56 protein-coding genes and 1 riboswitch (2 of these 57 cut by a window edge) are annotated in these 54,976 nt (G+C 65.2%); of the genes, 31 read left to right on the top strand and 25 right to left on the bottom strand.

Going from position 1 to position 54,976, the window contains the following annotated elements:
* The 3 genes in view from U1H99_RS13365 to petA are tightly spaced (at most 44 nt apart) and all read right to left on the bottom strand, a layout consistent with a single transcriptional unit that may run on beyond the window.
* Positions 1 to 236, bottom strand: partial view of a cytochrome c1 gene (locus U1H99_RS13365; RefSeq protein ID WP_323142230.1) — the start only. Its footprint begins 526 nt before the window's first position; 236 of the gene's 762 nt are visible here — the first part of the coding sequence; the start codon lies at positions 234 to 236; the stop codon falls past the left edge of the window.
* Positions 237 to 280: 44 nt separating this feature from the next.
* Positions 281 to 1,696, bottom strand: a complete 1,416-nt coding sequence (locus tag U1H99_RS13360) for a cytochrome b (RefSeq protein WP_323142229.1) — start codon at positions 1,694 to 1,696, stop codon at positions 281 to 283.
* A 1-nt stretch (position 1,697) separates the two neighbouring features.
* Positions 1,698 to 2,312: a ubiquinol-cytochrome c reductase iron-sulfur subunit gene (gene petA, locus U1H99_RS13355; protein WP_323142228.1), complete on the bottom strand. Its 615-nt coding sequence runs from the start codon at positions 2,310 to 2,312 to the stop codon at positions 1,698 to 1,700.
* Between the two features lie 226 nt (positions 2,313 to 2,538).
* On the opposite strand from petA, the gene mscL reads away from it, so the two are divergent.
* Genes mscL through U1H99_RS13335 form a run of 4 tightly spaced genes read left to right on the top strand, consistent with a single transcriptional unit; the run spans position 2,539 to position 5,242 of the window.
* Positions 2,539 to 2,970 (top strand): large conductance mechanosensitive channel protein MscL, encoded by a 432-nt coding sequence (mscL, locus tag U1H99_RS13350; protein WP_323142227.1) that lies wholly within the window; start codon positions 2,539 to 2,541, stop codon positions 2,968 to 2,970.
* Positions 2,971 to 2,985: 15 nt separating this feature from the next.
* Entirely contained in the window at positions 2,986 to 4,134 is a 1,149-nt protein-coding gene (locus U1H99_RS13345) for a Do family serine endopeptidase (RefSeq protein WP_323142226.1), read from the top strand.
* Between the two features lie 37 nt (positions 4,135 to 4,171).
* On the top strand, positions 4,172 to 4,858 hold the full coding sequence (locus tag U1H99_RS13340; protein WP_323142225.1) for a DUF2461 domain-containing protein: 687 nt from the start codon (positions 4,172 to 4,174) through the stop codon (positions 4,856 to 4,858).
* A gap of 15 nt (positions 4,859 to 4,873) precedes the next feature.
* Positions 4,874 to 5,242, top strand: a complete 369-nt coding sequence (locus U1H99_RS13335) for a cupin domain-containing protein (RefSeq protein ID WP_323142224.1) — start codon at positions 4,874 to 4,876, stop codon at positions 5,240 to 5,242.
* Positions 5,243 to 5,332: 90 nt separating this feature from the next.
* Here U1H99_RS13335 and U1H99_RS13330 read toward each other — a convergent pair whose 3' ends face one another.
* The 5 genes from U1H99_RS13330 to U1H99_RS13310 all read right to left on the bottom strand — a co-directional run bounded on the left by U1H99_RS13330 (position 5,333) and on the right by U1H99_RS13310 (position 8,315).
* Positions 5,333 to 6,376: an NAD(P)H-dependent glycerol-3-phosphate dehydrogenase gene (locus U1H99_RS13330; protein WP_323142223.1), complete on the bottom strand. Its 1,044-nt coding sequence runs from the start codon at positions 6,374 to 6,376 to the stop codon at positions 5,333 to 5,335.
* Complete coding sequence (locus U1H99_RS13325) at positions 6,376 to 6,837, bottom strand: SH3 domain-containing protein (RefSeq protein WP_323142222.1); 462 nt, start codon at positions 6,835 to 6,837, stop codon at positions 6,376 to 6,378. Before U1H99_RS13325 ends, U1H99_RS13330 begins: the two co-directional genes overlap by 1 nt.
* Before the next feature lie 108 nt (positions 6,838 to 6,945).
* Positions 6,946 to 7,419: a protein-export chaperone SecB gene (secB, locus tag U1H99_RS13320; RefSeq protein WP_141836070.1), complete on the bottom strand. Its 474-nt coding sequence runs from the start codon at positions 7,417 to 7,419 to the stop codon at positions 6,946 to 6,948.
* A gap of 205 nt (positions 7,420 to 7,624) precedes the next feature.
* Positions 7,625 to 7,894: a glutaredoxin 3 gene (gene grxC / locus U1H99_RS13315; protein ID WP_323142221.1), complete on the bottom strand. Its 270-nt coding sequence runs from the start codon at positions 7,892 to 7,894 to the stop codon at positions 7,625 to 7,627.
* Between the two features lie 16 nt (positions 7,895 to 7,910).
* Positions 7,911 to 8,315 (bottom strand): rhodanese-like domain-containing protein, encoded by a 405-nt coding sequence (locus U1H99_RS13310; protein ID WP_323142670.1) that lies wholly within the window; start codon positions 8,313 to 8,315, stop codon positions 7,911 to 7,913.
* 88 nt (positions 8,316 to 8,403) lie between these two features.
* Between U1H99_RS13310 and gpmA the strand changes: the two genes are divergently transcribed.
* The 16 genes from gpmA (at position 8,404) to U1H99_RS13230 (ending at position 24,329) form a co-directional block, all read left to right on the top strand.
* Positions 8,404 to 9,150, top strand: coding sequence for a 2,3-diphosphoglycerate-dependent phosphoglycerate mutase (gpmA, locus tag U1H99_RS13305; RefSeq protein ID WP_323142220.1), 747 nt, complete (start codon positions 8,404 to 8,406; stop codon positions 9,148 to 9,150).
* A gap of 54 nt (positions 9,151 to 9,204) precedes the next feature.
* Complete coding sequence (locus U1H99_RS13300; RefSeq protein WP_323142669.1) at positions 9,205 to 10,596, top strand: murein hydrolase activator EnvC family protein; 1,392 nt, start codon at positions 9,205 to 9,207, stop codon at positions 10,594 to 10,596.
* A 7-nt stretch (positions 10,597 to 10,603) separates the two neighbouring features.
* On the top strand, positions 10,604 to 12,109 hold the full coding sequence (locus tag U1H99_RS13295) for a S41 family peptidase (RefSeq protein ID WP_323142219.1): 1,506 nt from the start codon (positions 10,604 to 10,606) through the stop codon (positions 12,107 to 12,109).
* Positions 12,109 to 12,879 (top strand): HesA/MoeB/ThiF family protein, encoded by a 771-nt coding sequence (locus U1H99_RS13290; RefSeq protein WP_323142218.1) that lies wholly within the window; start codon positions 12,109 to 12,111, stop codon positions 12,877 to 12,879. The genes U1H99_RS13295 and U1H99_RS13290 overlap by 1 nt, the downstream gene beginning before the upstream one ends.
* A 117-nt stretch (positions 12,880 to 12,996) precedes the next feature.
* Entirely contained in the window at positions 12,997 to 13,455 is a 459-nt protein-coding gene (gene gspG / locus U1H99_RS13285; protein ID WP_141836052.1) for a type II secretion system major pseudopilin GspG, read from the top strand.
* A 23-nt stretch (positions 13,456 to 13,478) separates the two neighbouring features.
* Positions 13,479 to 14,006, top strand: a complete 528-nt coding sequence (locus tag U1H99_RS13280; RefSeq protein WP_323142217.1) for a GspH/FimT family pseudopilin — start codon at positions 13,479 to 13,481, stop codon at positions 14,004 to 14,006.
* Positions 14,007 to 14,010: 4 nt separating this feature from the next.
* Positions 14,011 to 14,394, top strand: a complete 384-nt coding sequence (gspI, locus tag U1H99_RS13275; protein ID WP_323142216.1) for a type II secretion system minor pseudopilin GspI — start codon at positions 14,011 to 14,013, stop codon at positions 14,392 to 14,394.
* The gene (locus tag U1H99_RS13270) at positions 14,391 to 15,020 is read left to right on the top strand and encodes a PulJ/GspJ family protein (RefSeq protein WP_323142215.1); all 630 of its coding nucleotides are present in this window, start codon (positions 14,391 to 14,393) and stop codon (positions 15,018 to 15,020) included. The genes gspI and U1H99_RS13270 overlap by 4 nt, the downstream gene beginning before the upstream one ends.
* Positions 15,020 to 16,006, top strand: a complete 987-nt coding sequence (gspK, locus tag U1H99_RS13265; RefSeq protein ID WP_323142214.1) for a type II secretion system minor pseudopilin GspK — start codon at positions 15,020 to 15,022, stop codon at positions 16,004 to 16,006. The genes U1H99_RS13270 and gspK overlap by 1 nt, the downstream gene beginning before the upstream one ends.
* Before the next feature lie 17 nt (positions 16,007 to 16,023).
* Positions 16,024 to 17,271, top strand: a complete 1,248-nt coding sequence (gspL, locus tag U1H99_RS13260) for a type II secretion system protein GspL (RefSeq protein WP_323142213.1) — start codon at positions 16,024 to 16,026, stop codon at positions 17,269 to 17,271.
* Positions 17,268 to 17,786, top strand: a complete 519-nt coding sequence (locus U1H99_RS13255) for a type II secretion system protein M (protein WP_323142212.1) — start codon at positions 17,268 to 17,270, stop codon at positions 17,784 to 17,786. Before gspL ends, U1H99_RS13255 begins: the two co-directional genes overlap by 4 nt.
* Positions 17,783 to 18,556, top strand: coding sequence for a type II secretion system protein N (gene gspN, locus U1H99_RS13250; protein WP_323142211.1), 774 nt, complete (start codon positions 17,783 to 17,785; stop codon positions 18,554 to 18,556). The genes U1H99_RS13255 and gspN overlap by 4 nt, the downstream gene beginning before the upstream one ends.
* Positions 18,556 to 20,889: a type II secretion system secretin GspD gene (gene gspD, locus U1H99_RS13245; protein ID WP_323142210.1), complete on the top strand. Its 2,334-nt coding sequence runs from the start codon at positions 18,556 to 18,558 to the stop codon at positions 20,887 to 20,889. The genes gspN and gspD overlap by 1 nt, the downstream gene beginning before the upstream one ends.
* Positions 20,890 to 20,934: 45 nt before the next feature.
* A complete protein-coding gene (gspE, locus tag U1H99_RS13240; RefSeq protein ID WP_323142209.1) occupies positions 20,935 to 22,359 on the top strand; it encodes a type II secretion system ATPase GspE in 1,425 nt (474 codons plus the stop codon).
* Positions 22,360 to 22,362: 3 nt separating this feature from the next.
* Positions 22,363 to 23,583, top strand: coding sequence for a type II secretion system inner membrane protein GspF (gene gspF / locus U1H99_RS13235; RefSeq protein WP_323142208.1), 1,221 nt, complete (start codon positions 22,363 to 22,365; stop codon positions 23,581 to 23,583).
* Between the two features lie 11 nt (positions 23,584 to 23,594).
* On the top strand, positions 23,595 to 24,329 hold the full coding sequence (locus tag U1H99_RS13230; protein ID WP_323142207.1) for a type II secretion system protein N: 735 nt from the start codon (positions 23,595 to 23,597) through the stop codon (positions 24,327 to 24,329).
* A 92-nt stretch (positions 24,330 to 24,421) separates the two neighbouring features.
* On the opposite strand, the gene U1H99_RS13225 is transcribed toward U1H99_RS13230, so the two are convergent.
* From U1H99_RS13225 to U1H99_RS13175, 11 genes are all read right to left on the bottom strand, one after another.
* Positions 24,422 to 25,153, bottom strand: coding sequence for a helix-turn-helix domain-containing protein (locus tag U1H99_RS13225; protein WP_323142206.1), 732 nt, complete (start codon positions 25,151 to 25,153; stop codon positions 24,422 to 24,424).
* Between the two features lie 134 nt (positions 25,154 to 25,287).
* Positions 25,288 to 25,491, bottom strand: a complete 204-nt coding sequence (locus U1H99_RS13220; RefSeq protein WP_323142205.1) for a hypothetical protein — start codon at positions 25,489 to 25,491, stop codon at positions 25,288 to 25,290.
* Positions 25,492 to 25,522: 31 nt separating this feature from the next.
* Positions 25,523 to 26,857 carry an ATP-dependent protease ATPase subunit HslU gene (hslU, locus tag U1H99_RS13215; RefSeq protein WP_323142204.1) on the bottom strand — a complete coding sequence of 445 codons (1,335 nt, stop codon included), beginning with the start codon at positions 26,855 to 26,857 and terminating at the stop codon, positions 25,523 to 25,525.
* A 41-nt stretch (positions 26,858 to 26,898) separates the two neighbouring features.
* Entirely contained in the window at positions 26,899 to 27,435 is a 537-nt protein-coding gene (gene hslV / locus U1H99_RS13210) for an ATP-dependent protease subunit HslV (RefSeq protein WP_141836011.1), read from the bottom strand.
* 108 nt (positions 27,436 to 27,543) lie between these two features.
* A complete protein-coding gene (locus U1H99_RS13205) occupies positions 27,544 to 28,992 on the bottom strand; it encodes an STAS domain-containing protein (RefSeq protein WP_323142203.1) in 1,449 nt (482 codons plus the stop codon).
* A gap of 253 nt (positions 28,993 to 29,245) precedes the next feature.
* Positions 29,246 to 29,698, bottom strand: a complete 453-nt coding sequence (dksA, locus tag U1H99_RS13200; RefSeq protein ID WP_323142202.1) for an RNA polymerase-binding protein DksA — start codon at positions 29,696 to 29,698, stop codon at positions 29,246 to 29,248.
* Between the two features lie 162 nt (positions 29,699 to 29,860).
* Positions 29,861 to 30,913: a CobW family GTP-binding protein gene (locus U1H99_RS13195; RefSeq protein WP_323142201.1), complete on the bottom strand. Its 1,053-nt coding sequence runs from the start codon at positions 30,911 to 30,913 to the stop codon at positions 29,861 to 29,863.
* Between the two features lie 128 nt (positions 30,914 to 31,041).
* Positions 31,042 to 31,992, bottom strand: coding sequence for a tyrosine recombinase XerC (locus U1H99_RS13190; protein WP_323142200.1), 951 nt, complete (start codon positions 31,990 to 31,992; stop codon positions 31,042 to 31,044).
* Positions 31,992 to 32,666 carry a DUF484 family protein gene (locus U1H99_RS13185; RefSeq protein WP_323142199.1) on the bottom strand — a complete coding sequence of 225 codons (675 nt, stop codon included), beginning with the start codon at positions 32,664 to 32,666 and terminating at the stop codon, positions 31,992 to 31,994. Before U1H99_RS13185 ends, U1H99_RS13190 begins: the two co-directional genes overlap by 1 nt.
* 87 nt (positions 32,667 to 32,753) lie before the next feature.
* Positions 32,754 to 34,037 (bottom strand): porin, encoded by a 1,284-nt coding sequence (locus U1H99_RS13180; protein ID WP_323142198.1) that lies wholly within the window; start codon positions 34,035 to 34,037, stop codon positions 32,754 to 32,756.
* A 225-nt stretch (positions 34,038 to 34,262) separates the two neighbouring features.
* A complete protein-coding gene (locus U1H99_RS13175) occupies positions 34,263 to 35,336 on the bottom strand; it encodes a porin (RefSeq protein WP_323142197.1) in 1,074 nt (357 codons plus the stop codon).
* Between the two features lie 441 nt (positions 35,337 to 35,777).
* Between U1H99_RS13175 and U1H99_RS13170 the strand changes: the two genes are divergently transcribed.
* Positions 35,778 to 37,349 carry a hypothetical protein gene (locus U1H99_RS13170; RefSeq protein WP_323142196.1) on the top strand — a complete coding sequence of 524 codons (1,572 nt, stop codon included), beginning with the start codon at positions 35,778 to 35,780 and terminating at the stop codon, positions 37,347 to 37,349.
* A gap of 15 nt (positions 37,350 to 37,364) precedes the next feature.
* Here the strand turns inward: U1H99_RS13170 and dapF are convergent, their stop codons facing one another.
* The 3 genes from dapF to U1H99_RS13155 are packed head-to-tail and all read right to left on the bottom strand — an operon-like array spanning position 37,365 to position 39,948.
* Positions 37,365 to 38,228 (bottom strand): diaminopimelate epimerase, encoded by an 864-nt coding sequence (dapF, locus tag U1H99_RS13165; RefSeq protein WP_323142195.1) that lies wholly within the window; start codon positions 38,226 to 38,228, stop codon positions 37,365 to 37,367.
* Between the two features lie 8 nt (positions 38,229 to 38,236).
* Entirely contained in the window at positions 38,237 to 39,100 is an 864-nt protein-coding gene (locus U1H99_RS13160) for an LpxL/LpxP family acyltransferase (protein ID WP_323142194.1), read from the bottom strand.
* Positions 39,097 to 39,948: a lysophospholipid acyltransferase family protein gene (locus U1H99_RS13155; protein ID WP_323142193.1), complete on the bottom strand. Its 852-nt coding sequence runs from the start codon at positions 39,946 to 39,948 to the stop codon at positions 39,097 to 39,099. The genes U1H99_RS13160 and U1H99_RS13155 overlap by 4 nt, the downstream gene beginning before the upstream one ends.
* Positions 39,949 to 40,232: 284 nt before the next feature.
* Here U1H99_RS13155 and metK point away from each other — a divergent pair, with 284 nt between their 5' ends.
* The 4 genes from metK to metF all read left to right on the top strand — a co-directional run bounded on the left by metK (position 40,233) and on the right by metF (position 44,417).
* Positions 40,233 to 41,402, top strand: coding sequence for a methionine adenosyltransferase (gene metK / locus U1H99_RS13150; protein WP_323142192.1), 1,170 nt, complete (start codon positions 40,233 to 40,235; stop codon positions 41,400 to 41,402).
* Positions 41,403 to 41,558: 156 nt separating this feature from the next.
* A riboswitch (S-adenosyl-L-homocysteine riboswitch) is annotated at positions 41,559 to 41,631 on the top strand.
* 28 nt (positions 41,632 to 41,659) lie between these two features.
* Positions 41,660 to 43,075, top strand: coding sequence for an adenosylhomocysteinase (gene ahcY / locus U1H99_RS13145; protein ID WP_375341612.1), 1,416 nt, complete (start codon positions 41,660 to 41,662; stop codon positions 43,073 to 43,075).
* Positions 43,076 to 43,243: 168 nt separating this feature from the next.
* Positions 43,244 to 43,597, top strand: coding sequence for a phage holin family protein (locus U1H99_RS13140; RefSeq protein WP_323142190.1), 354 nt, complete (start codon positions 43,244 to 43,246; stop codon positions 43,595 to 43,597).
* Positions 43,584 to 44,417 carry a methylenetetrahydrofolate reductase [NAD(P)H] gene (gene metF, locus U1H99_RS13135; RefSeq protein WP_323142668.1) on the top strand — a complete coding sequence of 278 codons (834 nt, stop codon included), beginning with the start codon at positions 43,584 to 43,586 and terminating at the stop codon, positions 44,415 to 44,417. The genes U1H99_RS13140 and metF overlap by 14 nt, the downstream gene beginning before the upstream one ends.
* Positions 44,418 to 44,512: 95 nt before the next feature.
* Here the strand turns inward: metF and U1H99_RS13130 are convergent, their stop codons facing one another.
* Positions 44,513 to 45,151 (bottom strand): 5-formyltetrahydrofolate cyclo-ligase, encoded by a 639-nt coding sequence (locus tag U1H99_RS13130; RefSeq protein WP_510980332.1) that lies wholly within the window; start codon positions 45,149 to 45,151, stop codon positions 44,513 to 44,515.
* A gap of 34 nt (positions 45,152 to 45,185) precedes the next feature.
* Here U1H99_RS13130 and U1H99_RS13125 point away from each other — a divergent pair, with 34 nt between their 5' ends.
* The 5 genes from U1H99_RS13125 to U1H99_RS13105 all read left to right on the top strand — a co-directional run bounded on the left by U1H99_RS13125 (position 45,186) and on the right by U1H99_RS13105 (position 51,090).
* Positions 45,186 to 47,345: a lytic transglycosylase domain-containing protein gene (locus U1H99_RS13125; protein WP_375341611.1), complete on the top strand. Its 2,160-nt coding sequence runs from the start codon at positions 45,186 to 45,188 to the stop codon at positions 47,343 to 47,345.
* Between the two features lie 29 nt (positions 47,346 to 47,374).
* Entirely contained in the window at positions 47,375 to 48,346 is a 972-nt protein-coding gene (locus tag U1H99_RS13120; protein ID WP_323142666.1) for a complex I NDUFA9 subunit family protein, read from the top strand.
* 38 nt (positions 48,347 to 48,384) lie between these two features.
* Entirely contained in the window at positions 48,385 to 49,101 is a 717-nt protein-coding gene (locus tag U1H99_RS13115; RefSeq protein WP_323142188.1) for a glutathione S-transferase family protein, read from the top strand.
* Positions 49,102 to 49,106: 5 nt separating this feature from the next.
* Positions 49,107 to 50,345 (top strand): multifunctional CCA addition/repair protein, encoded by a 1,239-nt coding sequence (locus U1H99_RS13110; RefSeq protein ID WP_323142665.1) that lies wholly within the window; start codon positions 49,107 to 49,109, stop codon positions 50,343 to 50,345.
* A 76-nt stretch (positions 50,346 to 50,421) separates the two neighbouring features.
* Positions 50,422 to 51,090 carry a GNAT family N-acetyltransferase gene (locus U1H99_RS13105; protein ID WP_323142187.1) on the top strand — a complete coding sequence of 223 codons (669 nt, stop codon included), beginning with the start codon at positions 50,422 to 50,424 and terminating at the stop codon, positions 51,088 to 51,090.
* Between the two features lie 7 nt (positions 51,091 to 51,097).
* Here U1H99_RS13105 and U1H99_RS13100 read toward each other — a convergent pair whose 3' ends face one another.
* Positions 51,098 to 52,306 carry an AGE family epimerase/isomerase gene (locus U1H99_RS13100; RefSeq protein ID WP_323142186.1) on the bottom strand — a complete coding sequence of 403 codons (1,209 nt, stop codon included), beginning with the start codon at positions 52,304 to 52,306 and terminating at the stop codon, positions 51,098 to 51,100.
* Positions 52,307 to 52,349: 43 nt separating this feature from the next.
* Positions 52,350 to 53,465 (bottom strand): LacI family DNA-binding transcriptional regulator, encoded by a 1,116-nt coding sequence (locus U1H99_RS13095; RefSeq protein ID WP_323142185.1) that lies wholly within the window; start codon positions 53,463 to 53,465, stop codon positions 52,350 to 52,352.
* 117 nt (positions 53,466 to 53,582) lie between these two features.
* Here U1H99_RS13095 and U1H99_RS13090 point away from each other — a divergent pair, with 117 nt between their 5' ends.
* Positions 53,583 to 54,976: the 5' portion of a glycoside hydrolase family 3 C-terminal domain-containing protein gene (locus U1H99_RS13090; protein ID WP_323142184.1), read on the top strand. Its footprint extends 853 nt past the window's final position; the window shows 1,394 of its 2,247 coding nt (coding positions 1–1,394); it begins with the start codon at positions 53,583 to 53,585; its stop codon lies off the right edge, out of view.

The following is a 54,976-nucleotide window of genomic DNA, read 5'->3' as shown; positions in this document are numbered from 1 at the left end:
AGCAGGTTGCCCTTGATCTGGTCTTCGCTCAAGCCCAGGTCCCGCAGGCGATTGTAGCGCATCGACGATGCCGAATGACAGTTCAGGCAATAGTTGACGAACAACTTGGCGCCATTTTGCAGTGAGGCGATGTCGGTGCGCTCGGGGGCGCGGTCGAGCGGGAACGTACCTTCGTTGGCGAACACGAAGCCGGGCACCAGGGCCAGTACCGCGAGCAGTTTCTTCGTAAGATTCATGGTTGTCCTTTGGCTTGTCCTCAGTCGCGGTGCAATGCGGCGCTTCAATGCGCGGTCCAGGTCACACGCTTGGGCAGCGGCTTGAAGCGGCCCATCGTGCTCCACCATGGCATCAGGAGGAAGAAGCTGAAGTACAACAGCGTCGCCAGCTGGGCGATCAGCGTGTAGGTCGCGGTCGGCAGCTGGGTGCCGAGGTAGCCGAGCACCAGGAAGCAGACGAAGAACACGCCATACACGGCCTTGTGCCAGCCCGGGCGGTAGCGGATCGAGCGCACCGGCGAGTGATCCAGCCACGGCAGCAGGGCCAGGATCACGACGGCCGAGCCGAACAGCACCACGCCCCAGAATTTCGCGTCCAGCACCTGCGGCAGCATGCCGATCTCGACCAAAACGGCCAGTACCGTGATCGCGATCTTGGTTTTATAGGACAGGCGCGAGCGCAGCCAGATGAACACGACGTAGGCGGCCAGGCCGGCCATCACCACCCACATGAAGTCGGAGGTGGTGGCGCGCAGCACCGAGTAGAACGGCGTGAAGTACCAGGTCGGCGCGATGTGCGGCGGCGTCTTCAGCGAGTCGGCCGGCAGGAAGTTGTTGTATTCCAGGAAGTAGCCGCCCATCTCGGGCGCGAAGAACACGATCGCGCTGTAGATCAGCAGGAACACCGAGACGCCGAAGAAATCCTTGGTCGTGTAGTAGGGGTGCGACGGAATCGTATCGACGCCATGGCCGTCCGGACCGAGGTTTTCCTTCACTTCGATGCCGTCCGGGTTGTTCGAGCCGACTTCGTGCAGCGCGATCAGGTGCGCCGCCACCAGGCCCAGCAGCACCAGCGGGATCGCGATCACGTGGAAGGCGAAGAAGCGGTTCAGGGTCGCGTCCGACACCACGTAGTCGCCACGGATCCACAGCGACAGGTCCTGGCCGATGACAGGGATGGCGCTGAACAGGTTGACGATGACTTGGGCGCCCCAGTAAGACATCTGGCCCCAGGGCAGCAGGTAGCCGAAGAAGGCTTCGGCCATCAGGCACAGGAAGGTGGCGAAGCCGAACAGCCAGATCAGTTCGCGCGGCTTGCGGTAGGAGCCGTACATCAGCGCCCGCGTCATGTGCAGGTAGACCACGATGAAGAAGGCCGAGGCGCCGGTCGAGTGCATGTAGCGTACCAGCCAGCCCCAGGGGACTTCCTTCATGATGTATTCGACCGAGCCGAACGCCAGGTTGGAATCCGGCTTGTAGTGCATCGTCAGGAAGATGCCGGTGACGATCTGGATCACCAGCACCAGCATCGCCAGCGAGCCGAAGATGTACCAGACGTTGAAATTCTTCGGTGCGTAGTAGCGACCCCATTGTTCCTGCCACAGCTTCGACAGCGGAAAGCGGTCGTCGACCCAGGCCAGGGCCTTCCGGCTCTTCGGCGCGTCGGCCGGGAGCTTGGTTTCCTTGAATGCAGCGCCCATCTTATGCCTCGCCTTTCTCGTCTTTGCCGATCACGATCCTGTTATCGGTCAGATACATGTACGGGGGGACATCGAGATTCACCGGCGCCGGCTTGTTCTTGAACACGCGGCCGGAGAGGTCGAAGGTGGAGCCGTGGCAGGGGCACAGGAAACCGCCGTGCCAGTCGTCAGGCAGGTTCGGCTGCGGGCCTTCCTGGAAGCGCGAGGAGGGTGAACAGCCCAGGTGGGAGCAGATGCCGACGACCACCAGCACGTCCTTGTGGTTTTCATACGCGCGGAACTCGTTCTTCGCGTAGCCGGGCATATCGATCTGGTAGCTCTTGTCGGACCCAGGATCGGCGACCAGGCTGTCGTTCTTTTTCAGGCTGGCCAGCATTTCGGGCGTGCGGCGCAGGATCCACACCGGCTTGCCGCGCCATTCGGCCACTTTCATTTCGCCGGGTTTGACGTCCGAGATATCGACCTCGACTGGAGCACCGGCCGCCTTGGCCCGTTCGGAAGGTTGAAGGGTACTGACCAGAACTCCGGCCGTTGAAACACCGACGACACCACCCGCCGCGCATGTAGCCACGAGCAAGCCTCGCCGGCCTGAATCGACCTGCTTCTCATTACTCATACCAACTCCATTCGTCAAATGCGAAATGTTGCACTGCAATGCATTGCAATACAGTAAAAGCCAATATTGCAACAATCGATTATATGTGAACAGTTTTGCAAATTAAAGAAAAAACGTTCCGGCGGCGAACTCTGCAATGCGCGTCGCGCGCCCACCGCTGCCGTCGGGTTGGCGCACCTTCCTGTATCATCGCCACGAGATAATCAAAGAACAAGGAGGGCGTCTAATGGCCATGCTGGAAGAATTCAGGAAATTCGCGATCAAGGGCAATGTGGTCGACCTGGCGGTCGGCGTGATCATCGGAGGCGCCTTTGGCCGCATTGTCGATTCACTGGTGCAGGACGTCATCATGCCGCCGATCGGCAAGCTGTTCGGCGGTCTCGATTTCGCCAGTTACTACATTCCGCTGAACCACCAGGCCTATGGCTTGCCGCTGGCCGAAGCGAAAAAGGCCGGCGCCGTGCTGGCCTACGGTAACTTTCTCACCATCCTGCTGAACTTCCTGATCCTGGCCTTCGTGATCTTCCAGATGGTGCGTCTGATGAATCGCCTGCGCAACTCCTTCCATCATCCGGACGAGGACAAGCCGGCCGCGCCGCCAGCGCCGCCGGAAGACATCCTGTTGCTGCGCGAAATCCGCGACTCCCTGAAAAAATAGATCCAGGCTCACGCCATGCGCCGCTACTGGCTCCTGTTCGCGCAAACCGTCACCATCGCGCTCGGCGTGTATGCGGTGATCGCGGCGCTGCGCCCGGCGTGGATCGAGCGGGCGCCGGCCCAGGTCGGAATCGGCACGCCCGGGCGCGCGATCCCGGTGCTGCAGGCGCCGGGCGGCGGCGCGCCGAACAGCTACCGCGACGCAGCCGGCAGGGCGATGCCGGCGGTGGTCAACATCCTGACCAGCAAGGCGCTGCGCGAGACGCATCCACTATTGAAAGATCCCTTTTTTAAACGTTTTTTCGGCGACAAGATGCCGCCGCAGGAACAGATGGCCAGCCTCGGTTCGGGCGTGATCGTCAGTGCCGAGGGCTACATCCTGACCAACAACCACGTGGTCGAGGGCGCCGACGAGATCGAGGTCGGCCTGGCCGACGGCAGGAAGGCCGAGGCCAGCGTGGTCGGCACCGATCCGGAAACTGACCTGGCCGTCATCCGCATCAAAGAGAAAAACCTGCCGGTGATCGTGCTCGGCGAACCGGACACGGCGAGGGTAGGGGATGTCGTGCTGGCGATCGGCAACCCGTTCGGGGTCGGCCAGACCGTCACCCTGGGCATCATCTCGGCGCTGGGCCGCAACAACCTGCACATCAACCACTTCGAGAATTTTATTCAGACCGACGCCGCCATCAACTTCGGCAACTCGGGCGGGGCACTGGTCGACAGCCGCGGCAACCTGCTCGGCATCAATTCGGCGATCTATTCGCAAACCGGCGGTTCGGTCGGCATCGGGTTCGCGATTCCGGTGTCGACCGCGAAGACCGTGCTGGACTCGATCGTCAAGCACGGCCAGGTGGTGCGCGGCTGGATCGGCATCGAATCCCAGGACATCACGCCGGAACTGGCCGGCAATTTCGGCCTCGGCCGCGACAGCGGCGCCATCATCGCCGGGGTCGTGCGCGGCGGGCCGGCCGACCGCGCCGGCATGCGGCCGGGCGACATCCTGCTGGCGGTGAAAGGGCGCAAGGTCGGCAACACCAACGACATGATGAACCTGATCGCCGCATTGCCGCCCGGAGAAAAGGCGCCGATGACCGTGATGCGCAAGAACCGCGAAACGACGCTGGCGGTGACGGTCGGACGGCGGCCGCGCCAGGCACCGTGATGCCCCGATTCTTTTATAACCTGTTACCGGAACTTCCATGCACCTGCGTGACCTGACGCAATTCCTAACCGAACTCAAAGACAACAATACGCGCCCCTGGTTCATCATGAACAAGCCCCGCTACGACATCCTGCGGGCTGAGTTCGTGGAAGTGCTGACCGAACTGATCCGGGAAATCGCCAAGTTCGACCGCCAGGTCGCGGCTTGCGACCCGAAGAAAGCGATATTCCGCTTCCAGCGCGATACCCGCTTTTCGAACGACAAGACACCGTATAAAAACCATTTTTCGGCCGGCATCGCGCCGGGGAATAAACGGCGTCCGAGCGAAGGCGGTGGCCCGACTTATTATTTCCACATCGAAGCCAACGGGACCCTGCTGTTCGGCGCCGGCGAATACCTGCCGCCGGCGGCGCGCCTGAAGGCGATCCGCGAACACGTGGTCAACGATGCGACAGGTTTTGCGAAAATGTTGAAGAATAAACATCTGCGCGAGACCTATGGCGACCTGAATCCGGAAGACAAGCTGCAACGTCCGCCGAAAGGTTTCGATCCGAACCATCCGCTGGTGGAATATCTGAAGCTCAAGAGCTATTTCGTCTGGATCGAGACCAAACTGGACATCAATGCGCCGGACAAACTGGTGCCCCAGCTCGCGCAGGGATTCAAGGATGCCACCGCGCTGGTGAACTGGCTGCGCGGGGTGCCGCAAACTTACGACGAGTAATGATTGGAGAGAAACATGGCCTTGCAACATGCAGTATCGGGTGAACGGATCGCACTACAGCGCGGCGAAGACGATATCGCCAACTTCACGTCGATCGCGTTGATCAAGACCGATCACATGGAATTGATCCGGCTGGTGCTGCCGAAGGACAAGCCCATGCCGGAACACTGGGTCGAGGGCGAAATGACCCTGCTGTGCCTGGAAGGCGAGATCGTGTTCCAGGCCCACGGCCGCAGCACGATCCTGAAGCCGAATGAAATGGTCTACCTGGCCGGCGGCGAACCGCACGCGATCAGCGCCAACCAGGACGCGGTGGGCCTGATGACCATCCTGCTGCACCCGGGTGACAATAGCGGCGGCCCGACCCGTACCGCCAATACCTGATGTAGGGTGGGCGGCTACATCGCGCGATCCGCATCGTGGTTGCGTGCATGCCGCCCACGCGTCCAACCACGTGTCGATCCGACGCGAACCTTACGCCAATTCATTGCGCGGATCCCGCGCCAGCAGCTGCCCGGCCATCTCGGCCGCCGGAATCCCGTCGAACAATACGCCCGCCACCGCATTCGTGATCGGCATGTCGACGCCCATCCGGCGCGCCAGTTCGCGCACCGCCTTGGCACACGGCACGCCTTCCGCCACATGGCCCAGCTCGCGCACGATGGTGTCCAGCTGCTTGCCTTCGGCCAGTGCCAGCCCGACGCGGCGGTTGCGCGACAAATCGCCGGTGCAGGTCAGGATCAGGTCGCCCATCCCGGTCAGGCCCATGAAGGTACCGGCATGCCCGCCCAATGCGGTGCCGAGCCGGGTGATTTCGGCCAGGCCGCGCGTGATCAGTGCCGCGCGCGCATTCAGGCCGAGACCGAGGCCGTCGGCCGCGCCGGTGGCGATGGCCAGGATATTTTTTACGGCGCCGCCGACTTCCACGCCGACCATGTCGTCGCAGGCATACACGCGCATATTGCCGCCATGCACCAGGCTGACCACGCGCTCGCGCAGTGCCGCCGAGGACGAGGCCACGGTCAGCGCGCACGGCAGTCCGCGCGCCACTTCCTGGGCGAAGGAGGGCCCGGACAGGGCAGCGCCGGCTACGCCGTCGCCCAGTACCTCATGCACGACCTGGTGCGGCAACAGGCCGGTGTCGTATTCAAACCCTTTGCATAGCCAGACGATGTTCGGGATCGGGCGCCCCTTCAGCGCCTGCAGCAGCGGGCGCAGGCCGGCCACCGGACAGGCGGCGATCAGCAGCGGGGTGGTGTCGGCGGATGCCGCCGCGCCGGTTACGTGGGCAATTGCGGCCTCGAAATCGGCGCTGACCTGCAATCCCTCGGGAAACGGAAAACCGGGCAGGTAATCGGTGTTCTCGCGCGCCGCGGCGCTGCGTTCCATTTGCGCCGGGTTGCGTCCCCACAGCAGCACGTCATGGCGTGCGGCCAGCGCGATCGCGACCGCCGTGCCCCAGGCGCCGGCGCCGAGGACGGTAATGTTCTGGACTGGTTTGGTGTCGTGCATGGTCATCAGATACCCCAGACGTCGGACGCCCTGACGTAGCCGCTGACGCCGTCGCGGTGGCGCACGCGCACCCAAGGACCGGCTTCCGGATCGACCAGTTCGAGCAAGACATTCTTGTCGGCCGTCATGACGACCGGCGCCGCATCGTCAGGCGTCGCCCGCACCTTGGCGGAAGCCACCTTGACGATCACGGTGCGCTTGGCCGACAAGCCTTTGATTTCGGTCCAGGCCATGTCGCCGGCGGCATCGCGCACCTTGACCCAGTCGCCGTAGCTGAGCACGACTTCGACCGGCATGCCGCTGGGAGCGACGAACAGCTTGCTGCCCTTGCTTGAGGGGGCATCGTAAAGAATCACGGAACGGGCGCCGACGCTCTTGAAGTCGAAGGCACTGGCGGCGAACGAAACCAGCAGCAGACAGCTACCGAGGATCAGGCAGGGAGTAAAACGCTTGCGGATGGACGGCATGCGGGCCTTTGGGAAGACGAAAGACGCCGAAAGGCAGGACAGGTGCCGGTGGCCTTCCACCAGGAAGACGGCCGGCACCAAGTAGACATCTACTACGATACGACGGTATTACTGGTTGCCGATCGGGGTGCCGGCGGTTGCTGCCTGCTCTGCCAGGGCCTGGCGGCGCTGCTGGTAGAACACCTCGAAATTGATCTCGGCCAGGTGGACCGGCGGGAAGCCGGCACGGGTGATCACGTCGGCGATGTTGCTGCGCAGGTAAGGATAAATGATGTTCGGGCAGCCGATGCCCAGCAGCGGATCCATCTGGTCAGCCGGGATGTTACGCGCTTCGAAGATACCACCCTGCTTGCCTTCGACCAGGAAAGCAACCTTGTCCTTGACCTTGGCGGTCACGGTGATGGTCACGGTCGATTCGTAGATGCCATCGGCAATCGCTTCGGCGCCGACGTCCAGCGAGACCTCGATGGTCGGGGCTTCCTGCTCGAGGAAGATCGCCGGGGAATTCGGTTGTTCCAGCGACAGATCCTTCAGGTAAATACGCTGGATTTGGAATACGGGTTGCAGGTTTTCGTCAGCCATGGAACGCTTTCGTTTAATTGTAAGAAGAACAGCTGTCGCTATCCCGGATGCTCGGATGCGTGGATCAAAGCGTCGGCAATTGTATCAAAACCAATTAGGTTGCAATAGCCATTGTCAGACAACTTCCGCGCAGACAGGCAGACTGCTGCGGCGCGCGCCGAGGCCCATGGAAAGCGGCCCGGCGGCGACCCGTTCCCTTATTACATCAGGCCGCTTCGCCCTTCAGCAGGGGATCCAGGCGGCCGGCCTGGTCGAGCGCGTACAGGTCGTCGAAGCCGCCGACGTGGGTGTCGCCCACATAGATTTGCGGCACGGTGCGGCGGCCGGTGCGCTGCATCATGATGACGCGCTGTTCCGGGTCGAGGTCGACGCGGATGCGTTCGATTTCGGTGACGCCCTTGGCTTCGAGCAGGCGCTCGGCGCGCACGCAATACGGGCAGCTGGCGGTGTGATAGAGAACGACGTGGGCTGACATGGTAATTCCTTTCGATTTATTTGGTCACGGGCAGGCCGGCAGCCGTCCAGGCTGCGATACCGCCTTCCAGGCTATAGATATCTGCAAACCCTGCGGTTTTCAACAGGCGCTCGGCCTTGGCGGCGCGGCTGCCGTTCTGGTCGACCACGATCACGGTCTTGATTTTGGCCTTGTCGAGTTCGCCGACGCGAGTGCCCAAGTCTGCCAGCGGAATGTTTTTCGCGTCGCGCAGGTGGCCGGCGGCGAACTCGTCGGCAGTGCGCACATCGATCACGGCGGTGGTCTTGCCGCGGTTGATCATCTGGGTAACCTGCATGGTCGAGGCCAGGCGGCCGCGCGGCGTCAGCGACGTCCAGAGCAGGGCAGCGCCGGAAATCACGGCGACCGCAACAGTGGGAAGATGGTCAAGGATGAAATTCACGAATGTTCCGTTGGTTGAACTGAATCCGCGCATTATAAAATAGAAGTTGCCGGACATTTTTCTACGAACTTTCTTTAAGTAAGAGCTTATGTACAAAATCGTATTCATGCGCCACGGCGAGTCCACCTGGAATCTCGAAAACCGTTTCACCGGCTGGACCGACGTCGATCTCACCGCCAAGGGTATCGAAGAGGCGAAAACCGCGGGCCGCCAGCTGCGCGAGGCCGGCTTCACCTTCGACCTGGCGTATACCTCGGTATTGACGCGTGCGATCCGCACCCTGTGGCTGGCCATGGACGAAATGGACATGATGTGGCTGCCGGTCAAGAACGACTGGCGCCTGAACGAGCGTCACTATGGCGCCCTGCAGGGCCTGGACAAAGCCGAGACCGCCGCCAAGTTCGGCGACGAGCAGGTGCTGGTCTGGCGCCGCAGCTACGATACCCCGCCGCCGGCCCTTGAAGAAAACGACGAGCGCACCTCGTTCGCCGATCCGCGCTACGCCGGCCTCGAGCGTGCAAGCATCCCCCTGACCGAATGCCTGAAGGACACCGTGGCGCGCGTGATGCCGGCCTGGGACGAGGAAATCGCCCCGGCCATCCGCGCCGGCAAGAAGATCCTGATCTCGGCCCACGGCAACAGCCTGCGTGCGCTGATCAAGATGCTGGACAACATCAGCGACGCCGACATCGTCGGCCTCAACATCCCGAACGGCACCCCGCTGGTGTACGAACTGGATGCCGACCTGAAGCCGATCCGCCATTACTACCTGGGCGACCAGGACGCGATCGCCGCCAAGATGGCTGCCGTGGCCAACCAAGGGAAGGCGAAGTAAGTCTTGCGCTTCCCCGTATCACGATCCGCCGCCGGCAAGCTGCTGTGCGGCTTGATGGCGTGCGCGCTGGCCTTCGGGTCGGTGCAGGCTGCGCCGCGTCAAACCGAGCGCAGCAAGCAGAAAGCGGCCGCTGAAGCCTCGCGCGCCGCCATCCAGCAAAAACTCGGCGCGCTGAAGAAGGACATCAGCCGCACCGAGAGCGAAAAGGAAGACGCTGCCGACGAGCTGTCCGCATCAGAAGAAAAAATCTCGGACGCCACCCGCGCGCTGCGCGAACTGGCCGAAGAACAGGCTGCGACCAATACCAAGCTGAAAGACCTGGCCAACGAGCAGGAGCGTCTGGCCAAGACCATCGCCTCCCAGAAGCAGCAACTCACCAAGATGCTGCGAGAACATTACGTCGCGGGTAACGAAGACCGCATCAAGCTGCTGCTGTCGGGCGACAATCCGAACCGGATCAACCGCGACCTGCAAATGATGGCCTACGTATCGCAGGCCCAGGCTAAGCTGTTGACTTCGCTGCGCGGCAACCTGGCCGCGGTCGAGGCCAACCACGCATCGACCCAGAACGCCAAGGACGAACTCGAAGAGATCGCCGGCGAGCAGCGCGACCAGAAGGCGCTGCTGGAAAAGGAAAAGGCGAAACGCGCCACCCTGCTGGCCAATTTGTCGAGCAAGCTGGTCAACCAGCGCAAGCAGGCCAGCAGCCTGGAGCGCGACGAACAGCGCATGAGCGGCCTGGTCGACGAGCTGACTCGCATCATCCGCGAACAGGAAATCGCTGCCGCCGCCGAGCGCAAGCGCCAGCAGGCCTTGGCCGAAGCACGCGCCAAGGCCGCCGCCGAAGCCAAGGCGCGCGCGCTGGCGCGTGCCAAGGCGCTGCAGGCCGAGCGCGAGCGCCTGGCCCGCGAAGCGGCCAGGACCGGCAAGCCGGCGAAACCGCTGCCGGTGCCGGAAGAGCCGAAGGTGGCGGCCGAGCCGGCGCCGGAAGAGAAAGCGCCGCCGCCGCAGCGCCGCGCCGATACCGCGCTGGCCTCGAACCTGCCGAGCGGCGCCTTCGAAAGCCTGCGCGGCCGCATGCCGGCGCCGGTCGCCGGCCGCGTCGCCGCCCGCTTCGGCACCAAGCGCGCCGACGGCCCGGCCTGGCGCGGCGTGTTCGTCAAGGCGCCGCAGGGCACCGACGTGCGCGCGGTCGCGCCCGGCCGGATCGCCTACGCGCGCGGCATGCGCGGCTGGGGCAATGTGATCATCATCAACCATGGCGGCGAATACCTGTCGATCTACGGTTTCAATGAGACGCTGCTCAAGCACGAAGGCGATACTGTGAAGGCGGGCGACGTCATTGCCAGTGCCGGGAATACCGGCGGCAACGAGGAATCGGGGCTATACTTCGAGCTCAGGCATCTGGGCAAGCCGATCGACCCGGCCGGCTGGGTCAACTTCTAGGAATCACATGGGTAACAAACTCAAGAACCTTGGCCTGATCGGCATCGGCATGGTCGCCGGCGTGGCTGCCACCGTGCAGTTCTCGGCGTTCGCGCAAAAGGCTGCGGAATCGCCGCTGCCGCTGGACGAACTGCGCCAGCTGGCCGACGTGTACGGCCTGATCAAGAGCGACTACGTCGAAAAGGTCGACGACAAGAAGCTGCTGTCGGATGCCATCGCCGGCATGGTCGCCTCGCTCGACCCGCACTCGGTCTACCTCGACCAGAAGGACTTCGCCGAGATGCAGGAAGAGGTCGAGGGCAAGTTCGTCGGCGTCGGCGTCGAAGTCGCGATGGAAGACGGCTACGTCAAGATCGTGACCCCGATCGAGGACACGCCCGCCTACCGCGCCGGCATCAAGGCCGGCGACCTGATCACCCGTATCGACAACGTGCCGGTCAAGGGCCTGTCGCTGGACGACGCCATCAAGCGCATGCGCGGCGAGGCGCACAGCAAGGTGATGCTGACCATCGCCCGCCGCGGCGCCGACGCGCCCTGGGTGGTGCCGGTCGAGCGCCAGGAAATCAAGGTCGCCAGCGTCAAGGGCAAGATCGTCGAGCCCGGCTACGCCTGGCTGCGCATCAGCCAGTTCCAGGAAGAGACCGTGGACGAGCTGGCCGCCAAGATCAAGGAGCTGTATGCCCAGAACCCGGCCATCAAGGGCCTGGTGCTGGACCTGCGCAACGATCCGGGCGGCCTGCTGCCGAGCGCGATCGGCGTGTCCGCCGCCTTCCTGCCGCAGAACGAAGTCATCGTCTCGACCAAGGGCCAGCTGGCCGAATCGAACGCGACCTTCTATGGCCGGCGCGAGTTCTATGCGATGAAGCCGGGCGCGGATCCGCTCTCGAAACTGCCGGCCGCACTGAAAACCGTGCCGATGGTGGTGCTGGTGAACACCGGCTCGGCCTCGGCCTCGGAAATCGTCGCCGGCGCGCTGCAGGATTACAAGCGCGCCATCGTGCTGGGCAGCCAGACCTTCGGCAAGGGCTCGGTGCAGACGCTACGCCAGCTGACCGAAGACACCGCCGTCAAGCTGACCACGGCACGTTATTACACGCCGAAAGGCCGCTCGATCCAGGCGCTCGGCATCGTGCCCGACCTGAAAGTCGACGAGACCGCGGAAGGCGACGGCCTGAACGCGATGCAGGTGCGTGAAGCCGATCTCGACCATCATCTGGTCAACGAGGGCGAGAAGGCCGTCACGGTATCGGCCGCAGCAGCCTCCGCCGCCAAGGCCAAAGCGCGGCGCGACGAGCTGGAAGAAGAGCAGCGCGCACTGGCCCTGCTGAAGAATGCCAAGCCGCTCGAGTTCGGCGGCAAGGACGATTTCCAGCTGGCGCAAGCCATCAACCACTTCAAGGGCTTGCCGGTACGCCTGGCGAAAGTGGATGCGGAGGGCGACAAGGCGGCGCCGGCGCAGTTGCCGGGCGAAGAGCAGAAGCCGCCCGAGCTCAAGGGCGCACCGAAAAAATAATGCACGACCAGCAACTGCTGCGCTATTCGCGCCATATCCTGCTCGACGAGATCGGCATCGAAGGCCAGCAGCGCATGCTCGACGCGCATGCGCTGGTCATCGGCGCCGGCGGCCTCGGCTCGCCGGCCGCCATGTACCTGGCCGCCAGCGGCATCGGCCGCATCACGTTGGTCGACGACGACACGGTCGATCTGACCAACCTGCAGCGCCAGGTGATGCACACGACGGCGCGCGTCGGCCAGCCGAAGGTCGAGTCCGGCCGTGAAGCCCTGTTGCAGATCAATCCCGACATCGCCGTGGTGGCCTTGCGCGAACGCGTGGGGCCGGCCCGTCTGGCGGAACTCGTGGCAAGCGCCACTGTCGTACTCGACTGCAGCGACAATTTCGCGACCCGCCATGCGGTCAACCGCGCCTGCGTCGCCGCCGGGGTGCCGCTGGTGGCCGGCGCCGTGATCCGCTTCGACGGCCAACTGTCGGTCTACGACATGCGCGATCCGGCTTCGCCCTGCTACGCCTGCCTGTTCCCGCCGGACAGCCGTTTCGAAGACGTTGCCTGCAGCACGATGGGCGTATTCGCACCCCTGGTCGGGGTCGTCGGCGCCGTGCAGGCCGCCGAAGCGCTGAAGCTGGTGGTCGGCATCGCGCCGTCGCTGGCCGGGCGCCTGCAGATGCTGGATGGCCGGGCCATGGAATGGAGCGAGGTGAGGGTGGCGCGCAATCCCGCCTGTCCGGTGTGCGCGGGCCGCGCCGCCCCGTGCAGCGACCGATAAAGGTGTCATTCATGACCGCCTGCCTTACAATTGGAAAAGCTTGTAAGGTGGTCTTTGCCAGTCAAACCGACTTATACTAGATCGTTTTTACCGACTCTTATCCATAGATTGAGCCATATGCAAAATGTTTCGCAACGCCTGAAGGGCCAGCGCCGCCAGCGCGGCTTCACCCTCGTCGAGATCATGGTGGTCGTGGTCATCATCGGCATCCTCGGCGCCCTGGTCGTGCCCAAGCTGCTGGGCCGTACCGGCGAGTCGCGCGTGACCGCCGCCCGCGTCGACATCTCGACCCTGATGTCGGCCCTGAAACTGTACAAGCTCGATAACCAGCGCTACCCGACCACCGAACAGGGCCTGCAGGCGCTGATCCAGAAGCCGACCACCGGCCCGGCCGCCAACGGCTGGAAGGAAGGCGGCTATGTCGAACGCCTGCCGAAAGACCCGTGGGGCAATGCTTACCAATACCTGTCGCCGGGCATCCATGGCGGCGAAGTCGAAATCATGTCGCTGGGCGCGGATGGCCAGCCGGGCGGTACCGGCGAAGATGCCGACGTCGGTTCCTGGGACAACAAGTAAACAAGCGAGGAGCGCTTATCCCGATGACCACGCGCGCGCGCGGGCTGTTGCGCCGGACCGGTACACCGGGCCCCGGTGCGCCGGCCCCAGGATCGCCTGCCGGCGGCTTCACCCTGGTGGAAATCATGGTCGTGATGGTCATCATCGGCATCACGCTGGGACTGGTATCGATCAACGCCATCCCGAGTCCGCGCCAGGACCTGCAGGACGAGGCGCGCCGCCTGTCGCTGCTGCTGCAGCTGGCGCGCGACGAGGCGATCGTGCGCAACCGCCCGGTCACCTTCGAAGCCACGCCCGAGCGCTATCACTTCCTGGTGCGTAACGAAACGCGCTGGGACCCGATCACCAGCGACGACCTGCTGCGCGAGCGCGATTTCCGCAATGCGCCGCTGACCCTGCTGCTGGAACCGGGCAGCGCTGGCACCGCCAATCCATTGCGCATCACCTTCGGCCGCGAACCGGTCGACAAACCCTTCCTGCTGACCCTGGCCAGCGGCGACATCCGCGTCGCGATCCGGGCCGACGGCGTCGGTCATTTCACGGTCGAATGAGCCCATGAACCTGCGTATTCCATCGCGGCAGCGCGGCTTCACCCTGCTCGAAGTGCTGGTGGCGCTGGTCATCGTCGGCACCGCATTGGGTGCCGGGCTGCGCGCAGTCGGCAGCCTGAGCACGAACAGCTCCGGGCTGCGCACGGCGATGATGGCGACCTGGTCGGCCGAGAACCGCCTGGTGCAGATCCGCCTGAGCCGGCAATTCCTGGGGATCGGCAAGCGCAGCTTCGACTGCCCGCAAGGCGATCTGCACCTGGTATGCCAGGAAGAAGTCTTTTCCAGCCCGAATCCGCGTGTGCGCCGGGTCGAGGTGTCGGTGTTCGACATCGCCAATCCGAACCGGCGCATCGTCAAGCTGGTGCAAGTGGTGCTGAGGCGGGCATGAGGCACCTGGCCCGCCGGAGCGGCTTCACCCTGGTCGAACTGCTGGTCGCGATCAGCATCCTGGCCATCGTCGCCGTGCTCGGCTGGCGCGGCCTGGACAGCATCGTGCGCGCCCGTTCCTCGCTCACCACGCAGATGGAAGTCACGCGCGGCATGCAGCTCGCCTTTGCCCAGCTGCAGAGCGACTGCGAGCACATCACCCGTCCCGAAATCCTCAACGGGCGGCCCTACCTGTTGATCGGCAACGACCGCATCACCATGGTGCGCGACGTGTTCACGGAAAACCAGCCATCGCGCCTGCAGGTGGTGGCTTACCGCATCGTCAACGGCACCCTGATGCGGCGCGAATCGAACGTCACCCGCGACCTGGCCGAGCTCGACGCCCTGTGGCAGGCCTCCACCAGTGACACCGACACCGGTGGCGCCGTGGCACTGCAGGGCGGCGTCGCCGGCATGCAGGTGCTGGTGTGGCAGAACGATGGCTGGCGCCAGGCTGTCGCGACGATCAATACCGTGGCGCAGAGTGCGACCGGGGTGTCGCAGGAAGCGACCGGCCTGCAGGTCGCCTTGCAGCAGCAGGGGCAGGAAGTACCGCTCAGCAAATTCTTCCTGGTAGGGGAGCCGTGATGCCGGCACGATCGATACGGCGCCGCTGGCGCCAGCGCGGGGTGGCGGTGATCACCGCACTGCTGCTGACCACGCTGGCGGTGGCCATCGTGGCCAGCCTGTTCTGGCAGCAGCAGGTGCAGGTGCGTTCGATGGAAAACCAGCGCTTGCATCTGCAGACCAAGTGGATCCTGCGCGGCGCGCTCGACTACACATCCCTGATCCTGGACACGTTCAGAGGTGGCTACACCAGCCTCGACCAGGCGTGGGCGCTGCCGGTGGCCGAAACCCGGCTCGACCAATATATTGAGCGCGAGCGGGTCGCGGGCGAAAATTTCGACGCAACTTTGTCCGGCAATGTCACGGACGCGTCGGCGCGTTACAATTTACGCAATCTGGCTAGTGCGAACGGGCCGGTACAGGAGCAGGTCGCGCTGTTCTCGAACCTGCTGCGCATCCTGCAGATGCAGCAGTCCCTGGCCGACCGGGTCGCGGAGTACGTGGCCGCCACGCTGCCGCCGGTGGCAGTACCGGCCGAGGGGGCGCCAACGCCAACGCAGCGGCGCAGTACGGTCAACGGCAAGCCGATCAGCCTGCTGCAAGTGGACGATCTGCTGGCGGTGCCCGGTGTAACGCAGGAAATGATCGAACGCTTGCGGCCTTTCGTGATTGTGCTGCCGTCTGGCAATACGTTGACGAAGGTGAATGTAAATACGGCGCCGCCGGAGCTGCTGGCGGCATTGGTCTCGAATATGTCGGTGTCGGAAGCGAACACGCTGGTGGCCCAGCGCAAGCAGGCGCCGTGGAAAGACATGGCTAATTTCCAGCTTGCATTGGGTAACCGTACCGTGATCGGGGGCGATACGGCGGCAGTGACGAGCGAATGGTTCCTGGTCGACAGCCGCATCCGGCTCGACCGCGCCGCGCTGGATGCGCAGTCGCTGATCTACCGGCCGTCGATGCCGGTCGCCGGCGGCACCCGCGTGATGTGGACCCGCGAGAACTAACAAGAAAGCGAGACGGTTTGACTACACTCTATATCCGGCACCCGGCCCGCGCCGAAGGCGAACATGCGCTGAGCCGCTTCGCCCTCGTCAACGACGGCGGTGTCATCGAGCAGCAGGGCGAAGGCCCGCTGCGCAACCTGGGCGACCTGGTCGGCACCGCGCGCCGGGTCGTGCTGCTGCTGGCCGGCGCCGACGTCTCCCTGCTGTCGGTGCAGGCGCCGCCGCTGACGGGCGCACGCCTGAAGGCGGCGCTGCCGGCCCTGGTCGAGGAACACATCCTGGGCGACCCCGAGGATTCGGTGCTGGTGGCCGCACCCGAGCAGCCCGACGGCACCCGTCCGATCGCCGTGGCCGACCGCGACTGGCTGGAAGCCATCGTGCGCGCCCTGTTGGCCCAGGGCGCGCGCGCGGTCGCCGCCATCCCCGCCCAGCTGTGCCTGCCGCTGCAGCCGGGCAGCGTGTCGGCCGCCGTCGATGGCGCCGAGCTGACCCTGAGGCAAGGCCTGTTCCAGGGCTTCGGCCTGGCCCTTGAAGCGGTCCCGGCCGTTGTGCTGCAGACCGCGCGCGCCTTCAGCGGCGATGCTCCGCTGGTGCTGTACGTGCCGCGCGCCCTGTTCGGCGAATACCAGGTGCTGGCCCAGGAAGCCGGACCCGGCATCACGCTCGAGACCGACGACTGGGCGCACTGGATCGCCGCCTCGCGCAGCACCGCGCTCGACCTGGTCAGCGGCCTGGGCGCGGCCGGCACCCCGGTGCGCGACTGGCGCCGCTGGCGCTGGCCGCTGCGCCTGATCCTGCTGGCGCTGGCGATCAACATCATCGGCCTGAATCTCGACTGGCTGCGCCTGAAGCGCGAAGCCGCCACCGTGCAGCAGTCGATGACCCAGACCTTCCGCCAGGTGTACCCGCGCGACCCGGTGGTCGATCCGGTGATCCAGATGCGCCAGAACATGGCGCGTGCGCGCGCCGGCACCGGCGAGCTGTCGCCCGACGAATTCACTTACCTGGCGGCGGCGTTCGGCGAAGCTGCACGTGCCATCGGACGCGAACCCGGCATTGCATCAATCGAATACCGCGAACGCGTGCTGTCGGTCAAAGTCAAACCAGGAACGGCCGACCCCGGCTTGATCGGGCAGCTACGCACGGCCCTGGCCGCGCGCGCGCTGACCCTCGACACCACCACGCCGGGCACCTGGGTCATCCGCAGCGGCGAACGCAGTACCGGCACCGGAAATACCGCAGGCAGTACAGGAGCCACGCAATGAGCATTGCCACCACCATCGCCCAGTATCGCGAGCGCGCCAACGCGCTCTGGCTCGCGCGCACCGAGCAGGAGCGCCGCTTCCTGGCCGTGGGCGGCGCCGTCGTGCTGCTGGCCATCCTGTACCTGCTGCTGGTCGATCCCGCGGTCGAAGGCCGTGCCATGCTGCGCCGCCAGCTGCCGCAGCTGCGCCAGCAGGCGGCCGAACTGCAGGCCATGGCCCAGGAAGCCGGCGCGCTGGCGCGCGCGCCCGCGACCCAGATCCCGCCGATCACGCGCGAAGCCGTCGACACCAGCCTGAACAGCCGCGGCCTGAAGCCGCAATCGCTGGCGATGACCGGCGAATACATCAAGCTGCAGTTGAATAACGTACCGTTCGCCGGCCTCGCCAACTGGCTCGACGAGCAGCGCCGTGCCAACCGGGTGCTGGTGCAGGACGCCACCGTCACCGCGTTACCCACGGCCGGCCAGGTCGATGCCAGCCTGACGCTGCGGCAGAACACCGGCGCGGCCCAATGAAGCGGGCCGTACTGTGGGGTGTGCTGGCCGCGCTGGCGGTGGCCGTCACGATCCTGGCGTTCCTGCCGGCCACGTGGCTGGGACCGATGGTCGAGCGCCAGACCGGCGGCCGTTTGACTCTGGGGGATGCGCAGGGTACGCTGTGGCGCGGCTCAGCCTTCGTGGGTGGCGCGCCGGGCGAGGGCGGGGCGGTCACGCCGCTGCTGCCGGGCCGCTTCAGCTGGCGCCTGTCGCCGCTGGTGCTGTTCGGCCAGGTCAGCATGGACCTCGCCAACAGCGAGGCGCTGGCGCAGCCGGTGCGCATCAGCGGCAGCTGGTCGCAGTGGCAGGTCAGCGCCGGCGAACTGCTGCTGCCGGCCGAAGGTTTGTCCGGTCTCGGTGCGCCGCTGAACACGCTGGCGCCGTCGGGCACCATCAAGCTGTCCTGGAACCTGCTGGATATCGCGCGCCAGGGGCAGGCGGTGGCGGTGAGCGGACGCACGGTGCTGGCCATGAGCGACATGGGATCGCGCATCAGCCCGATCAAACCGCTGGGCAGCTACGAAATGGCAATGGACTGGCGCGGCCAACAGGCCGACTTGACCCTGCGCACAGTCCGCGGCGCTCTTTTGTTGTCTGGTAGTGGTGCACTGGAAAATGGCCGCCTGCGCTTTTCGGGACAGGCGCAAGCGGCCGAAGGATATGAAGACACGCTGGGCAACCTGCTCAACCTGCTGGGCCAGCGCCGAATGGTGAACGGCAAGAACATAATCGCACTCGAGTTTAGATAATGAAAAATAATCCGCAAGTCCCGGCCTTGCGCCGTATCGCAGCGGGCGCCATGTTGTGCTGCGCCATCCTCTCGGCCATCTCGCCGGTGACCGCCCTGGCCCAGGACGGCAGCGGCGCGGCGCTCAACTTCGTGAATGCCGACATGGAATCGGTGATCAAGGCGGTCGGCCATTACACCGGCATGACCTTCATCGTCGACCCGCGCGTCAAGGGCACGATGAGCCTGGTGTCGGAACGCTCGCTCACCAAGGCGCAGGCCTTCGCGCTGCTGACTTCGCAGCTGCGCCTGCAGGGTTACGCGGTGGTTACCGGCGACGGCTTCGCCAAGGTGGTGCCGGAAGCCGAAGCCAAGCTGCAATCCTCGCCGACCCAGGTCGGCGTCGGCGGCGCGCGCGCGCGCGGCGACCAGATCGCGACCCAGGTCTATCGCCTGCAGCACGAGTCGGCCGCCAACCTCACCGCGGTGCTGCGGCCGCTGATCTCGCCGAACAACTCGATCATGGCCGATCCGGGCAACAACAGCCTGGTGATCACCGATTACGCCGACAACCTGCGCCGCCTGTCGAAGATCATCGCCGCCCTGGACGGCCCGACCACCGCCGACCTCGACGTGATCCCGATCCGCAACGGCATCGCCAGCGACGTGGCCACCCTGGTCACGCGCCTGCTGGAACCGAGTGCCGGCGGCGACTCCGGCCGCGTCACCGTGCTGGCCGACGCCCGCACCAATTCGGTGGTCGTGCGCGCCCCCTCGGCCGGACGCGCCAACATGGCCAAGAGCCTGATCGCCAAGCTCGACCAGCCGACGGCCGAACTCGGCAACATCCACGTGGTGTACCTCAAGAATGCCGACGCCAGCAAGGTCGCCCAGACCCTGCGCGCGGTGGTGTCGCAGGATTCGTCGGCGGTGCCGGTGCAGCAGCAGGGTACCGCGGGCGGCTCGATCCAGTCCGGCACCGCGGGCGCCGGCGGTGCCGGCGCTGGCGGCCTGGGCGGCGGCCTCGGCGGCAACCAGCAGCAGAGCAGCATCGGTGCCGGCGGCACCGGTGGCACCTTCGCCCAGCAGAGCCAGGCCACGGCCGGCGGCGCCGGCGGCGGCCAGGGCTCGGGCTTCATCCAGGCCGACGCCTCGACCAACAGCCTGATCATCACCGCGCCGGACGCGCTGTACCGCAACCTGCGCGCCGTCATCGACCAGCTCGACGTGCGCCGCGCCCAGGTCTACATCGAAGCGCTGGTGGTCGAAGTCAATGCCGCCAAGGTATCGGAGCTGGGCGTGCAATGGCTGGGCCTGTCCGGCAACGACGCCAGCAAATACCGCGTCGGCGCGCTGCAATCCTTTAATACCAACGGCAGCAACAACATCGTCAACCTGGCGGTGGCCGCCCGAAGCGGTCTCAGCGGTACGACCGGCAGCTCGATACCGACCCTGGGCGGGCTGTCGGTCGGCGTGTTCCGCCAGATCAACGGCGCACTCGGCCTGGGCGCGATCGCCCACGTGCTGGAAACCGACGGCGACACCAACATCCTGTCGACCCCGAACATCATCACGCTGGACAATGAACTGGCGACGATCAAGGTCGGCCAGAACATTCCGATCCTGACCGGTTCGTTCACGACCACGGCCAGCGGTTCCAGCAACCCGTTCCAGACGATCGACCGCAAGGACATCGGCCTGCTCCTGAAAGTGCGCCCGCAAATTTCCGAAGGGGGTACGATCAAGATGGCGATCTACCACGAGAACTCGGGCATCGACAATTCGGTCGCCTCGACCTCGGGCATCGTGACCACGGTGCGCGCGATCGAAAACAACATCATCGCCGACGATGGCCAGATCGTGGTGCTGGGCGGCCTGATCTCGGACGACCAGAGCAGCAACGAAGAGCGGGTACCAGGCTTGTCCAGCCTCCCGGTGGTGGGCAACCTGTTCAAGTACCGCACCCGCAACCGTACCAAGCGCAACCTGATGGTGTTCCTGCGTCCGGTCGTGGTGCGCAGCAAGGAACAGAACAGCAGCATTTCGATGGACCGCTACGACTACATGCGCGCCGCCGGCGCCGAGCTCCAGCAGAACAACGACGGCAACATCATGCTGCGCGATCTCGGCACGCCGGTGCTGCCGCCGCTGACCAATGGCCAGCCGCCGGTCGGCAACGGCACGATGGCGACGATGCCGCCGCCGGCACCGGTCGCTCCGCGTCCGGGCCAGGCCACCGGTACCGGCACGGGTACCAGCGCGGGCCAGCCGGTGCGGCCGGTGCAGCCCGGCCAGCCGGACTATCGGCCGGCGCAGCCGTCGCCGTCGGATTACCGTCCGGCCCAGCAAAACTAAGCGCAATCCAGCCGAACCAGCAGAACCAAGCAGAATCGAGGAACCATGAACAACCTGTTGCCTTACGCATTCGCACGTGACTATGGCGTGCTGGCGCGTTCCAACGGCGACCCGGCGCAAGCCGTCGAAGTGCTGGTGTCGAATGCAACCAAGCCGGCGGCGATCGCGGAAGTCTCGCGCCGCTTCGGCCGCATCGCGCTGCGCCGCATGGAACGCGCCGACCTCGAGGCCGAGATCGCGTCCGCCTACCAGTCCGGAGGCGGCGACGCCTCCCAGGTGGCCGACGAGTTCGATGCCGACCTCGATCTCACCAAGCTGCTGCAGGACGTCCCGGCGATCGAAGACTTGCTCGAATCGTCCGACGACGCCCCCGTCATCCGCATGATCAATGCGCTGCTGACGCAGTCGCTGCGCGAGGGCGCCTCCGATATCCACATCGAACCGTTCGAGCAAACCTCGGTGGTGCGCTTCCGCATCGACGGCGCGCTGCGCGACATCGTGCGTCCCCGTAAAGCGATCCACGCGTCGCTGATCTCGCGTATCAAGATCATGTCGGCGTTGGACATTGCCGAAAAACGCCTGCCGCAGGATGGCCGCATCACGCTGCGCATCGGCGGCAAGCCGGTCGACGTGCGCGTCTCGACCTTGCCGACCGGCCACGGCGAGCGCGCCGTGCTGCGTCTGCTCGACAAGGAAGCCGGCCGCCTCGATTTGAGCCACCTCGGCATGAGCGAGCAGATGCTGCCGAAGTTCGACAAGCTCATCAATCAGCCGCACGGCATCGTGCTGGTGACCGGCCCGACCGGCTCCGGCAAGACGACCACCCTGTACGCCGCGCTGTCGCGCCTGAACGCCTCGACCACCAACATCATGACGGTGGAAGACCCGATCGAATACGACCTCACCGGCATCGGCCAGACCCAGGTCAACGCCCGCATCGACATGACCTTCGGCAAGGCCCTGCGCGCGATCCTGCGCCAGGACCCGGACGTGATCATGATCGGCGAGATCCGCGACCTGGAAACGGCGCAGATCGCGGTGCAGGCCTCGCTCACCGGCCACCTGGTGCTGGCAACCCTGCACACCAACGACGCGCCGTCGGCGGTGACCCGCCTGCTCGACATGGGCATCGAGCCTTTCCTGCTGTCGTCGTCCCTGCTGGGCGTGATGGCGCAGCGACTGGTGCGCAAGCTGTGCCCGTACTGCAAGAAACAGGAAGGCGGCACCTGGCATGCGGTCGGCTGCGACCGCTGCGGCCACACCGGCTACCAGGGCCGGGTCGGCGTCTACGAACTGCTCGAAACCAACGAGAAAATTCGTGCGCAGATCCACAACCAGGTGTCGGAAGCCGAGATCCGCGACGCCGCGATCGCATCCGGCATGCAGACGATGCGCGAAGACGGAGAACGCTGGGTGCGCGAAGGCATCACCACCGAAGCCGAACTGCTGCGCGTGACGAAGGCGGACTGACGCATGCCGGCCTTCCGCTACGAAGCCGTCGACACCGGCGGCATTACCCGCAAGGGCGTCCTCAACGCCGACAGTCCGCGCGCCGCGCGCGCCGACCTGCGCCTGCAGGGCCTGACGCCGCTCACGGTCGAAGCCATCAGCGCCCAGCTCGACGAGAGCGGGGTGGCCAAGGCGCGCGGCTTCGGCGAGCGCCTGTCCCAGGTCGAGCTGGCCCTGTTCACGCGCCAGCTGGCCAGCCTGCTGGAAGCCGGCCTGCCGCTCGAGCAGGCGTTCACGGCATTGCTGGAACAGGCCGAGCGTCCCTATGTGCGCGACCTGATCGCCTCGATCCGTTCCGAAGTCATGGGCGGCGCCTCGTTTTCCAGTGCGCTGGCACGCCATCCGCGTGATTTCGCCGAGATCTACCGCGCGCTGGTGTCGTCGGGCGAGCAGATCGGCCAGCTGTCGCGTGTGCTCTCGCGCCTGGCCGACTACATCGAACGCCGCAATGCGCTGGTGCAGCGGGTGCGGCTGGCATTCACCTATCCGGCCATCGTCACCGTGGTCGCGTTCGCCATCGTCATCTTCCTGCTGACCTATGTGGTGCCGCAGATCGTTTCGGTGTTCGCCAACACCAAGCAAAAGCTGCCGGTGCTGACCGTGATCATGCTGGGCGTATCGAACTTTACGCGCGCCTATGGCATCTACGTCGCATTGATCGTCATCGCGGCCTGGTTCAGCTGGCGCCGGGCCTTGCAAAATCCGGTGCTCAAGCGGCGCTGGCACACCTGGCTGCTGACGGCACCGGTGTACGGCAAGTTCGAGCGCAGCCTGAACACGACACGCTTCGCCAGCACGCTCGCCATCACCACCGGCTCCGGGGTGCCGATCCTGCGCGCCCTGGAAACCAGCCGCGACACGCTGTCGAACGTGGCCATGAAGGAACTGGTGGAATCGGCGACCGCCAGCGTGCGCGAAGGCGTCAGCCTGGCGCGCGCGCTGTCGGCGCAAAAGCTGTTCCCGCCGATGCTGGTGCACATGATCCGCGCCGGCGAGATCACCGGCGAACTGCCGGCCATGCTCGAGCGCGCCTCCAATTCGCAGCAGGCCGACCTCGAGCGGCGCACGCTGACCATCGCCGGCCTGCTCGAACCGGTGCTGATCCTGGCCATGGGCCTGGTCGTGCTGCTGATCGTGCTGGCGGTGCTGATGCCGATTATTGAAATCAACCAGTTGGTGCGGTGACAAGGAAATAGATGAACAAGCGCTTGCCCTTAATTCTGAGCCTGGCCGGCCTGATCCTGCTGGCGGCTTCGCTCGCCTACTGGATCCTGCAGCTCTACCAGCCGCCGCAGCGTCCGCTGGCAGCGGTGCCGCACAGTGCCCCGCCGAATCCGGACATCACTGCCGCTGCCGGCCTGTTCGGCGGGCAGGTGGCGGTGGCCACCGCCACCAATTACCAATTGACCGGCATCGTGTACGCCGGGCGCGACAGCGTGGCGATCATCGTCGCCGACGGCGCGCCGCCGAAAGCCTTGCGGGTGGGTAGGGAATTGTCGTCCGGCATCAAGCTGGCCGAAGTCTATCCGCGCTATGTGATGCTGTCCGATGGCGGCGTGATGAAACGTATCGATTTACCGGCCGATACCAAGTCGGTAGCGCCGATCGGCGCCGCTGGTGCTGCAGGGGGCGCCAACCAGGGCGTCAACAATGGGATGATGGCGCCGCAGGGACCACAAACCCCGGCCGGCGGCGATGCCGGACCGGCACTCGGCTCAGCGATTCCACCGGGCGCAGCTCCGGCCGACAACCCGCAGCCCGAGCCGCCGATGTCGCCGGGCGCCGTGTCCTCGCAGATGCCGGGCAGCGGCCAGATCGGGCCGTCTGGCCAGGCCCCGGCCCAGAACAACGCACTGTCGGCGCCGGTGCAGATGGCGCCGCCGACGCGCGGGATGGCAAGCCCGGGCCAAGTTCCCACCGCCACCCAATAAGCTCGGTCAAAAGCGGCCAGGGCGTTGTTGCAGCGCCTCGCCGTGCTAAAGCCGGGATGCCGGCCACACTGTCTTCGCCGCTGCGCCTAGCCTCAGCGCCGCAAGGCCGTGAACGCCGCAAATTCCCACGACCTGAATCCCACCAGCAAAGTAAAGCCATCGCGCTCCTGCGGCGGGAGCCGGCGGTCGTTGCGGTGCATGCGCGCCAGTTCGCCGGCCAGTTGGTGGATGCGTTCGGCCAGTTCGCCCGCGCTCGCCAGCGACAGCCGCGCCGGCAGGCACATCAGCGTTTCGCCGGGACCGTCGAAGCGGCCGTTGAAATAATCGCCGACGACGTTGTCGCGGAAAAAGCGTTGCACCGGACCATCCGGCAACCAGCGGAAGGCATTCGAGACGCGTAGGCTGTAGCGGTTCAGCGGTTTCAGTTCGATCACGCCGAGACGGTCGAGTTCCACCAGCAAGCCGATGCATTCGGCTTGCGTCAAACGGTAGGTTTCGACAACTTGCTCCAGGCTCCAGTGCCCGAGGCAGCAAATTGCCACCAGCAGCAGGCGTGGATTGGCGACCAGCGCATTTTCCTGCACCAGCGTCAGCGTGTCGGCCTGGGGCCGGGCGTCGGCTGCACGGCGCAGCACGTCTTCCATGGCGATGCCGGCCGCCTGGCAGATCTGTGCCAGGCGCGACAGCGTCATGTCCTTCTGGCCGAACATGCGTTTGATGCTGGACTCGCTCATCGCGATACGCTCGGCTAGGGTTTTATAGGTGATGCCCGCGGCACGCAGTTCGGCGCGCAGCACATCCAGCAGCATGTCGGGGGAGCTCATGGGATTTGTGCATTCATGACTTGGTGGGATTACTCCAAGTCATCGAATGTACAGAAGATGGGAAGTCAGTTCAAGGCGAAAAACATTGCCTATATGCACGTCTAGTGGCGTCGCAAACAATGTGATGCGGGCGCTTATTCGTCCTCGGGTTCCAGCTTGGTCTTCTTCAGCGCCCGCTTGGCGGCCAGCCGCTCGCTGGCCTCGGGCTTGGCGTGCGGCCCGGCCGCACGCGCCTTGGCGAAACCCGCGAACGGGTTGCGCGGTTTCAGGGCGGGAAGCGGCGCCGGCGTGGCGCGCAGACGCATCTTTTGCCGGGTTGCCAGTGCTTTATTCGCCATTGCCGCTTCCTTTCCTTCGATACCTTGCTAATTACAATACGTAGCGCGACAGGTCTTCGTTGACCGCCAGCGCATCCAGCCGCTCGTTCACGTAGGCGCTGTCGATGACCAGGGTCTCACCCGACTTGTCGGTGGCCGAGTACGAGATCTCTTCCAGCAGCTTTTCCATTACCGTGTACAGGCGGCGCGCGCCGATGTTCTCGGTACGCTCGTTCACCGAATAGGCGATCTCGGCCAGGCGATGGATGCCGTCGTCGGCGAACTCGAGCTTGACGCCTTCGGTCGCCAGCAAGGCCTCATATTGCTTGGTCAGGCTGGCGTCGGTCGAGGTCAGGATGCTCTTGAAGTCGTCGACCGACAGCGCTTCCAGTTCGACGCGGATCGGGAAGCGGCCCTGCAGTTCCGGGATCAGGTCCGACGGCTTCGACAGGTGGAACGCGCCCGAGGCGATGAACAGGATGTGATCGGTCTTGATCATGCCGTACTTGGTGTTTACCGTGGTGCCTTCGACCAGCGGCAGCAGGTCGCGCTGCACGCCGGCACGCGAGACGTCGGGACCGCCATGTTCCGAACGGGTGGCGATCTTGTCGACCTCGTCCAGGAACACGATGCCGTTCTGCTCGACGTTGGCGATCGCCTTCTGCTTCATCTCGTCTTCGTTGACGAGCTTGGCGGCTTCCTCGTCGATCAGGATCTTCATCGCTTCCTTGACCTTCATCTTGCGCGCCTTCTTGCGGCTGCCACCGGCGCCGGCGAACATCGACTTGATCTGTTCCGTCATTTCTTCCATGCCCGGCGGCGCCATGATTTCCATCTGCGGCGCTGCCTCGGCGACGTCGATTTCGACTTCCTTGTCGTCGAGCGCGCCTTCGCGCAGGCGCTTGCGGAAGGTCTGCCGGGTGGTATCGCCTTCCTTGCTTTCGGCGGCGCTGACGTTGAAGCCGAAATCGCGCGCCGGCGGCACCAGGATGTCGATGATGCGGTCTTCGGCCGCGTCTTCGGCACGCTGGCGCATTTTCTTCATTTCGGTGGCGCGGGTCTGCTTGACGCCGATGTCGATCAGGTCACGGATGATGGTGTCGACGTCTCGGCCGACATAGCCGACTTCGGTGAACTTGGTCGCTTCGACCTTGATGAAGGGCGCATCGGCCAGCTTCGCCAGGCGGCGCGCGATCTCGGTCTTGCCGACGCCGGTCGGGCCGATCATCAGGATGTTCTTCGGGGTGATTTCGTGACGCAGCGGTTCGTCGACCTGCTGGCGGCGCCAGCGGTTACGCAGCGCGATCGAGACCGCGCGCTTGGCCTTGCCCTGGCCTACCACGTGCTTGTCGAGTTCCGAGACGATTTCGGCGGGGGTCATATTCATGATCTTGCTAATTTGCATTTGCTTGCCTTTTGCTCGCGCGCTCAGTCGAGCGTTTCGATGATGTGCGACATGTTCGTATAGATGCACAGCTCGCCGGCGATGGTCAGCGCTTTCTTGACCACGTCCGCCGGGGCGAAATCCGTGTTTTCTTGCAGCGCCTTGGCGGCTGACTGGGCGTAGATGCCGCCGGAGCCGATCGCGCCGATGCCGTCTTCGGGTTCGAGCACGTCGCCGTTGCCGGTGATGATCAGTGTTTTCTCGCGGTCGGCCACCAGCAGCATCGCTTCCAGACGGCGCAGCACGCGGTCGGTGCGCCAGTCCTTGGCCAGTTCGACCGAGGCGCGCAGCAGGTTGCCCTGGTGTTTTTCCAGTTTCGCTTCGAAGCGGTCGAGCAGGGTAAACGCGTCGGCCGTGCCGCCGGCAAAGCCGCACAGCACCTTGTTCTGGTAGAGCTTACGCACCTTGCGTGCCGAGCCCTTCATGACGACGTTGCCCAAGGTAACTTGTCCATCGCCACCCAGTGCAACCTGGTTGCCGCGCCTTACGCTGACGATCGTCGTGCCGTGAAATTGTTCCATATTTGCCTCGTGATTAATCTGCTCACCGCAATTGGGGATGCGATGTGGAATTACAAGAAGAAACATGAAATGCAGGGCAGCGGACGCGCATGGCGGCCCTGGCGCGCTTCAATAGCGGTGCGTGTACAGGCGGATCGGCTCGCCGGCCCCGAGCAGGCGCAGCAGGGCGGCGACGAGGTGATTCAGGTCGCGCAGTTCGATCCGGCGTGGGCTGTCATCGCCGTTTTCGGCAAGCGCACGCAGCCGCGTCACCAGCAGGGCGGCGGCACCGTAGTCGATGCGCGCCAGGTGAGAACAGTCCAGTACCAGCAGGGGGCGGTCCTGGGCATAGGCATCGATGGCGGCCAGCAGGGACGGACTGCCGCCTTCGATGACGGCGGGCAGCAGGAAGCGGTCGCCCTCGATGCCGGCGCTGCTGCCGGCACTGTCGTCGGTGCTGATGCTGAGCGCGGTCCGCGCCGGCGCCTCGAACGAGGGTGGGGACACCTCGAAGGTGACGCAATAATCCATCGCCGTCTCTTCGAAATCCTTTTCGCGGTTCATCAGGAGCAGCAGTTCGAGCAGCAGCAGCCAGGGCGCCTGGCTGGCCGTGCCTTCGCCGATCGCCAGCATCGGACGCAGCACACCGACCAGGTGGTCGGCCCCGGCCAGCACCAGTTCGCGCCCGGCGCGGCGCAAGGCTTGCAACGTATCGAGGAGCACCGCACAGCCCTCCGGCGTGGCGCCGGTGACCGCGCTGAATTCGATCCGCACCGGCGGCGCGGAAGCTGCACTGGACGCCGATCCAAGTGCGCCTGCTGCCGGCGCCTGTAGCCGCGCCAGCCGGGCACCGGCACCGGCGTCGAGGCAGCCGCTCAGGCTGGCGGTCGGGGTAACGCCGGAAAACGCCGGACTGCCCGCGCCGCCGCCGGCCCCCGGGACAGTGCCGGCCGGTGCGCGGTAGGCCGGCGGCGAGGTCTCGAAGTGGCTGGCGTAATCGATCGCGATGCTGTCGAAGGCTTCTTCGCGCGCGCCGGCCTGGTACAGATCGAACAGCATCCACCACGGCATGCGGTCATTGCTATTGCTGCTCAGGCTGGCGCGCAGCGACTGTTCGGCTGCGTCGGACTGGCCGTTGGCATACAGGATCGCCGCTTCCTCGACCGCCGGCGCGCTGGAGGGTGCGGCGGCCGCGCCCAGGGCGCTGTCGAGTCCGGACAGGCCATCGGTATCCAGGCCGCCATCCAGGAGCGTGACCGGCGCCGCGCCGGCGGCCCCGGTGCCGGTGGCACCCGGTACCCCTGCGCCGCCGGCGCCGGCAGCCAGTGCCGCCACCGCTGCCGGAGCCCGACGCGGGCTGCTCCAGGCGTCGTCGTCGAAAATGTCGGACGCCATCTCGAGCTCGATCTCGTCGATCTTGGCCGCGGTGGCACGCGCGATCTCGCGCTGGCGCTCGCGTTCGGCCTCGGTATCGAGGGGCATGCGCGTGCTGGGACTGGCCGCAGCGGGACGCGGGCGTGCCTCCGCCGGCGCTGGCGGCGCATCGCTCTTTTTCTTGAGAAAGGAGAACAGTCCCACATCGTTCCTTTGCTGTCTTCGCCGGTCGAGACAGTAGCACGGCGGCGCGCCAGGGGTGGTGCGCACACCTGAGTTGCGTCAAGCATCCGGCAGGCCAGCGTTAGTGTATCCGATGGGAAACTTTTTTACGTGAACATGTGCACCCGTGCGCAGGCCGTAAATGAAAAAAGCATGCGGCAGGCGCATGCTTTTTCATGGGTGCGTTCAGCGCGACCCGCGCGCGGCGCGGGGAGCGGCAAGGCAGGGCGAACGATCAGTCGCCGTACAGCTTCTGCTTCAGCTCGCGGCGCTGCTGGGCTTCCAGCGACAGGGTCGCGGTCGGACGCGCGATCAGGCGCGGGATGCCGATCGGCTCGCCGGTTTCCTCGCACCAGCCGTATTCGCCGGACTCGATCGAAGCCAGCGACTGCTGGACTTTCTTGAGCAGCTTGCGTTCGCGGTCGCGGGTGCGCAGTTCGAGCGCGTGCTCTTCCTCGATCGTGGCACGGTCGGCCGGATCGGGTACGAGCACGGTTTCGCGCAGGTGTTCCGTAGTCTCGCCGGCATTTTTCAGCAGCTCTTTTTCGAGCTCCTGCAGGCGGTTCTTGAAGAACGCCAGCTGTGCCGGGTTCATGTAATCCTCGTCGCTCATCGCCCGAATCTCTTCGTCCGTCAAGAGGCGTTCGTCGGGCTGCGCCACGGTATTCGGTTTCGTTGTTTTAGTCATGACTTCACTTACCTTTGATACGACAGAGTTTCCATTTTATCAGCTAGCTCAGCGGTTACCAGTTACGGTGCGCGCCGGCCGGCTGCCGTGATGGCGGGCCAGTCAACCGGGACCGGTTGCAAGCCACGCCTGCCGAATGTGCAAATACAGAACCGCAGTAGTTTATACCAAACACTGTTCCAGTCCGCGGATAAACACATCTTTTGGTAAATTTTTACCAATAAACACCATCTTGCTGCCACGGGCCTCGTCATCCGCCCACTTTGCACCGAGGTCGCTGCCCATGATTTGATGCACACCTTGGAATACCACCTTGCGGTCCGCGCCAGCCATCGACAGCACGCCTTTGTAGCGCAGCATATTCGGGCCAAACACTTGGACCATGCTGCCAAGGAATTGATCCAGACGCTCGGGATCGAAGGCGCGCTCGCTCTTGAACACAAAGGCCGCGATGTCGTCGGCGTGGTGGCCGTGGTGGTGGTCGTGGCTGTGGTCGCATGCCTCGGTGTGCACGTGATCGTGGTCGTGCTCATGATGATCATGATCGTGCGCTTCGTCGGCCGTCAGGAAAGCCGGATCGAGTTCCAGCTTGTCGTTCAGGTTGAAACCACGCAGGTCGAGTACCTCGCTGATCGGGGCGCGGCCAAAATCCGACACGCTGATCGGCGCGCGCGGATTGATGCGGCGAATACGTGCCTTCAGCGCATCCAGTGCGGCGGCATCGACCAGGTCGGTCTTGGACAGCAGGATCTTGTCGGCAAATCCGACCTGGCGCTGCGCTTCTTCCTGGCGGTCCAACTGGTCCATTGCATGGCGCGCGTCGACCACGGTCACGACCGCGTCGAGCAGGTAGTGGGCACCGACTTCCTCGTCCACGAAGAAGGTCTGGGCCACGGGGCCGGGATTGGCGAGGCCTGTGGTCTCGATGACCACGCGGTCGAACTGGATTTCGCCGGCGTCGCGCTTGCGCGCCAGGTTGGTCAGCGCCACGATCAGGTCGCCGCGCACGGTGCAGCAGATGCAGCCGTTGTTCATCTCGACAATCTGTTCGCTCGCATCCTGCACCAGGATCTCGTTGTCGATGTTTTCCTGGCCAAATTCGTTTTCGATGACGGCGATGCGCATGCCGTGCTCTTCCTGCAGGATGCGGTTGAGCAGGGTGGTTTTGCCGGCGCCGAGGAAGCCGGTCAGGATGGTGCTGGGAATGAGTTCCATATCTCGCTACCTAATGAAGGCGCCCCATGGGCGCCAGAGAATCGGAAGATTATGCCGGAATTTACGAAATGCCACCACCGACGTGCTCGCAAGCCGGAGCGCACCGCCCGCCAGCCAGCCTGCCGGCCTTATTTGACCTTGGCGCGCGGATGGGTGCGGTCATACACGGCCGCCAGGTGCTGGAAGTCGAGCGCCGTATAGATCTGGGTCGAGGTGATGCTGGCATGGCCCAGCAGTTCCTGCACCGCGCGCAGGTCGCCCGAGGATTGCAGCAGGTGCGAGGCAAAGGAATGGCGCAGCACGTGCGGGTGCACGTGGACCGGCGCCCCCGTTTTCTGGGCGTGGACTTTGAGGCGCGACTGCACCACGCGCGGGCTGACCCGGGTGCCGCGCTCGGACAGGAACAGGGCGTTGCTGGCGTCGCGTGCCGGCGGCCGTACCGCCAGCCAGGCCGCGAGCGCCGCGCGCGCCGGCGCGCCGACCGGCACCCGGCGCATCTTGCCGCCCTTGCCGGTGACGACCACTTCGCTGGCGTCCGCTTCCAGCCAGCCGAGCGACGCCGGCGCACCGTCGCGCGGCGCCACGTAGTGCAGGTCGAGGCCGGCCAGTTCCGACACCCGTAGGCCGCTCGAGTACAGCAGTTCGAACATCGCGCGGTTGCACAGGTCGAAGGGTTCGGCAGCATAGCCGGGACCGGCGCCTGGTTTGCCTTCCATTAATTGCACTGCATCGTCGACGGCCAGTGCCTTCGGCAGGCGCTTGGCGCGGCGGGGCGCGCGTACGCCGTCGACCGGGTTGGCATCCAGCGCGACCTGGCGCGACAGCCAGTCGAAGAAGCCGCGCCAGCCGGACAGCTTGCGCGCGATCGAGCCCGGCCCCTGGCCTTCGGCGTGCAGCTTGGCGGCAAAGCGCCGGATATCGAAGTGGGTGAGCTTCGGCCAGTCGGTATGGCCGCTCAGGGCGGCCAGTTCGGCCAGGTCGCGCCGGTAGGCGGCGATCGTGTGCGGGGAGAGCTGGCGCTGGGTGGCCAGCTCGGCCAGGTAGCGGCCGGCCAGGTCGTCGGTGGCCGGGATGTCCATCAAGCCCGCAGCGGTGCCAGCGCGGCGCTGGCGGTTTCGCCGATGTGGACCAGGAAATCGGTCGCCATCGTGGCGTTGAAGCGATCCGGATCCGGCGAACCGAGCACCAGCAAACCAAAGGCGTTGCCGCCGGCGCGCAGCGTCAGCAGCACCGTCGAGCGCACGTTTGATCCGACCTCGACACCATCGTCGAGCCAGCGCACCGCCTCGAAATCCTTGTTCGGGCCGCAATAGGGGGCGCGCAGGCTGTTGGCGAACAGGCGCACGTCGTCGCTGGCGCCGCGGGCGAATGGTGCCTCGGCGTAGTCCGGCGCCAGATTCCACAGGCGCAGGCTGGCTTGCGGCACGCTGAAATGCTCGATCAGGCCCTTCACCACGGCATCCGGCATGGCTGCCGGTGTGCCCGCGCGCAGCAGGCCCTGGGTCCAGCCATGGAAGCGGTTGGCGATCGCCATGTTTTCCTCGGCGCGGCGCAGCAGGTCGGCCATGCGCAGTTCCAGTGCCTTGTACTTGTCACGCATCACTTCCATCTGCCGTTCCTGCAGCGACACTGCGCGACCTGTCAGCGGGCTCGACAATTTTACTTCGCCCAGCAAACCGGCGTGCTCGACAAAGAATTGCGGATGATCGGCCAGGTATTGGGCGACGGCGGCGGAATCCAGTGGTGCGGTCATGAATGGTCGTACGAAAGAGTTGGACCGCCCATTTTACTCGACCGCAAGCCCGGAAAGCAGGAAAACGCCGGCGCCTTGACCCCGTCGTCAGAAACGGTGGCGTACACCCAACTGGAAGGCCCGTCCGTCGTCACCGGGTGCCTTGGTAAAGCCGCCCGGCGCCCCGGCCGTTGCCGGACTGTACTGAGCCTCGTTGTCGTTCCGGATGAACGAGGCCACCGCATACAGGTCGGTGCGCTTGGATAAAAAGTAATTGTAGCCAAGCGCAAACAGCGTGGCATCGCTTTCAGAGGAGGTGCGGTCGTGCTGGTGCGCGACCGAGGCCAGGATCCGTCCGGCGCCGATGCGGTACTGCAGGCCGGCCTGGACGCTGAACGCATCCTGCCGGCTGTTGATGGTGATGTTGTTGACGAACACGGTGCGTAGGGCGGTGGCGGTGGCAGCGCCCAGCGGTGCCAGCTGCGGGGCGATCTGCGCATCCCAGCCGGCGATATAAGTCGGCAGCAAGGACGCATTGCGGTCGTACTGGTCGTGCCAGCCGGCGAAGAATTTCCACTGGCCCCAGGCATACGAGCCGCCCACGGTGGTGGTGCGCAGGCTGGGCCGTCCGGCCGGGTCGTAGGCGTGGTTGTGGCCGATGCCGATGTCCCAGCCGCGCGCTTTATAGGTGAGCGCCGCGCCCCAGAATGTGTTGTACAGGCCGAGGTAGCCCGAGCCCTTGCCGGCGACCATGACCGAGCCGCCCAGGCCGGACGGCAGTGCAATGCGGTACTGCAGCGCGCGCTGCGAGCGGATGTCGGCTCCTAGGACCGTAAAACCGCCGGTGCCCCCGGTGATGCTGCCCCAGGTGCCGCCGGTGCCGACTTCGAAGGTGTCGGCGGCCGCGAACACTTCGTAGCCCGGCGTGTACATGCGCCCCAGCAGGACCGCGCCGAGCGGCGTGACCATGCCGACCATGGCGGTGCGGTCGAACAGCGCACGCTCGGGATTCACGGCCGGTCCGCCCGGCGGCTGCAATGCCTGGCGCACGGCCGCCAGCACGGGAGGGGGCAGGGCGCCCATGTTGCGCGTCAGGTAATAACCCTGGTTTTCGTTGACCAGGGTCGGCACCTGGGTGCCGTTATCGAGCTCGATGCGTGCCTCGAGGTTGAAGATGGCTTTCAGGCCGCGCCCGAGGTCTTCGCTGCCCTTGAAGCCGAGGCGCGAACCGTCGGCGCCGCCGCTGATGACCTTGACCCGGCTGCCGCGCTGCCACATGACGCCGGCATCGGCGATACCGTAGATCTGGACGCTGCTCTGGGCCAGTGCGGGCGCCGCCAGGCAGGTGGAAAGACAGGTGCCGGCAAGCGCCGCCAGCAGGAACTTGTTCATCGCATTCTCCATGGTTGGACGGACGGCAATAACAAGCAACAAGACAACGCTGCAGGCAACCAGGCCGGCGGCAAGCCACGGATGATGCCGTTTGCCCGGGCATTGCCCGGCAGCCGGCTCAAGCGTTGTGCAAATCGCACAGGCCCCAGATGCAGCAAGGGCGGACCTGGTTGCCCAGGTCCGCCCTTGCGGATCAGCTTTTGGCGGGGCGTACCCCGCATCAGCTTAGAACGAGTGGTTCACGCCCACGTCGTAGTGGTTCACGGTCGGGGTTGCGGACAGACGACCGATTGCGGTACCCGAGGCGGTCACGATGTTCGTCTTGCGCGACGCATCTATGTACAGGTAGGTACGCTTCGACAGGCTGTACTCGTAGCCCAGCGAGAACTGCTTGGTCTTCGGGGTGTCTTCCAGCTGCTTCTGGCCGTAACCTGCCAGCAGTTTGCCCGGGCCCATGGCGTAGGTCGCGCCGACCAGCCATGCCTTGGTGTCCGACAGGACCGGATTGATGTGGTCGGCGTTCTGCTTGGAGTAGGTCGCCATCACTTTCAGTTCCGGGGTCAGCGCGAACGAACCGGCGCCCGACCAGATCTTGGTTTCGACGGCGTTACGCTCGTAAGCCAGCATCGCGGCGGCCGGACCGTTGTTGTAGGTCGCAGCGACCGAGAACGGGTTGGCCGAACCTTGCGGGTTGGTGCCGGTGTAGGAGGCGCCGCCGTTGGTACCGGTCAAGGTACCGCCGTTGCCTTCCTTGGTCGCCCACGAAGCGTTGACCTGGAAACCGTTGTTGACCGGCGAGTTGTAGAAGACCGCATTCGAGATACGGTTGCTGTTCGGCGAGCCGCCGCCGGTGTTGCTGTCCAGCGGTGCCGAGTTGAAGCCGGCGACGCTGATGTCGGTATAGAAACCAGCCGGGGTCGGCAGGCCATGGAACGGCTCGAACGAACCGACGACTTCCTGGAACGGGGTCAGGCCGCGACCGATGCGGACCATACCGAAATCACCCTGCAGGCCGACGCGGCTTTGGCCCTGGAACAGCGGACGGCCGTTGTTTTCAACGGTACCGGTGTCCGGCTCGTAACGGATTTCCAGCTGGAACAGTGCTTTCAGGCCATTGCCCAGATCTTCCGTCCCCTTGAAGCCCAGGGTGTTAGCAGCGCGCTTGCCGATGGCAACGGTCTGGTTGGTACGCTTGACCAGGCCGGCATCCAGGTTGCCGTAGATCTGAACAGCGGTCTGAGCTTGCGCCACAGCGGCGAAGCCACCCAGCAGAGCGACTGCCATGAGTGATTTTTTCATCTAATTATTTCCTTATAAAATCGGTCGCAGGAATCCGGAGAGCATTGAGATTTGTTGTAGTTTCTGAACACTCGGATGTGTGAACCTTAAATGCTTAATGCGTCAAGAATGTCGGATTTGTCAATTATGACCGTTGCACTTGGTCGAAAGCCAATAAATCCAATTGTGCTGTTGTATTTTCGAAACGGCTGACCCTGTACAGACAGACAATCCTAAGTCGGATTTAAGTTTCCTGTAGGCATCATATTCTTTCTGTCTTGCAATGCGATTTGTGCAGGCTCAAACCCGTGAAGAATTGCAATCGAATCGTGCCAACGCGGCTTTAGACTCTGGCCCATCCGACGTCACGGCGCGTATTGCCTGTTCTGTGGGCACATCGTGCGCCAACGTGCATCTTCTGCGCGTATTTCCAAGACGTCTTTTACTTCCAGAAAATGAAAGATGGCAAATCGTGAAGAGTTAGCGATCATTCGCGGCGCCCGTGCCGGCCGCGCCGAGGCCCAGCTGGCACTCGGGCGGCTGTATCTGTTCGGCAGTAACGGCTTGCCGAAGAGCCTGCCTACTGCCCTGCATTGGCTCGACCGCGCTGCCCAGCAGGGTTGTACAGAGGCGTGGCAACTGATCGGCAACCACATTCCGTTCGAGCTGGCGCAGCAGAGCCCACATCCGGTCACGACATGGTACGAGCGTGCCTACGACGGCGGACTGGTGCGGGCCGGGCTGGTCTATGCGCAGCTGGTGCTGGGCGCGCGGACGGCGCCGCCGGGCCAGGCCCAGCGCACCAAGGCCCTGCGCGCCCTCGAAGATGCCGGCCGTGCCGGCTTTTCCCAGGCACAGTGGCTGCTGGCGGGCGAGCACGGCGCGGCGGCGGTGCCGGCCAGGGCCGAAGTGCAGGCGCCGCAGCCCGCCGGCATGCCGGGCACCGTCACGCCGGCCGGCCAGCGCTGGCTGCGCCAGGCGGCGGACAGCGGTGTCGCCCCGGCCCAGTTCGCGCTGCTGGAACAGGCGTGGCAGGCCGGCGACCATGCCGCCTACCTGCGGCGCGCTCTGCCGCTGGTACGCAGCGTGGCCGGTTCCGATGCCGCCCGCGACGGTGCATGCGCCCGCCTCGCGCCCGACGAGGTGACGCTGCTGTCGCGCTGCGCCCGCCTGGCGGCCGAGGGCGGCTTGCCGCACGACGTCACGCCCGACGAATTGCACACGTTCTGGGAGCTAGCCGCGGCCGAGCAGGACCGCCATGCCCAGTTCTCGCTCGGCCTGTGGAGCGCGCGCATGCGGGTGGACGGCAAGCGCATACCCGGCAGCGGTGGCGCCGCCAACTTCAAGAAAGCCGTGCGCTGGCTGGTGCAGGCCGGCGAGCAGGGCCTGGCCGAAGCCTGGTACGCCCTGTCGCGTATCTATATCAAACCGGAGTTTTCACAGCGTAATGTCGTGGAAGCGCAGAAGTACCTGGAGCGGGCCGCGGAAATGGGTTACCGCGACGCCCAGCTCGAATGCGGCAACGCCGCCTGGCGGGCGCGCCGGGAAAACGAAAGCAATGATGTGCGCGCCGTGTTCTGGCTGCAGAAGGCAGCGCGCCAGGAATGCTCCCGAGCAGCGGCGGCCCTGCGCAAGATCGCGCCGCGCCTGCCGGATGCCTGGCCCGGGTTGGCGGCCTTGCTGGCGGGGCGCGACCTGTCGGCCCATCCGCTGCTGGCGGCGCGCCTGGAACTGGCGCTGGCGTTTGGACTCAGCCGGGCCGAAGCCCTGCTGCTGGATGTGCGGCAGGCAGACCGCGGCCATTGCCTGGTGATCGATATCCGCGCCAGCTATGGCCGCAGCCGGCGCCGCCTGGTGCTGGTGGAAACGGCGCAGGAGCGCCAGCTGCTCGACCGCATGACGCAGCTGTTCGACGAGGTGGACTGCGGGCCGGGTGGGCCGGAAGGCAATTATCGGCAGCGGCTGTACCGCTTGCGTACCCTGCTGCCGGAAAGCGGCACCGACAACGATGCCGATTACAACCTGGCTGCCTAGCGCGGCGTCCAGGGCTCAGATGTAGATTTCGCCTTCGAACACGGTGACGGCCGGGCCGCTCAGGTAAACCGGTTCGCCTTCGCCGGCCCAGCTGATGCTGAGCTGGCCACCGCGCGCATCGACCCGTACCGGCGAGTCGAGCAACCCGCGGCGGATGCCGGCCACGACTGCCGCGCAGGCGCCGGTGCCGCACGCCAGCGTTTCGCCGGCACCGCGCTCGTACACGCGCAGTTTGACGTGGTGGCGCGCCAGCACTTGCAGGTAACCGGCGTTGACGCGTTTCGGAAAGCGCGGGTGGTGCTCGATCTGCGGGCCGGTTTCGGGTACCGGCGCGGTGTCGACGTCATCGACCACCTGCACCGCGTGCGGATTGCCCATCGACACAACCGACAGCAGGACCTGCACTTCCCGGCCGTCCTGGCGCACGGTCACCGGCCACAGCGTGTCGCGGCCCTGGGGCACGCCCGCCAGGCCGGCGGCATCGAACGGGACCCGGGCCGGTTCCAGCACCGGCGCGCCCATGTCCACGGTGATGCTGCCGTCCGCTTCCAGGCGCGGGGTGATGATGCCGGCCATGGTCTCGACGCGGATCGCACCCTTGGTCGTCAAGCCCTTGTCGCTGACGAAGCGGACAAAGGCGCGCGAGCCATTGCCGCACTGTTCGACTTCGCCGCCGTCATTATTGAAGATGCGGTAGCGGAAGTCGCAGCCGGGCAGGGTCGGGCGCTCGACCACCAGGATCTGGTCGGCGCCGATGCCGAAACGGCGGTCGGCCAGGCGGCGCCACTGTTCGGGGCCGAAGTCGATGGGCTGGCTGATGGCGTCGATCACGACGAAGTCGTTGCCGGCGCCGTGCATCTTGGTGAATTTCAGTTTCATTATGTCGATCAATCGTAGAGCGGTGGTTCGCCCGGCGGCCGGGTCTTGAAGCGTTTATGCGTCCAGAAATATTCTGCGGGATGTTCGCGCACACGGTCTTCGATGAAGGCATTCATGCGGCGGGTGGCTGCGACGATATCGTCGCCCGGGTAATTTTCCCATGCCGGGAAGAACTCGACCCGATAGCCCTTGTAGTTCGGCAGGAAGGTGGCGATGATCGGGATCACCTTGGCCCCGGTCGCGCCGGCCAGGCGCGCCATGGCGGTCAGCGTCGCGGCCTGGATACCGAAGAAGGGCACGAAAGTGGCATCCTTTTCGCCGAAGTCCATATCCGGCAGCATGTAGTAGGGCAAGCCGTCGCGCAGCGCGCGCAGGATCGGTTTGACGCCTTCTTCGCGCGTGAACAAGCGAACCGGACCGTAACGCTCGCGGCCGTAGCGCAACAAATCGTCGAAAGCCTTGTTTTTCTGCGGCGAATAGATCGTGGCGAGCGGCATCACGCGCGCGGCGACGCCGCCGACGTCGAGGCAGACGAAATGCGGGCAGAACAGGATCGTCGGGCCGCTTTCCATTTGCGCTTTCGGCACCGCCGGCACGACTTCGATCAGGCCATGGATGCGCTCGAATGACGCCCACCAGATCAGCGAGCGCTCCAGGATGCTGCGCGAATACCCCTGGAAATGGCGCATCACGATGTCCTTGCGCTGCGCCTCGCTCAGCTCGGGCATGCACAGACGCAAATTAGTAAAGGCAATTTTCCGGCGCTTCGGGATGGCGTAATACATCAAGGTGCCGACGGCGCTGCCGATACGGCCGAGGATGGGCAGCGGCAGCCAGTGCAGCAGCCACAGGAGGGCGATCAGGAATTTCATGCAACGGTCTCGGCGTCAGGTGCTGCGACGCCCTGCGGACGCTTGTAGCGGTTATAGCTCCAGAAATACTGGGACGGACAACGCGCAATCAATTGTTCCATTGCGCGGTTGATGCTGGCGGCCTGTTCCGCGGCGCTGCCGGACAAATCGCCTTCGAAGGGCACGAAGCGGATCGCGTAACCGCGTCCGCGCGGCAGGCGCTCGGCATACACCAGCAGGATGTCGGCCTTGCCCAATTGGGCCAGCTTGGACGGCAGGGTCATGGTGTAGGCGTCGCGGCCGAAGAAGGGCGCCCATACGCCTTCGCCTTCCTGCGGCACCTGGTCGGGCAGCACGCCGACCGGCTGGCCGCCGCGCAGCGCCTTGACCAGCATGCGCACGCCGGACAGGTTGGCCGGCGCCAGGTGCATGTGCCGGCGCGCACGGGCCCCTTCGACCAGCGGCTTGAGCGCACTCTGGCGCGGCGGGCGGTACATCACGGTCAGTTCGACGCGCAGCGACACCTGTTGCGCGGTCAGTTCGAAGCAGCCCAGGTGCGGGGTGAGGAAGACGATGCCCTTGCCACTGTCGAGCTGGCGCTGGACCAGTTCCCAGTTTTCCATCGTGACGTGGCGGGTGACGCGCTCTTGTTGCGCGCACCATACAAACGGCAGTTCGAGGATCGCCTTGCCGGATTCGGCGATGGCGGCATGCAACTGGCCGGCATAACCAGCCCGCTCCAGGTTACCGCGCAGGCGCCGGCGGTAAGAGGGAGAAATCAGGTAAACCAGCCAGCCGAGCGCCGCCCCCAGCGCATGTAGCACAGATAGAGGCAGCACCGACAGGAGGCGGAACAAGAGAACAAGCATGGGTTGATTCAGGGTAGACAAGCGACGGCTTGCTCACCAAAATTTTTCAAGGAGCGTAAAATACCACTTTAGAGCGCCTAACAAAACTTCATGGCCAGGTTGTATCGTCTGGCCATACCAGCGTATCGCCTATGGCAATACGTCTTTCCCTGAGGATTTGTTAACGCGCCGAGCACGATCCGCGGAGTTAATGACAACTTGCGAAGCGGAATATAAATATCGCTAAAGCGTCGCAGGCATTGGTACTGCGGCAATTATTTAAACAGTATCAGGAGCCTTACCTCATGTCTTCCAACGACTATCTCTTCACTTCCGAATCCGTTTCGGAAGGCCATCCGGACAAAGTTGCCGACCAGATTTCCGACGCCATCCTCGACGCGATCCTGGAACAGGATCCGAGCGCGCGCGTGGCCGCCGAAACCCTGTGCAACACGGGCCTGGTGGTGCTGGCCGGAGAGATCACGACGCATGCGAACGTCGATTATATTCAAGTTGCACGCAACACCATCAAGCGCATCGGTTACGACAATACCGACTTCGGTATCGACTACAAAGGCTGTGCCGTGCTGGTCGCCTACGACAAGCAGTCGCCGGACATCGCCCAGGGCGTGGACGAAGGCGCCGGCATCGACCTCGACCAGGGCGCTGGCGACCAGGGCCTGATGTTCGGTTATGCCTGCGACGAAACCCCGGAACTGATGCCGGCCGCGATTTATTACGCACACCGCCTGGTGGAGCGCCAGTCGCAACTGCGCAAGGATGGCCGCTTGCCGTGGCTGCGCCCGGATGCCAAGTCCCAGGTCACGCTGCGCTACGTGAACGGCCGCCCGGTGTCGGTGAACACCGTGGTGCTGTCGACCCAGCACGCGCCGGAAATCAGCCACAGCCAGATCGAGGAAGCCGTGATCGAAGAGATCATCAAGCCGGTGCTGCCTAAGGAATGGCTGCAGGACACTCGCTACCTGGTCAACCCGACCGGCCGCTTCGTCATCGGCGGCCCGCAGGGCGATTGCGGCCTGACCGGCCGCAAGATCATCGTCGACACCTACGGCGGCGCGGCGCCGCACGGCGGCGGTGCCTTCTCGGGCAAGGACCCGTCCAAGGTCGACCGCTCGGCCGCCTATGCCGCCCGCTACGTCGCCAAGAACGTGGTCGCCGCCGGCCTGGCGCGCCAGTGCCAGGTGCAGGTCAGCTACGCGATCGGCGTGGCCCGTCCGATCAACATCACGGTCTACACCGAAGGCACCGGCGTCATCTCGGACGAGAAGATCGCCGAACTGGTGATGGAACACTTCGACCTGCGCCCGAAAGGCATCGTGCAGATGCTCGACCTGCTGCGCCCGATCTACCAGAAATCGGCAGCCTACGGCCACTTCGGCCGCGAAGAGCCGGAGTTCAGCTGGGAGCGCACCGATAAGGCGGCGCTGCTGCGCGCCGAGGCCGGCCTGGCGTAAGGCATCTACGCCTATAACTTGGATCCCCGCGAAAGCGGGGACCCAAGTTCGTAGCGCACCACGTTCAATTGCGCGCAACGTTAGCGGAAGCACACCCACCCATCCAGCAATACAACACAACAGGCCATTTCCGAGCCCACCCGTGTTAAACTTATGAATTCCGAGGAGCGTTGCGACGAAAGAATTCTCTTTCGCCAGGCTCGGATCATCAACACCGCGCTCACGTTACTTTTTTCTTAACTTGAAAGGAGGGCGTGATGAGCGCCGTACTCAAAGACACCACCCAGGATTACTTCGTTGCCGACATCGGCCTCGCCTCGTGGGGCGAGAAGGAAATCCGCATTGCCCAGACCGAAATGCCGGGCTTGATGGCAATTCAAGATGAATTTGCCGCCAGCCAGCCGCTGAAGGGCGCGCGCATTGCCGGTTCGCTGCACATGACCATCCAGACCGCCGTGCTGATCCGCACGCTGGAAGCCCTCGGCGCGCAAGTGCGCTGGGCCTCGTGCAACATCTACTCGACCCAGGACCACGCTGCCGCCGCCATCGCGTCGGTCGGCACCCCTGTGTTCGCCATCAAGGGCGAGACCCTGGACGAGTACTGGGAATACACCCACCGCATCTTCGAATGGCCGGGCGACAACCACGCCAACATGATCCTGGACGACGGCGGCGACGCGACCCTGCTGCTGCACCTGGGCGTGCGTGCCGAAAAGGACATCTCGGTGCTGGACAAGCCGGGTTCGGAAGAAGAAATCTGCCTGTTCAACGCGATCAAGGGCCGCCTGGCACGTGATCCGCAGTGGTACTCGAAGCGCCTGCCGGAAATCAAGGGCGTGACCGAAGAGACCACCACCGGCGTGCATCGCCTGTACCAGATGCACCAGGAAGGCAAGCTGGCGTTCCCGGCAATTAACGTCAACGACTCCGTCACCAAGTCGAAGTTCGACAACCTGTACGGCTGCCGCGAATCGCTGGTCGACGGCATCAAGCGTGCGACCGACGTCATGATCGCCGGCAAGATCGCGGTCATCGCCGGCTACGGCGACGTGGGCAAGGGTTCGGCACAGGCCATGCGCGCCCTGTCGGCCCAGGTCTGGGTTACCGAAATCGATCCGATCTGCGCACTGCAGGCGGCGATGGAAGGCTACCGCGTCGTGACCATGGATTACGCGGCCGAGCACGGCGACATCTTCGTCACCTGCACCGGCAACTACCACGTCATCACCGAGCAGCACATGCTCAAGATGAAGGACCAGGCGATCGTCTGCAACATCGGCCACTTCGACAACGAGATCGAAGTCGCCGCGCTCAAGAAGTACGAGTGGGAAAACATCAAGCCGCAGGTCGACCACATCATCTTCCCGGACGGCAAGCGCATCATCCTGCTGGCCGAAGGCCGCCTGGTGAACCTGGGCTGCGGTACCGGTCACCCGTCGTACGTGATGAGCTCGTCGTTCGCGAACCAGACCATCGCCCAGATCGAGCTGTTCGCCAACACCGACAAGTATCCGGTCGGCGTCTACACGCTGCCGAAGCACCTGGACGAGAAGGTCGCGCGCCTGCAGCTCAAGAAGCTGAACGCCCAGCTGACCACGCTGACCGAAGAGCAAGCCGCGTACATCTCGGTAAGCACGGAAGGTCCGTACAAGCCGGATCATTATCGTTATTAATCTGGTAATCTTCCGTGACTTGGCGCCGGGCGGCGCGGGCAATGCGCCCGTGTACGCCGGCGCTCCGGACCATCTCCAGCGGTCCGGTCCGCTGTCCTAGGGCGGCCCCTGTGCCAGGGTGTCGTCGTGGGACTGCCGGACCGGCTCGCCCTCACGAAAGACACCGACATGCGTTTGCTCCTGACCTGGCTGATCAATGCCGCCGCCCTGATGGCGTTGCCTTACCTGATGAATTCCGTGACCGTGACCAACATTGGCTCTGCCCTCGTGGCTGCGCTGGTGCTGGGCCTGGTCAATACCCTGATCCGTCCCGTGCTGGTCGTGCTGACCCTGCCGGTGACGCTGCTGTCCCTGGGCTTGTTCATCCTGGTGATCAATGCGCTGCTGTTCTGGCTGGTATCGCACCTGGTGGCGGGCTTCCATGTCACAGGATTCGGGTCGGCCTTCGTGGCGGCGATCCTGTACAGCGTGATTTCGTGGGCGCTTTCCACCTTACTCCTCAAAAATGATGGAAACCCCTAATCTCAGTATCGAGTTTTTCCCGCCCAAGACCCCCGAGGGTGCAGAAAAGCTGCGTGTGGCGCGCCAAAAACTGGCCGAGCTCAATCCCAAGTACTTTTCGGTGACCTTCGGCGCCGGCGGCAGCACCCAGCAGGGTACGCTGGCGACCGTCCTCGAAATCCAGGCCGAAGGGCATGAGGGTGCACCGCACCTGTCCTGCGTCGGCGCCACGCGCGCGTCGATCCGCGCTATCCTGCAGGAATTCCAGGCGAAGAGCGTGCGCCGCCTGGTCGCCCTGCGCGGTGACTTGCCGAGCGGTTATGGCGGCGCGGGCGAACTGCGCTATGCCAGCGACCTGGTCGAGTTCATCCGTCTTGAAACCGGTGACTGGTTCCACATCGAAGTCGCGGCCTATCCCGAGATGCACCCGCAGGCGAAATCGCCGCAGGACGACCTGCAGAATTTCGCGCGCAAGGTGCAGGCCGGCGCCAACGCGGCGATCACCCAGTACTTCTACAATCCGGACGCCTATTTCCAGTTTGTCGACAATGTCCACAAACTCGGCGTGGACGTGCCGATCGTGGCCGGCATCATGCCGATCACGAACTACACGCAGCTGATGCGCTTCTCGGAAATGTGCGGTGCCGAGATCCCGCGCTGGATCCGCCTCAAGCTGGCCAGCTTCGGCGACGATTCGGCCTCGATCAAGGCCTTCGGTCTCGACGTGGTCAGCAGCCTGTGCGAACGCCTGCTTGCCGGCGGGGCGCCGGGCCTGCACTTCTACAGCATGAATCAGGCTGCGGCGACGACCGCGATCTGGCAACGCCTGCAGTCGGCCTGAGCCTGCACGGAGGCCGGCAAAAGCCCTGATGCCCGCGCGCCTACCGGCCCGCGGGCATGTTTCATTCGATCGCTGGTTGTATCAAGTGAGTCGTGTCAGGTGATCTGTGTCGTTTCCGTCACAATCACATCCAGCGGCACATCGTGGGCAGCATGCGAGAACACGGCGCGCTGGTTACCATAGGCAATGCCCAGCGTGTGGGGGCGCGGTGCCGGCTCCAGCGTGCGGTCGTAATAACCGCCGCCATAGCCCAGCCGGTAATTCTCGTCGTTGAATCCCAGGCAGGGCACCAGCAAGGCCGGCGGGCGTGCCACGAAGCGCAGGTCGGCCGGCACCTGCACCCCCATCTCGTCCGGAATCATCGGTTCGCCCGGCGTCCATTCGACGAAGGAGAGGGCGGTGCCGCGTTCCATGACGACCGGCAGCGCCAGTTGCACGCCGGCCCTGGCCAGTTCGTCGTAGGCGGCGCGCAGGTCGGGTTCGCCGGCCAGTGGCCAGTAGACGCCGATGGCGGCGACCTGGCGCAAGCGCCACCAGGCCAGCACCTGGGCGCCGATATGGCCATCCCACTGGACCTTGATTGCTGGATCGAGAGCCCCACGTGCTGCTCTGAGCGCTTTGCGCAAGGCCGTCTTGGCCGCCTGTTGTGACGTCGTCTGTTCCGCCCCCGCCACGCTTGCACTGGAGTCTGGCAAGCCGTCGGAGCCGCATGGTATTCTTGATTCGCCGGTCATGGATGATATGAAGCGTAAATTGAAAGTTGGATTGATGTTTCCGCAAAAACTGTTTGCCGGCGCCAGTCTTGCCGCCACGGGCTTGATCTCGTTTGTCGTCGCCTCCGCTGCCTCGGCCCAGGCCGCAGCGCCGATTGTTCCCACCACAGCGCCCGCCAGCTCGGCCCCAGCCACGGGCACCCCTGCAACTGGAGTGCCGGCCACCGGAGCGCCGGCCACCGGAGCGCCGGCCACCGGAGCGCCGGTTGCCGGAGCGCCAGCCGCAGCAGTGCCGGCCGCCGGAGTGCCGGCCACCAGCGCCACCGTGCCCGCCGGCACCATGCTATTGGTCGCCAACGACGCCAGCCGCGAACAGGATGAGATCTTCCTGCAACTGCGCGACGCTGCCCGCCAGGGCGACGCCAATCGTGCGGCAGGGCTCGCCTCGCGGCTGCCGAACTACGCGATTCCCTCGTATGTCGACTATTATCGGCTCAAACCGCGCCTGCGCGACGCCAGCGACGCCGAAGTGCTCGATTTCCTGAAGCGCTACGAAGGCAGCGCGATTGCCGACCGCATGCGCAACGACTGGCTGCTCGAGCTCGGCCGCAAGCGCGACTGGGTCAATTTCGACCGCGAGCTGCCCCTGTTCGTCAAGAAAGACGATTACCAGGTCAAGTGCTATGCACTGCTGTCGCGCGCCATCAAGGGCGAGCGGGTGGCGGCCGAGGCGCGCGCGCTGCTCGACAATCCGCCACAGTACGGCGACGCCTGCGCGGCGCTGGTGAGCCAACTGGCCCAGTCCGGACAATTCAACCAGGCCGACCTGCTGGCCCAGCTGCGCCTGGCCGGCGAGATGCACGCGACCGGGCCGGCACGCCGCACCGCTGTGCTGCTGGGGGCGTCGGACACGCGCGCGGCGCAGGCGGTCGACGTGCCGGCGCTGGCGATGGCGCGCGGCATCGGCAATACGCGCGCCGAGCACGAAATCTACCTGGTCGCGATCGGCCGCATGGCGCGCACCAGCCTGAAGCTGGCGACGGTGGCGCTCGACAAGAATGCGTCGACACTGTCGGCCGAGGAGCGTGCGATCGGCTGGTCGAACATCGCGCTGGCGGCGTCGCTGACGCTGGCACCCGACGCCTACGATTACTGGCAGCGCGCGGCCGGCGCCCCGCTGTCGGAAACCCAGCTCGAGTGGAAGACCCGGATCGCGCTGCGCCGCGGCGACTGGAAGACGGTGCGCGCCACCATCGAATCGATGCCGCCCGACCAGCAGGCGCTGACGGCCTGGACCTACTGGCTGGGCCGCGCCATGCAGGCCCAGGGCCGCACCGAGGACGCCCAGGCGCTGTACCGCCGCATTGCCGACCAGAACAGTTTTTATGGCCAGCTGGCGATGGAAGAAGTCGGCATGCAGGTGACGATTCCGCCCGCCGCTGCGGCCTTGACCCCGGCCGAAATGGCGCAGGCGGCTGCCAATCCGGGATTCAAGCGCGCCCTGAAATTCTTCGGCATGCGCATGCGCTTCGAGGGGACGCGCGAGTGGAACTGGACGGTCAGCAATCTTTCCGAGCGCCAGTTGCTCGCTGCAGCCGAGTATGCGCGCCAGAACCAGATCCTTGATCGCATGGTCAACACCTCGGAGCGCACCCGCACCGAGTTCGATTACACCCAGCGCTTCCCGGCGCCGCACAATGACATCCTGCACCCGACCGCGCAGGGACTGGGCCTGGACCAGGCCTGGGTGTATGGCCTGATCCGCCAGGAATCGCGTTTCATTACCGATGCCCAATCCGGTGTCGGGGCGTCCGGCCTGATGCAAGTCATGCCGTCGACTGCAAAATGGGTGGCCGGCAAGATCGGCCTGGACGACTATGGCCACGGCATGCTGAACGATATCCGCACGAATATTTTGCTCGGCACCAATTACCTGAATATGGTGCTGAACAACGCCGACGGTTCGCAGGTGCTCGCCACCGCCGCCTACAATGCCGGACCGGGACGGGCGCGCAACTGGCGCGGGCTGCTGGCGGCGCCGATGGAAGGGGCGGTGTTCGTCGAATCCATTCCTTTCGAAGAAACCCGCAACTACGTGCGCAACGTGATGTCGAACGCAACGAACTATGCGGCGCTGTTCGAAAAGCGTCCGCAATCGCTCAAGGCCCGCCTGGGCACGATCACGCCGCGCGGCAACGCCCTCGGCCTGCCATGAGGATCGATGAATACGACAAGGGGACGATCATGGCCGAGCTGTCGGTGCTTTTGATTGGAGGAAGTGGATTCATCGGCAGCCACGTGGCGGCGCGCTTGGCCGAAAAGGGCGTCAGCATCGCGGTGCCGACCCGCCACGAAGCGCATGCGATGCACCTGATGCCGCTCGGCGTCGACATCGTCGAAGCCAACATCCATGACGACGCGACGCTGCGCCGCCTGGTGGCCGGCAAGAGTGCAGTGATCAACCTGGTCGGCATCCTGTATGCGCAACGCGGCACGCCGTATGGCGAAGGGTTCCGGCGCGCCCACGTCGAGTTGCCGCGCCGCATAGTCGAGGCCTGCGCCGCCGCCGGCGTGCCGCGCTACCTGCACATGAGCGCGCTGGGCGCCGATCCGCAGGGACCGTCGATGTACCAGCGGTCCAAGGCCGACGGCGAACGCGCCGCATCCGCCAACCCGGCGGTGGCGGCGACGATCTTCCGTCCTTCGGTGGTGTTCGGCGAGGACGACAATTTCCTGAACATGTTTGCACGGCTGCAGCGCCACGTGCCGGTCGTGCCGCTGGCTTGCGCCAGGGCGCGCTTCCAGCCGGTGTATGTCGGCGACGTCGCCGATGCCTTCGTGCGCGCGCTGTTTGATCGCCACACGGCCGGCAAGACTTATGAACTGGGCGGGCCGCGCGTCTACACCCTGGCCGAGCTGGTGCACCTGGCCGGACGCTACAGCGGCCACGAGCGCAAAGTCATCGGATTGCCGGATGGCCTGGCGCGGCTGCAGGCCATGTTCTTCGAGCTATTGCCCGGCACGCCGCTGATCAGCCGTGACAACCTGGACTCGATGAAAGTCGATAATGTCGTCAATAAAGTTGTAAATCCGTCTATGCAGGTCTTGACAGGCGAGGCGCTGGGAATCAAGCTCACGGCGCTCGAGGCCGTCGCGCCGCAGTATCTGTCGCCGACCGGCCGCATCGACGTCCTGCGCGCCCGCGCCGGACGCTAACTTGAAGACCGCATCCAGACCCGAAAGCCCAGCGCGCCATGCAGACAATCGAACTCGACCCGACGCTCACGCAAACCCTCGACCAGGCCCGCCAGGCCGGCCTGACCCTGGTCATCGGCAACAAGAATTACTCGTCGTGGTCGATGCGCCCGTGGGTGGCGGCGGTGGCGGCCGGCATCCCGTTCACCGAAGTGCGCGTCCTGCTGGATCAGCCCGATACCTTCGCCAACATCGCCCGCTTCTCGGCCGCGGGCCGGGTGCCGGTCCTGCTGGCCGGGGAGATGACGATCTGGGACAGCCTCGCGATTTGCGAATACTTGGCGGAGCAATTTCCCGATAAACATTTGTGGCCGCAAGACGTGGCGGCGCGCGCCCTGGCGCGCTCGGTCGTGGCCGAGATGCATTCGGGTTTCCCCGACCTGCGCATGGCGATGTCGATGAACATCAAGGCGAAATTGCCGGGCCGTGGCCGCACGCCGGGCGCCCAGGCCGACATCGGCCGCATCTGCGAAATCTGGGAAGAGTGCCTGGCGCGCTTCGGCCACCACCGCTTCCTGTTCGGCGATTTCTCGATTGCCGACGCCTTCTATGCGCCGGTCGTGATGCGTTTCAAAACCTATGGCGTGGCGCTGGCGCCGGCGCTGCAGGCGTATTGCGACCGCATGCAGGCCCATCCGGCGGTGGCGCGCTGGGTCGAGGAAGCGCTGCAGGAAACCGAGATCGCCGCCGGCCACGAAGACGACTTGCCGGACTGATGCCGATGCAGATCTATGTCGTTGGCGGCGCGGTGCGCGATGGATTGCTGGGGCTGCCGGTGCAGGACCACGACTGGGTCGTGGTCGGCGCCACCCCGGACCAGATGATTGCCCAAGGCTTCCGTCCAGTCGGCAAGGATTTTCCGGTCTTCCTGCACCCGCAGACGCAGGAGGAATACGCGCTGGCGCGCACCGAACGCAAGACCGCGCCGGGCTACCACGGCTTCGTGTTCCACACTTCGCCCGAGGTCAGGCTGGAAGACGATTTAATAAGGCGCGATCTCACCATCAACGCAATGGCGCGCGCCGAGGACGGCAGCATCGTCGACCCCTACGGCGGGCAGCAGGACCTGCGTGACCGCGTGTTCCGCCACGTCTCCGACGCCTTTGCCGAAGACCCGGTCCGCATCCTGCGCCTGGCGCGCTTTGCCGCCTGCTTTCCCGATTTCCGCGTGGCCGACGCGACCAACGCCCTGATGCGCAAGATGGTGGACGAGGGCGAGGTCGACGCGCTGGTGCCGGAACGCGTGTGGCAGGAACTGTCGCGTGGGCTGATGGAGCAGAAACCGTCGCGCATGTTTGCGGTGCTGCGCGATTGCGGCGCCCTGTCGCGCATCCTGCCCGAGCTGGACGCGCTGTGGGGGGTGCCGCAGCCGCCGCTGCACCATCCGGAAGTCGACACCGGCGTCCACATGATGCTGGTGATCGACTACGCGGCCGAGCGCGGCTTCGACTTGCCGATCCGCTTTGCCGCCCTGATGCATGACCTCGGCAAGGGCGTCACGCCGGCCGAGCACTGGCCCAAGCACCATGGCCACGAAGGCATGGGGCCGCGCCTGATCACCGACTTATGCAAGCGCCTGCGCGTGCCGACCGATTGCCGTGACTTGGCCGTCATGACCGCGCGCGAACACGGCAATGTCAGCCGTGCCATGGAATTGCGGCCGAAGACCATCGTGACCCTGTTCGAACGCTGCGACGCCTTCCGCAAGCCGGAGCGCTTCGCCCAGATGCTGCTGGCATCCGAATGCGACGCGCGCGGGCGCGGGCACGAGACCCATGACATGCGCTATCGCGACTACCCGCAGGGGGCTTACTTGCTCAACGCGCTGGCGGCGGCACGCGCCGTGAATGCGGGCGAGGTCGCGGCATGCTTTGCCGAGGACAAGGCACGCATTCCGGAAGCGGTGCATGCGGCCAGGGTAGCGGCAGTGAAGGCGGCGCTGGGGGATGTGCGCGACTGAATCGTCGGAAACGACGGACTACCGTCAATCCATTACAATGGAAGGATTGGTGCGCCGCACAAAACCTCTCCACTCCATGACACCGCAGGACAACCCCCTCCGCCGCTGGCTGAAAAGTCTGAAGGCCAAGCCCGGCCGCCAGCCGGTGCTGGTCAAGGCCTTGAGCGAACGCGACCGCCGCCGCGTCCTGCGCCATTTCATGGCCCTCGACAGCAGCGACCGGCTGCTGCGCTTCGGCAGCATGCTGCCCGACGAGCGCGTGGAAGCCTACGTGGCCAAGCTCGATTTCGCCAGGGACATCGTGTTCGGCGTCTACAACCGCGTGTTCCAGCTGGTCGGCGTCGGCCATCTCGCAGTGACGTCGAAGGAGGCGCACCCGGACAGCATCCATTACACCGACAAGGAAAAGGTGGCCGAGTTCGGCGTGTCGGTATCGAAGTCGGCGCGCGGGCAGGGCGTCGGCACGCGCTTGTTCGAGCGCGCGGCCACCCATTGCCGCAATGTCGACGTCGACACGCTGTACATGCAGTGCCTGTCCTCGAACCGCACCATGATGCACATCGCCAAGAAGGCGGGCATGGAAATCCACCGCGAATACGGCGAAGCCGACGCCCACCTGCACCTGCCGCCGCCCAGCCCCTCGAGCGTGCTGGCCGAGGCGCTGGAAGAGCAGATCGCCAAGATCGATTACGCGGTCAAGGCGAACGCGCGCGCCGCCTTCCGCCTGTTCAGCCCGAAAAAGTAAGCTCCACTTACTTGTCGAGTACGTTCAGCACCTCGTAGCACGCACCCATCGTGTGGTAATCCACTTTGCCGGCTGGGCTTTTCTCGTCGGTCAGCTTTTGGTTGGCCGGTCCCAGGATGCGGTACCAGGCGCCGTGCTGGTGGTCGACGAAGTGGTCCCAGCTGTAGGCCCAGATACGGTCGTACCAGTCCCAATACCCGGCGTCGCCCGTGCGCGCGCCCAGCAGGGCCGCCGCCGCCAGGCTTTCGGCCTGCACCCAGAAGTATTTTTGCGGATCGCAGATACTGCCGTCCGGCGCAAAGCCGTAGTAGATGCCGCCGTGTTCGCCATCCCAGGCCTTGGACAGGGCCGCATCGAACAGCTCTCTCGCGCGCGGCAGCAGCCAGTCCGCAGAATTGCTCAACCGAGCGCCGTGCCGTTCCAGGATCAGCAGCAGCTTGGCCCATTCGGCCAGGTGCCCCGGCTGGTAGCCCCAGGGACGGAAGATGTTGGTGGTGTCGTGGCGGTTATAGTCGGGGTCGACCGACCAGTCGGCGTTGTAGTGTTCCCACACCAGGTTGCCGTACAGGCCGGCCTGGCGCACGGTGATGTTGTGTGCCAGCGTCTCGGCGCGTGCCAGGTAGCGCAGGTCGCCGGTGGCGTCGAAGGCGGCCAGCATCGCTTCGCAGGCGTGCATATTGGCGTTCTGGCCGCGGTAGCCGTCGAGGCGTGACCAGTTGCCACTGGCTTCGTCGGCGTACAGGCCGTGCTGCGGCTCCCAGAAGCGCTGTTCCATCAGGTCGAAGGTGTCATCCAGCCAGGCGCGCGCCTCGGCCACGCCGGCCATCAGCCCGTGCGCATACGCCAGCAGCACGAAGGCCAGGCCGTAGCAGTGATTGGTGTCGTCCGTGACGGTCTTTTCGCCGGCGTTCCAGTCGAGCGTCCAGGCATAGCCGCCAGTGGATGGGTTGCGGTGCGCATCGCGCAGGAAGCGCAGGCCGTGCAGCACGCGTTCGCGGTCGGCGGCCTCGCCGAACTGGCGCCAGGCCATGGCGAAGTTGAACACGAAGCGGGTGCTGCTGACCAGGTGGCGGGTGCGGGCATCGTAGATGCTGCCGTCGTCCTTGTAGAAATGGTAGAAGCCGCCGCTCGGGTCGACGCAGCGCGGATCGTAGAAGCTGCGGGTATGGCGGATATGCTGCAGCAGCACGGCGCGGGATCGGAAGTCTGGATGCATGGGGTTATCGTTGTGGGGCGTCGCGTTGTGGGTAACTCATGTCTCAATAATGCGGACGCCGGCGCGGATCCTCGTAGACGGTGCTGGCGCGCACGATCAGTTCGACCGGCGCGACTTTTTCGACGGCCTGGGCCGGTTCCTCGGGATCGCGCAGCAGCAGTTCGACGCCGAGCGCGCCGAGTTCCTTCTTGTCGATGCGCAGCGTGGTCAGCGGGCGGTGGCCGAGCAGCGCGCCGGGGATGTCGTCGAAGCCGACGATCGAGATATCGTGCGGGACGCTCAGGCCGGCCGCCAGGCAGCAGCGCATCGCCGCCAGCGCGGCGGCGTCGTTGTAGCAGAACACCGCGTCCGGCGGATGGGGCAGGGCGAGCAGGGTCTGCATCGCCTCGTAGGCGCCGGTTTCGAGGTCGACGCCGTCGGCCAGCGTCACGTCCAGGCGCGGATCGGCCAGCACCCCGGCCTCGAACAGCGCCTGGCGGTAGCCGCGGTTGCGTTCGCGCACGCTGTAGTGGCTCAGCGGGCCGGAAATCATCGCGATGCGTTCGCGCCCCAGCTTGATCAGGTGGCGGGTGGCGAGCTGGCCGCCCATCAGGTTGTCGGGATTGACGGAACTGTAGCCGCGCAGCTTCATGTCGATCAGGACCAGCGGCTTGCCGGTGGCGCGCAGCGCGGCCAGCAGTTCCGGTTCGAAGAAGCCGGCGCAGACGATGGCGTCCGGCGCGTGCATGCGCAACTGGTCGTTGAGGCCGTCGGCCGGCCCCACCGCCAGGAAGGACAGCACGACGCCGCGCGCGCGGCAGGCCTCCTCGGCGCCGTGCAGCACCGGCGAATAGAAAGGGCTGCTGGCGGCGGTGTCGTGCTGCCGGTGCAGCAGGAAGGCCAGGCGGCGGATGCGTTTGCGGCGCAGCTTGCAGAAGTCGTAGCCCAGTTCGTGGGCCGCCTGCAACACGCGCTGGCGCGTCGCTTCGGTCAGGCCGGGCTCGTTCTTGAGGGCGCGCGAGATGGTGCCGGTCGAGACGCCGGCATGGCGCGCCAGGTCGCGCACCGTCACCGGCGGTCGTTCGCCGCCACGCTGGCCACCGTCGATGCCGCCCGGGTCGGGGGCACTGCGCGGGGCATCCGGGATCACGCTGTCTTTTGGGCTCGTGTCTGCGGACATGGGTCGTTTTATCGGTTTGTTGGATCGGATAAGTGTAGCCGTCTTTACTAAACAGTGTAATCCCGGCTATATTTTATATGTAAGAAACCGATTTCATAAAACAAAGAGAGACACCCTATGCGTTTTCGTAGCCTGACCTTGGTGGCCGCCCTGGCCGCCGCCTTCCCTGTTTTCGCAACTGCGGCCGATGCGGCCCCCAACGCCGCGGCCGAACCGGCCCAGAAACCCTGGCTCGACCGCTCGCTGAGCGCCGACCAGCGCGCCCAGCTTGCTGTCAAGGCCATGACCCAGCAGGAAAAGCTGGTGTGGGTGATGTCTTACTTTGGCCATGACTTCGGCAAGGGCAAGCGCATTCCGGAAGCGCTGCCGCAGTCTGCCGGCTATGTGCCGGGTTCGCCGCGCCTCGGCCTGCCGGCACTGTTCGAGACCGACGCCGGCCTCGGCGTGGCCTCGCAGGCCGGCCCCAACGTGCGCGAGCGCACCTCGCTGCCGTCGGGCCTGGCCACGGCCTCGACCTGGGATCCGAAGGTGGCGTATGCCGGCGGCGCGATGATCGGTTCGGAGGCGCGCGCCTCCGGCTTCAACGTGATGCTGGCCGGCGGCGTCAACCTGATGCGCGAACCGCGCAACGGCCGCAATTTCGAGTACGCCGGCGAAGACCCGTTGCTGGCCGGCACCATGGTGGGCCAGGCCATCAAGGGCATTGAATCGAACAACATCATCTCGACCCTGAAGCACTACGCCCTGAACGACCAGGAAACCGGCCGCAACGAACTCGACGCGCGTATCGACAAGACGGCCTTCCGCATGTCCGACCTGCTGGCGATGGAACTGGCGCTGGAACAGTCGGATGCCGGTTCCGTCATGTGCTCGTACAACCGCGTCAACGGCCCGTATGCCTGCGAAAACAGCTGGCTGCTGAACGACGTCCTCAAGCGCGACTGGGGCTTCAAGGGCTTCGTGATGTCCGACTGGGGCGCGACCCACAGCACCGTGGCCGCCGCCAACAATGGCCTGGACCAGCAGTCCGGCCATGAATTCGACAAGTCGCCGTACTTTGCCGGCGCACTGCTGGAAGCGGTCAAGACCGGCGCCGTGCCGCAGTCGCGCCTGGACGACATGGTCACGCGCATCCTGCGCACCATGTTCGCCAAGGGCGTGGTCGACAATCCGGTCAAGGAAGGCGGCGCCATCGACGTCGCCAAGAACAACGCGGTCAGCCGCCAGACCGCCGAAGAAGGCATGGTGCTGCTGAAAAACGACAACCGCGTGCTGCCGCTGGCGAAGACGGTGCGTACCATCGCCGTCATCGGCGGCCATGCGGATGCCGGCGTGCTGGCCGGCGGCGGTTCGTCGCTGGTGTATCCGCGCGGCGGCAATGCAGTCAAGGGCTTGCTGCCGGCCACCTGGCCGGGCCCGGTGATGTACCACAACTCGTCGCCGCTGCGCGCGATCCAGGCGCAAGCGCCGAATGCGAAAGTGGTCTATGACGACGGCACCGACCCGGCCCG

It is taken from the genome of Massilia phyllosphaerae, assembly GCF_034659755.1.
Lineage (GTDB): Bacteria > Pseudomonadota > Gammaproteobacteria > Burkholderiales > Burkholderiaceae_D > Telluria > Telluria phyllosphaerae.
This window is presented reverse-complemented; position numbering and strand designations above follow the sequence as displayed.

Excerpts from the sequence above, each read along its gene's own strand:
- U1H99_RS13340 (WP_323142225.1), top strand. The coding sequence starts at position 4,172 with ATGCACCTGCGTGACCTGACGCAATTCCTAACCGAACTCAAAGACAAC.
- U1H99_RS13115 (WP_323142188.1), top strand. The coding sequence starts at position 48,385 with ATGCAGACAATCGAACTCGACCCGACGCTCACGCAAACCCTCGACCAG.
- U1H99_RS13295 (WP_323142219.1), top strand. The coding sequence starts at position 10,604 with ATGGGTAACAAACTCAAGAACCTTGGCCTGATCGGCATCGGCATGGTC.
- hslV (WP_141836011.1), bottom strand. The coding sequence starts at position 27,435 with ATGGAACAATTTCACGGCACGACGATCGTCAGCGTAAGGCGCGGCAAC.
- gspI (WP_323142216.1), top strand. The coding sequence starts at position 14,011 with ATGAACCTGCGTATTCCATCGCGGCAGCGCGGCTTCACCCTGCTCGAA.
- U1H99_RS13110 (WP_323142665.1), top strand. The coding sequence starts at position 49,107 with ATGCAGATCTATGTCGTTGGCGGCGCGGTGCGCGATGGATTGCTGGGG.
- U1H99_RS13345 (WP_323142226.1), top strand. The coding sequence starts at position 2,986 with ATGCGCCGCTACTGGCTCCTGTTCGCGCAAACCGTCACCATCGCGCTC.
- U1H99_RS13225 (WP_323142206.1), bottom strand. The coding sequence starts at position 25,153 with ATGAGCTCCCCCGACATGCTGCTGGATGTGCTGCGCGCCGAACTGCGT.
- U1H99_RS13120 (WP_323142666.1), top strand. The coding sequence starts at position 47,375 with ATGGCCGAGCTGTCGGTGCTTTTGATTGGAGGAAGTGGATTCATCGGC.
- ahcY (WP_375341612.1), top strand. The coding sequence starts at position 41,660 with ATGAGCGCCGTACTCAAAGACACCACCCAGGATTACTTCGTTGCCGAC.
- U1H99_RS13330 (WP_323142223.1), bottom strand. The coding sequence starts at position 6,376 with ATGACCATGCACGACACCAAACCAGTCCAGAACATTACCGTCCTCGGC.
- U1H99_RS13360 (WP_323142229.1), bottom strand. The coding sequence starts at position 1,696 with ATGGGCGCTGCATTCAAGGAAACCAAGCTCCCGGCCGACGCGCCGAAG.
- gspN (WP_323142211.1), top strand. The coding sequence starts at position 17,783 with ATGAAGCGGGCCGTACTGTGGGGTGTGCTGGCCGCGCTGGCGGTGGCC.
- U1H99_RS13325 (WP_323142222.1), bottom strand. The coding sequence starts at position 6,837 with ATGCCGTCCATCCGCAAGCGTTTTACTCCCTGCCTGATCCTCGGTAGC.
- U1H99_RS13300 (WP_323142669.1), top strand. The coding sequence starts at position 9,205 with ATGGCGTGCGCGCTGGCCTTCGGGTCGGTGCAGGCTGCGCCGCGTCAA.
- grxC (WP_323142221.1), bottom strand. The coding sequence starts at position 7,894 with ATGTCAGCCCACGTCGTTCTCTATCACACCGCCAGCTGCCCGTATTGC.
- U1H99_RS13190 (WP_323142200.1), bottom strand. The coding sequence starts at position 31,992 with ATGGACATCCCGGCCACCGACGACCTGGCCGGCCGCTACCTGGCCGAG.
- secB (WP_141836070.1), bottom strand. The coding sequence starts at position 7,419 with ATGGCTGACGAAAACCTGCAACCCGTATTCCAAATCCAGCGTATTTAC.
- U1H99_RS13170 (WP_323142196.1), top strand. The coding sequence starts at position 35,778 with ATGGCAAATCGTGAAGAGTTAGCGATCATTCGCGGCGCCCGTGCCGGC.
- metK (WP_323142192.1), top strand. The coding sequence starts at position 40,233 with ATGTCTTCCAACGACTATCTCTTCACTTCCGAATCCGTTTCGGAAGGC.
- U1H99_RS13105 (WP_323142187.1), top strand. The coding sequence starts at position 50,422 with ATGACACCGCAGGACAACCCCCTCCGCCGCTGGCTGAAAAGTCTGAAG.
- petA (WP_323142228.1), bottom strand. The coding sequence starts at position 2,312 with ATGAGTAATGAGAAGCAGGTCGATTCAGGCCGGCGAGGCTTGCTCGTG.
- gspK (WP_323142214.1), top strand. The coding sequence starts at position 15,020 with ATGCCGGCACGATCGATACGGCGCCGCTGGCGCCAGCGCGGGGTGGCG.
- U1H99_RS13160 (WP_323142194.1), bottom strand. The coding sequence starts at position 39,100 with ATGAAATTCCTGATCGCCCTCCTGTGGCTGCTGCACTGGCTGCCGCTG.
- gspF (WP_323142208.1), top strand. The coding sequence starts at position 22,363 with ATGCCGGCCTTCCGCTACGAAGCCGTCGACACCGGCGGCATTACCCGC.
- dapF (WP_323142195.1), bottom strand. The coding sequence starts at position 38,228 with ATGAAACTGAAATTCACCAAGATGCACGGCGCCGGCAACGACTTCGTC.
- U1H99_RS13100 (WP_323142186.1), bottom strand. The coding sequence starts at position 52,306 with ATGCATCCAGACTTCCGATCCCGCGCCGTGCTGCTGCAGCATATCCGC.
- U1H99_RS13180 (WP_323142198.1), bottom strand. The coding sequence starts at position 34,037 with ATGAACAAGTTCCTGCTGGCGGCGCTTGCCGGCACCTGTCTTTCCACC.
- U1H99_RS13130 (WP_510980332.1), bottom strand. The coding sequence starts at position 45,151 with ATGACCGGCGAATCAAGAATACCATGCGGCTCCGACGGCTTGCCAGAC.
- gpmA (WP_323142220.1), top strand. The coding sequence starts at position 8,404 with ATGTACAAAATCGTATTCATGCGCCACGGCGAGTCCACCTGGAATCTC.
- U1H99_RS13140 (WP_323142190.1), top strand. The coding sequence starts at position 43,244 with ATGCGTTTGCTCCTGACCTGGCTGATCAATGCCGCCGCCCTGATGGCG.
- U1H99_RS13195 (WP_323142201.1), bottom strand. The coding sequence starts at position 30,913 with ATGGAACTCATTCCCAGCACCATCCTGACCGGCTTCCTCGGCGCCGGC.
- gspG (WP_141836052.1), top strand. The coding sequence starts at position 12,997 with ATGCAAAATGTTTCGCAACGCCTGAAGGGCCAGCGCCGCCAGCGCGGC.
- U1H99_RS13270 (WP_323142215.1), top strand. The coding sequence starts at position 14,391 with ATGAGGCACCTGGCCCGCCGGAGCGGCTTCACCCTGGTCGAACTGCTG.
- U1H99_RS13290 (WP_323142218.1), top strand. The coding sequence starts at position 12,109 with ATGCACGACCAGCAACTGCTGCGCTATTCGCGCCATATCCTGCTCGAC.
- U1H99_RS13125 (WP_375341611.1), top strand. The coding sequence starts at position 45,186 with ATGTTTCCGCAAAAACTGTTTGCCGGCGCCAGTCTTGCCGCCACGGGC.
- U1H99_RS13220 (WP_323142205.1), bottom strand. The coding sequence starts at position 25,491 with ATGGCGAATAAAGCACTGGCAACCCGGCAAAAGATGCGTCTGCGCGCC.
- U1H99_RS13155 (WP_323142193.1), bottom strand. The coding sequence starts at position 39,948 with ATGCTTGTTCTCTTGTTCCGCCTCCTGTCGGTGCTGCCTCTATCTGTG.
- U1H99_RS13095 (WP_323142185.1), bottom strand. The coding sequence starts at position 53,465 with ATGTCCGCAGACACGAGCCCAAAAGACAGCGTGATCCCGGATGCCCCG.
- U1H99_RS13175 (WP_323142197.1), bottom strand. The coding sequence starts at position 35,336 with ATGAAAAAATCACTCATGGCAGTCGCTCTGCTGGGTGGCTTCGCCGCT.
- gspE (WP_323142209.1), top strand. The coding sequence starts at position 20,935 with ATGAACAACCTGTTGCCTTACGCATTCGCACGTGACTATGGCGTGCTG.
- dksA (WP_323142202.1), bottom strand. The coding sequence starts at position 29,698 with ATGACTAAAACAACGAAACCGAATACCGTGGCGCAGCCCGACGAACGC.
- U1H99_RS13335 (WP_323142224.1), top strand. The coding sequence starts at position 4,874 with ATGGCCTTGCAACATGCAGTATCGGGTGAACGGATCGCACTACAGCGC.
- mscL (WP_323142227.1), top strand. The coding sequence starts at position 2,539 with ATGGCCATGCTGGAAGAATTCAGGAAATTCGCGATCAAGGGCAATGTG.
- hslU (WP_323142204.1), bottom strand. The coding sequence starts at position 26,857 with ATGAATATGACCCCCGCCGAAATCGTCTCGGAACTCGACAAGCACGTG.
- U1H99_RS13255 (WP_323142212.1), top strand. The coding sequence starts at position 17,268 with ATGAGCATTGCCACCACCATCGCCCAGTATCGCGAGCGCGCCAACGCG.
- gspD (WP_323142210.1), top strand. The coding sequence starts at position 18,556 with ATGAAAAATAATCCGCAAGTCCCGGCCTTGCGCCGTATCGCAGCGGGC.
- metF (WP_323142668.1), top strand. The coding sequence starts at position 43,584 with ATGGAAACCCCTAATCTCAGTATCGAGTTTTTCCCGCCCAAGACCCCC.
- U1H99_RS13185 (WP_323142199.1), bottom strand. The coding sequence starts at position 32,666 with ATGACCGCACCACTGGATTCCGCCGCCGTCGCCCAATACCTGGCCGAT.
- U1H99_RS13230 (WP_323142207.1), top strand. The coding sequence starts at position 23,595 with ATGAACAAGCGCTTGCCCTTAATTCTGAGCCTGGCCGGCCTGATCCTG.
- U1H99_RS13280 (WP_323142217.1), top strand. The coding sequence starts at position 13,479 with ATGACCACGCGCGCGCGCGGGCTGTTGCGCCGGACCGGTACACCGGGC.